Annotated in this window: 47 protein-coding genes (2 of these 47 cut by a window edge); 20 read left to right on the top strand and 27 right to left on the bottom strand. The window is 71.7% G+C overall.

What is annotated here, in order from left to right; translation table 11 throughout:
* Window positions 1-614, top strand: partial view of a 3'(2'),5'-bisphosphate nucleotidase CysQ family protein gene (locus tag ACFHWE_RS01870; protein ID WP_416598778.1) — the 3' portion only. It extends 175 nt beyond the left edge of the window; the window shows 614 of its 789 coding nt (coding positions 176-789); its start codon lies off the left edge, out of view; its stop codon occupies window positions 612-614.
* 25 nt (window positions 615-639) lie between these two features.
* On the opposite strand, the gene ACFHWE_RS01865 is transcribed toward ACFHWE_RS01870, so the two are convergent.
* Window positions 640-1134, bottom strand: coding sequence for a DUF3145 domain-containing protein (locus tag ACFHWE_RS01865; protein ID WP_416598777.1), 495 nt, complete (start codon window positions 1132-1134; stop codon window positions 640-642).
* A gap of 408 nt (window positions 1135-1542) precedes the next feature.
* Here ACFHWE_RS01865 and ACFHWE_RS01860 point away from each other — a divergent pair, with 408 nt between their 5' ends.
* The 3 genes from ACFHWE_RS01860 to ACFHWE_RS01850 all read left to right on the top strand — a co-directional run bounded on the left by ACFHWE_RS01860 (window position 1543) and on the right by ACFHWE_RS01850 (window position 4708).
* Entirely contained in the window at window positions 1543-2010 is a 468-nt protein-coding gene (locus tag ACFHWE_RS01860) for an RNA polymerase sigma factor (protein ID WP_416598911.1), read from the top strand.
* The gene (locus ACFHWE_RS01855) at window positions 2007-2417 is read left to right on the top strand and encodes a hypothetical protein (RefSeq protein ID WP_416598776.1); all 411 of its coding nucleotides are present in this window, start codon (window positions 2007-2009) and stop codon (window positions 2415-2417) included. Before ACFHWE_RS01860 ends, ACFHWE_RS01855 begins: the two co-directional genes overlap by 4 nt.
* Before the next feature lie 227 nt (window positions 2418-2644).
* A complete protein-coding gene (locus ACFHWE_RS01850) occupies window positions 2645-4708 on the top strand; it encodes a CHAT domain-containing protein (RefSeq protein WP_416598775.1) in 2064 nt (687 codons plus the stop codon).
* A gap of 4 nt (window positions 4709-4712) precedes the next feature.
* On the opposite strand, the gene ACFHWE_RS01845 is transcribed toward ACFHWE_RS01850, so the two are convergent.
* The 4 genes from ACFHWE_RS01845 to ACFHWE_RS01830 all read right to left on the bottom strand — a co-directional run bounded on the left by ACFHWE_RS01845 (window position 4713) and on the right by ACFHWE_RS01830 (window position 10031).
* Window positions 4713-5366: an MBL fold metallo-hydrolase gene (locus ACFHWE_RS01845; protein WP_416598774.1), complete on the bottom strand. Its 654-nt coding sequence runs from the start codon at window positions 5364-5366 to the stop codon at window positions 4713-4715.
* A gap of 238 nt (window positions 5367-5604) precedes the next feature.
* Window positions 5605-6426, bottom strand: coding sequence for an enoyl-CoA hydratase-related protein (locus tag ACFHWE_RS01840; protein WP_416598773.1), 822 nt, complete (start codon window positions 6424-6426; stop codon window positions 5605-5607).
* A gap of 216 nt (window positions 6427-6642) precedes the next feature.
* A complete protein-coding gene (locus ACFHWE_RS01835; protein ID WP_416598772.1) occupies window positions 6643-7239 on the bottom strand; it encodes a DUF5998 family protein in 597 nt (198 codons plus the stop codon).
* Window positions 7240-7310: 71 nt separating this feature from the next.
* Window positions 7311-10031 carry a GNAT family N-acetyltransferase gene (locus ACFHWE_RS01830; protein WP_416598771.1) on the bottom strand — a complete coding sequence of 907 codons (2721 nt, stop codon included), beginning with the start codon at window positions 10029-10031 and terminating at the stop codon, window positions 7311-7313.
* 223 nt (window positions 10032-10254) lie between these two features.
* Between ACFHWE_RS01830 and ACFHWE_RS01825 the strand changes: the two genes are divergently transcribed.
* Window positions 10255-11190 carry a carbohydrate kinase family protein gene (locus ACFHWE_RS01825; protein WP_416598770.1) on the top strand — a complete coding sequence of 312 codons (936 nt, stop codon included), beginning with the start codon at window positions 10255-10257 and terminating at the stop codon, window positions 11188-11190.
* A 61-nt stretch (window positions 11191-11251) separates the two neighbouring features.
* Here ACFHWE_RS01825 and ACFHWE_RS01820 read toward each other — a convergent pair whose 3' ends face one another.
* The 3 genes from ACFHWE_RS01820 to ACFHWE_RS01810 all read right to left on the bottom strand — a co-directional run bounded on the left by ACFHWE_RS01820 (window position 11252) and on the right by ACFHWE_RS01810 (window position 14189).
* Entirely contained in the window at window positions 11252-13420 is a 2169-nt protein-coding gene (locus ACFHWE_RS01820; protein ID WP_416598769.1) for a RecQ family ATP-dependent DNA helicase, read from the bottom strand.
* Window positions 13421-13504: 84 nt separating this feature from the next.
* Window positions 13505-13963: a hypothetical protein gene (locus tag ACFHWE_RS01815; RefSeq protein WP_416598768.1), complete on the bottom strand. Its 459-nt coding sequence runs from the start codon at window positions 13961-13963 to the stop codon at window positions 13505-13507.
* A 16-nt stretch (window positions 13964-13979) separates the two neighbouring features.
* A complete protein-coding gene (locus ACFHWE_RS01810; protein ID WP_416598767.1) occupies window positions 13980-14189 on the bottom strand; it encodes a hypothetical protein in 210 nt (69 codons plus the stop codon).
* A gap of 668 nt (window positions 14190-14857) precedes the next feature.
* Here ACFHWE_RS01810 and ACFHWE_RS01805 point away from each other — a divergent pair.
* The 5 genes from ACFHWE_RS01805 to ACFHWE_RS01785 all read left to right on the top strand — a co-directional run bounded on the left by ACFHWE_RS01805 (window position 14858) and on the right by ACFHWE_RS01785 (window position 22949).
* On the top strand, window positions 14858-17695 hold the full coding sequence (locus tag ACFHWE_RS01805; RefSeq protein ID WP_416598766.1) for a glycosyl hydrolase: 2838 nt from the start codon (window positions 14858-14860) through the stop codon (window positions 17693-17695).
* 164 nt (window positions 17696-17859) lie between these two features.
* Window positions 17860-20346 carry a DNA gyrase/topoisomerase IV subunit A gene (locus tag ACFHWE_RS01800; protein ID WP_416598765.1) on the top strand — a complete coding sequence of 829 codons (2487 nt, stop codon included), beginning with the start codon at window positions 17860-17862 and terminating at the stop codon, window positions 20344-20346.
* 37 nt (window positions 20347-20383) lie between these two features.
* Window positions 20384-20959, top strand: coding sequence for a beta-class carbonic anhydrase (locus ACFHWE_RS01795; RefSeq protein ID WP_416598764.1), 576 nt, complete (start codon window positions 20384-20386; stop codon window positions 20957-20959).
* 189 nt (window positions 20960-21148) lie between these two features.
* Entirely contained in the window at window positions 21149-21475 is a 327-nt protein-coding gene (locus ACFHWE_RS01790) for a tetratricopeptide repeat protein (protein WP_416598763.1), read from the top strand.
* Between the two features lie 328 nt (window positions 21476-21803).
* A complete protein-coding gene (locus tag ACFHWE_RS01785; protein ID WP_416598762.1) occupies window positions 21804-22949 on the top strand; it encodes a PLP-dependent cysteine synthase family protein in 1146 nt (381 codons plus the stop codon).
* Between the two features lie 2 nt (window positions 22950-22951).
* Here ACFHWE_RS01785 and ACFHWE_RS01780 read toward each other — a convergent pair whose 3' ends face one another.
* A complete protein-coding gene (locus tag ACFHWE_RS01780; protein WP_416598761.1) occupies window positions 22952-25057 on the bottom strand; it encodes a DNA gyrase/topoisomerase IV subunit B in 2106 nt (701 codons plus the stop codon).
* 439 nt (window positions 25058-25496) lie between these two features.
* On the opposite strand from ACFHWE_RS01780, the gene ACFHWE_RS01775 reads away from it, so the two are divergent.
* Window positions 25497-25721, top strand: coding sequence for a DUF7455 domain-containing protein (locus tag ACFHWE_RS01775; RefSeq protein ID WP_028649793.1), 225 nt, complete (start codon window positions 25497-25499; stop codon window positions 25719-25721).
* A 66-nt stretch (window positions 25722-25787) separates the two neighbouring features.
* Here ACFHWE_RS01775 and ACFHWE_RS01770 read toward each other — a convergent pair whose 3' ends face one another.
* Window positions 25788-26483, bottom strand: a complete 696-nt coding sequence (locus ACFHWE_RS01770; RefSeq protein ID WP_416598760.1) for a GNAT family N-acetyltransferase — start codon at window positions 26481-26483, stop codon at window positions 25788-25790.
* 106 nt (window positions 26484-26589) lie between these two features.
* Here ACFHWE_RS01770 and yaaA point away from each other — a divergent pair, with 106 nt between their 5' ends.
* Window positions 26590-27387, top strand: coding sequence for a peroxide stress protein YaaA (yaaA, locus tag ACFHWE_RS01765; protein ID WP_416598759.1), 798 nt, complete (start codon window positions 26590-26592; stop codon window positions 27385-27387).
* A gap of 223 nt (window positions 27388-27610) precedes the next feature.
* Here yaaA and ACFHWE_RS01760 read toward each other — a convergent pair whose 3' ends face one another.
* Together ACFHWE_RS01760 and ACFHWE_RS01755 are read right to left on the bottom strand one after the other, a co-directional pair.
* Complete coding sequence (locus ACFHWE_RS01760; protein ID WP_416598758.1) at window positions 27611-29287, bottom strand: RNA polymerase sigma factor; 1677 nt, start codon at window positions 29285-29287, stop codon at window positions 27611-27613.
* 236 nt (window positions 29288-29523) lie between these two features.
* Complete coding sequence (locus ACFHWE_RS01755; protein WP_416598757.1) at window positions 29524-31575, bottom strand: SpoIIE family protein phosphatase; 2052 nt, start codon at window positions 31573-31575, stop codon at window positions 29524-29526.
* A 567-nt stretch (window positions 31576-32142) separates the two neighbouring features.
* Between ACFHWE_RS01755 and ACFHWE_RS01750 the strand changes: the two genes are divergently transcribed.
* A complete protein-coding gene (locus ACFHWE_RS01750) occupies window positions 32143-32427 on the top strand; it encodes a hypothetical protein (RefSeq protein ID WP_416598756.1) in 285 nt (94 codons plus the stop codon).
* Window positions 32428-32547: 120 nt separating this feature from the next.
* Complete coding sequence (locus ACFHWE_RS01745) at window positions 32548-34155, top strand: hypothetical protein (RefSeq protein ID WP_416598910.1); 1608 nt, start codon at window positions 32548-32550, stop codon at window positions 34153-34155.
* Window positions 34156-34219: 64 nt separating this feature from the next.
* On the opposite strand, the gene ACFHWE_RS01740 is transcribed toward ACFHWE_RS01745, so the two are convergent.
* From ACFHWE_RS01740 to ACFHWE_RS01725, 4 genes are all read right to left on the bottom strand, one after another.
* On the bottom strand, window positions 34220-35017 hold the full coding sequence (locus ACFHWE_RS01740; RefSeq protein ID WP_416598755.1) for a tyrosine-protein phosphatase: 798 nt from the start codon (window positions 35015-35017) through the stop codon (window positions 34220-34222).
* 56 nt (window positions 35018-35073) lie between these two features.
* Entirely contained in the window at window positions 35074-35799 is a 726-nt protein-coding gene (locus ACFHWE_RS01735) for a nucleotidyltransferase family protein (protein WP_416598754.1), read from the bottom strand.
* Between the two features lie 52 nt (window positions 35800-35851).
* A complete protein-coding gene (locus ACFHWE_RS01730) occupies window positions 35852-38269 on the bottom strand; it encodes an AAA family ATPase (protein WP_416598753.1) in 2418 nt (805 codons plus the stop codon).
* Between the two features lie 170 nt (window positions 38270-38439).
* Entirely contained in the window at window positions 38440-39138 is a 699-nt protein-coding gene (locus ACFHWE_RS01725; protein WP_416598752.1) for a ribonuclease HII, read from the bottom strand.
* A gap of 254 nt (window positions 39139-39392) precedes the next feature.
* On the opposite strand from ACFHWE_RS01725, the gene ACFHWE_RS01720 reads away from it, so the two are divergent.
* Window positions 39393-40049 carry a hypothetical protein gene (locus ACFHWE_RS01720; RefSeq protein ID WP_416598751.1) on the top strand — a complete coding sequence of 219 codons (657 nt, stop codon included), beginning with the start codon at window positions 39393-39395 and terminating at the stop codon, window positions 40047-40049.
* A gap of 63 nt (window positions 40050-40112) precedes the next feature.
* Here ACFHWE_RS01720 and ACFHWE_RS01715 read toward each other — a convergent pair whose 3' ends face one another.
* Window positions 40113-41570 (bottom strand): SPFH domain-containing protein, encoded by a 1458-nt coding sequence (locus ACFHWE_RS01715; RefSeq protein WP_416598750.1) that lies wholly within the window; start codon window positions 41568-41570, stop codon window positions 40113-40115.
* Window positions 41571-43244, bottom strand: a complete 1674-nt coding sequence (locus ACFHWE_RS01710; protein WP_416598749.1) for an SPFH domain-containing protein — start codon at window positions 43242-43244, stop codon at window positions 41571-41573.
* A 283-nt stretch (window positions 43245-43527) separates the two neighbouring features.
* Between ACFHWE_RS01710 and ACFHWE_RS01705 the strand changes: the two genes are divergently transcribed.
* Complete coding sequence (locus ACFHWE_RS01705) at window positions 43528-43833, top strand: hypothetical protein (RefSeq protein ID WP_416598748.1); 306 nt, start codon at window positions 43528-43530, stop codon at window positions 43831-43833.
* A 20-nt stretch (window positions 43834-43853) separates the two neighbouring features.
* On the opposite strand, the gene ACFHWE_RS01700 is transcribed toward ACFHWE_RS01705, so the two are convergent.
* The 5 genes from ACFHWE_RS01700 to nrdR all read right to left on the bottom strand — a co-directional run bounded on the left by ACFHWE_RS01700 (window position 43854) and on the right by nrdR (window position 48815).
* Window positions 43854-44288 carry a CBS domain-containing protein gene (locus ACFHWE_RS01700; protein ID WP_416598747.1) on the bottom strand — a complete coding sequence of 145 codons (435 nt, stop codon included), beginning with the start codon at window positions 44286-44288 and terminating at the stop codon, window positions 43854-43856.
* A 107-nt stretch (window positions 44289-44395) separates the two neighbouring features.
* Window positions 44396-44632, bottom strand: a complete 237-nt coding sequence (locus ACFHWE_RS01695) for a hypothetical protein (protein WP_416598746.1) — start codon at window positions 44630-44632, stop codon at window positions 44396-44398.
* Window positions 44633-44817: 185 nt separating this feature from the next.
* Window positions 44818-45234: a type II toxin-antitoxin system HicB family antitoxin gene (locus tag ACFHWE_RS01690; protein WP_416598745.1), complete on the bottom strand. Its 417-nt coding sequence runs from the start codon at window positions 45232-45234 to the stop codon at window positions 44818-44820.
* Between the two features lie 133 nt (window positions 45235-45367).
* Window positions 45368-48196: a vitamin B12-dependent ribonucleotide reductase gene (locus tag ACFHWE_RS01685; RefSeq protein ID WP_416598744.1), complete on the bottom strand. Its 2829-nt coding sequence runs from the start codon at window positions 48194-48196 to the stop codon at window positions 45368-45370.
* A gap of 142 nt (window positions 48197-48338) precedes the next feature.
* Window positions 48339-48815, bottom strand: a complete 477-nt coding sequence (gene nrdR / locus ACFHWE_RS01680; RefSeq protein WP_416598743.1) for a transcriptional regulator NrdR — start codon at window positions 48813-48815, stop codon at window positions 48339-48341.
* 591 nt (window positions 48816-49406) lie between these two features.
* On the opposite strand from nrdR, the gene lexA reads away from it, so the two are divergent.
* The gene (lexA, locus tag ACFHWE_RS01675; protein WP_416598742.1) at window positions 49407-50120 is read left to right on the top strand and encodes a transcriptional repressor LexA; all 714 of its coding nucleotides are present in this window, start codon (window positions 49407-49409) and stop codon (window positions 50118-50120) included.
* A 108-nt stretch (window positions 50121-50228) separates the two neighbouring features.
* Window positions 50229-51287, top strand: coding sequence for an alpha/beta fold hydrolase (locus ACFHWE_RS01670; RefSeq protein WP_416598741.1), 1059 nt, complete (start codon window positions 50229-50231; stop codon window positions 51285-51287).
* A 121-nt stretch (window positions 51288-51408) separates the two neighbouring features.
* Here ACFHWE_RS01670 and ACFHWE_RS01665 read toward each other — a convergent pair whose 3' ends face one another.
* The 3 genes from ACFHWE_RS01665 to leuS form a co-directional block, all read right to left on the bottom strand.
* On the bottom strand, window positions 51409-52047 hold the full coding sequence (locus ACFHWE_RS01665) for a hypothetical protein (protein WP_416598740.1): 639 nt from the start codon (window positions 52045-52047) through the stop codon (window positions 51409-51411).
* Window positions 52044-52652, bottom strand: a complete 609-nt coding sequence (locus tag ACFHWE_RS01660) for a hypothetical protein (RefSeq protein WP_416598739.1) — start codon at window positions 52650-52652, stop codon at window positions 52044-52046. The genes ACFHWE_RS01665 and ACFHWE_RS01660 overlap by 4 nt, the downstream gene beginning before the upstream one ends.
* A gap of 85 nt (window positions 52653-52737) precedes the next feature.
* Complete coding sequence (gene leuS, locus ACFHWE_RS01655) at window positions 52738-55233, bottom strand: leucine--tRNA ligase (protein WP_416598738.1); 2496 nt, start codon at window positions 55231-55233, stop codon at window positions 52738-52740.
* 316 nt (window positions 55234-55549) lie between these two features.
* Between leuS and ACFHWE_RS01650 the strand changes: the two genes are divergently transcribed.
* Both ACFHWE_RS01650 and ACFHWE_RS01645 read left to right on the top strand, forming a co-directional pair.
* Entirely contained in the window at window positions 55550-57106 is a 1557-nt protein-coding gene (locus ACFHWE_RS01650; protein ID WP_416598737.1) for a long-chain-fatty-acid--CoA ligase, read from the top strand.
* A gap of 160 nt (window positions 57107-57266) precedes the next feature.
* Window positions 57267-57551, top strand: coding sequence for a hypothetical protein (locus ACFHWE_RS01645; protein WP_416598909.1), 285 nt, complete (start codon window positions 57267-57269; stop codon window positions 57549-57551).
* Between the two features lie 42 nt (window positions 57552-57593).
* Here ACFHWE_RS01645 and ACFHWE_RS01640 read toward each other — a convergent pair whose 3' ends face one another.
* Window positions 57594-57671, bottom strand: partial view of a hypothetical protein gene (locus ACFHWE_RS01640; protein ID WP_416598736.1) — the 3' portion only. It continues 408 nt past the right edge of the window; 78 of the gene's 486 nt are visible here — the last part of the coding sequence; its start codon lies beyond the right edge, outside the window; the stop codon is at window positions 57594-57596.

Here is a 57671-nt window from a genome sequence, read left to right as displayed (position 1 = left end):
CGATCGACGCGGCGGTCCCCGTGGTCAGCGAGGAGGACCCGGAGTCGCTGGAGCGGGAGCGGCCCTCACTCTACTGGCTGATCGACCCCATCGACGGGACCGCCAGCTACGCGCACGGCTTCCCGGGCTACGTCACCCAGGCCGCCCTGGTCGCCGACGGCCGGCCGGAGGCGGCGGCGGTCTACGCCCCCGAGACCGACGAGCTGTACACGGCCGTGCGGGGCAAGGGCGCGCTGCGCAACGCACGGCCCCTTCCGGTGTGCGACCCCGCGCCGCCCGGAGCGGGCGTGCTCACCGACAACACCCCCAAACCGCACGGCATCGCCCGCGAGGTCTACGAGCACTTCGGCTACCGGGGCTATCTGGAGAGCGGGAGCATCTCCCTGAAGCTGTGCCGCCTCGCCGAGGGCACGGCCCACCTGTTCGTCAAGGACGTACCCGTGCGCGACTGGGACGTGGCCGCCCCGGCACTGCTCCTGGAGGAGGTGGGGGGCCTGCTCACCCGCCTGGACGGCACCGGCTTCCCCTACCGGGGAGGCTACGAGCACACCGGGCTGATCGGTGCGGCCGACCCGGCCACCGGCCGGGCCGTCGCCGCCTGGCTCTTCGGGTAGAGCCCGTTTCTGCCGAGGGCGGCGGTCAGCCCGCGGCGTGCAGCCAGCGGACGGGGGCGCCGTCGCCCGCGTACCGGAACGGCTCCAGTTCCTCGTCCCAGGAGCGGCCGGTGAGGAGTTCGATCTCCGAGGCCAGGTCCCTACCGCCGGCGGCCGCGCGCGCCACGGCGGCGCGCAGGCGCCCCTCGGGGACGAGTACCTCACCCGCGGCGCTGGTGATGGCGGTGAAGATGCCCAGGGACGGGGTGTAGCTGTAGCGCGCCCCGTCGCATCCAGGTGAGGCCTCCTCGGTCACCTCGAAGCGCAGGCGCTGCCACGAGTTCAGCGCCGAGGCCATCTCCCCGGCGGTACCCGGCCTGCCCTGCCAGTTCAGCTCGGCACGGTGGTGGCCGGGGGCCGCCGGCTGGGCGACCCAGTCGAGTTTCACGGGTACTCCAACGACACCCGCGACCGCCCACTCGACATGCGGGCACAGCGCCGCGGGCGCTGAGTGGACGTACAAGACGCCACGAGCGGACACCGAACCTCCTGATACGAACGAGTGCGCTTCCCCGACGCTCTCGTACCACGAGAAGGTTGCAGACCCGCCTGGATACCTTCGGCCATTGTGCCCTAAAGGCACTCCGGTGACCACTGGTAACGCCGCTTTGTGCGGTGTTTCCGCCACATTCGAGACGTCCAGCGACTAGCGTGGCCCCGGAACGGACAGGGAGTCCGATCATAGTGGGGGCCCGCGGTGCCAGACCAGTCATACGAGGAAGCGAACAGCCCTTCTCCCTCACGGAGAACCGTACTTTCCCGCGTTCCCCAAGGTGGGACCGGCTCCCGGTTTCCGGTTCCGACAGGGCCGCCGACGCCTCCCGCCGAGCTCTCCGACAGCGACCTCGTCCACGGTGCGCGCCGCGGCGACCCCAGCGCCTGGGAGGGCATCGTCGACCGCCACCTGCCCATGGTGAACGCGATCGCCCGTTCCCACCGCCTGTCGGCCGCCGACCGCGAGGACGCCGTCCAGACGGTCTGGCTCACCCTCAACCAGCAGCTTCCCCGGCTGCGCTCACCCGAGAGCCTGCGCTCCTGGCTCCGCCGCGTCACCAACGACGTGTGCGGCCGACAGCGCAGGCAGGCGGCCCGCCACAGCCCCGTCGACCCCCACTCGCTCTCCCTCGCGGGCCCCGACCACCTCCCCGACCCCGAGACCCACGTCCTGGACCGGGAGGAGCGCGAGGAACTGCACCGGGCGGTCGGGCGCCTGACCGACCCGCGCGACCGGAGCGCCGCCCTGGACTATCTCGGCCTCTCCCGCCGCGGCCGCGGCGGCCCGACCGCGGCCACGGCCGCCAACCAGAGGCGCCGTATGATCCGCCGACTCCGCCGCATCCTTGAGGAGGGCCCGTGACCGGACGCGACGACGGGGCGACGGCCGGGCGCGCCGCCGCGCTGGCCGCCTTCGACCGCCGTGACGACACAGCCGACCTGGCCGTGCTGACCGCCGAGACCGCACCCGCGGCGGAACCCTCGCGCGACTCCGGCGACGGACACCGCACGACCCTGCGGTTCGGCCACGACGGGCTGTCCCTGGATCTGCGGGTCCGCGCGCGAGGACCGCACCGCTCCCTCTCCGGGCTGGTCGGCGGAGACTTCACACACGCCGATCTGGAGGTACGCCGGCCCGGTTCCGTGGCGCGTGTGCGGGTGGGGACCGACGGCACCTTCTCCGTGGAGGGCCTGGAGCGCGGTCCACTCAGCATCGCGGTGCACCGGACGGGCCGCCGCCCCGTGGTGACGGGGTGGTTCACGGTGTGACGCGGCACCGACCGCAGGGGCCTTCCCAACGGTCACAGAACGGGTCGGCCCCAACCCCGGGTTCGGTCGGCACGGGAACCCGCCACCGGACACCCTTCTTCGCCCGCTTTCGTCCGCCTTTCTCCCCCGACTGTGTGAGCGGACCGGAGCCGAGTACTGCCGTGGGCGCGCCCGCGCTGTTATCACTGGTCTGGCGAAGCCGAGCCCCCGACGAGAGGCGGCCGTAGGTGTCCTCCCAGTCGCGCAGCGCCCCCTTGCGGACCGGCCCCGTGCACAGCGCGGCCACACGGTCCGGCCACCGGATGCTGTCACAGGTCAGACAGGGCGTCCTCCTGGCACGCGCCGGACGGTTCGAGACCACCGCCGACCTGCTCGACGACATCCGCCACCGGATGCGCGGCCACCCCGTGGCCGAGGCGGCCCCGGTCCTGCCCGGGGTCCTGGCCAACCTCGGGCTGGCGCAGACGATGTGCGGCCGCTTCCCCCAGGCCGAGGACCACCTGGCCCGGGCCCACGCCCTCACCCGTGAGCGCGGACTACGCATGCTGGGCCTGGTCACCCGGCAGAACCGCGGCTGCCTCGCCCTGTACCGGGGCGAGGCGCCCACCGCGATCGACACCTTCCTCGGGCTCCTGCCCCATCTGCCGGCCGAGCGCCGGGAGGCCCTGCACGTGGACCTGGCCGAGGCGCTCCTGGCGGAGGGGCTCGTGGAGGAGGCCGCGACGGCCCTCGACGACGGCCCGCGCACGGAACCGGGCTCGGCCACGGCGGGCGCCCTCCTGGTGGAGGCCAAACTGCGCCTGCTGGAGGGGGACCGCGCACGTGCGGCCGAACTGACCCGCCAGGTCCGGGCCGTGTTCGGCCCCGGCTCGCTGTGGTACCGGCTGGCGGCCAGGCTCGAACACCTCGCCCTGCGCCCGGCCCGGCACCGGGCCCCGGCCGCCCGGGCCCGGGACCGCCTCGCGCTGCGTCTCCCGCTCGCCGCCCCCGCACCCGAGGCGCCCACCCCCGCCCACCGCGCCCTGGACGCCCTGGAGTGCGGTGCGCGCAGGGCCCCGGGCCCCTGGCTGGGCGGGGCCGCCCGCGATCCCCATGTGGTCCGTGCCGGCCTGAAGGGCTCCCTGGCCTCGGGGCGCCCCCGTGACGCACTGGAATGGGCGGAACTGACCCGCACCTGGGCGCGGGGACACCTGCCCGGACCGCACGAACCCGCCACTCCGTCGCTCTCCGCTCTGGCGGGCGACTACCGCGCCGCGCTGGCCGGGGGCCGGGGCCCGCACAGCGCATCCCGTGCCCTGGCCTGGGAGGCGGCCCGGTGGCGCGCCTGGCACGCGGCGGGGAGGCGCCCGGACCCGGTGCCGCGGAGCCGGATCTGCGACAGGCTCCTGGACCGCTTGGGGCCGGATCGGGGGTTCGTGCACTTCACCGCCGCCGACGGCACCGCCGTGGCACTGGTCGCGGCCGGAGGCCGGGTCCACTCCCGCCCCCTGGGGCCGCTCACCGGTGCCGTCCGGGCGGTCGCCCGGCTGGTCCACGCCCTCACCGGGGACCGCGCACGGTCCCCGCGGGTCCGCGCGGCGGCGGCCGAGGCCGCCCGGATCCTGCTAGGCCCCGTCCTGCCGCTGGTGGGCGACCGGCCGCTCGCGGTGGCCGCGGAGCCGTGTTTCGGTGATCCCCCGTGGGGGATGCTGCCCGCCCTGTGCGGGCGGCCCGTCAACCTCGTGCCCACGGCGCGCTCCTGGGTGGAGCACGCCGACGCCCCTGGCACGCCCGTCGGCCGGACGCTGCTGGTGGCCGCCCCGGAACCGGAGGGGGCCCGACGCGAGGTCGCCGCGCTCGCGCGCCTGTACCCCGGCGCGCGGGTGCTCAGCGGCGGGCAGGCGCGATGGGGCCGCGTGCTGGAGGAGGCCGCCGAGGCCGACTCGGTACACCTGGCCGGGCACGGCCAGGTACCGCGCCGTACCCCGATGCTCGCCTCGGTCGCTCTGGACGGAGGGCCGCTGCTCGCCCGCGACTTGGCCGGGCTCGCCCGGGCTCCGTCACTGGTGACGCTCTCCGCGTGCTGGACGGGGCGGGGGTTCACCGCCGTGACCGGGGCTCCGTCGGGCTTCGTGGGCGCACTGCACGCCCGGGGTGTGCGCACGGTGGTCGCCAGCCCCGTCCCGGTGGGGGACACCGCGGTCGAGGCGGCCATGGTCCGGTTCCACCGCGCGCTCGTTGGCGGGGTCCCGGTGGCCGAGGCGGTGGCTCTCCACCTCGGCCCGGTCGGCTTCTGCTGTTTCGGCGCCTGAGCGGCTACCAGCCGCGCTCGCGCCACTCCGGCAGGCTCGGGCGCTCCGCGCCCAGCGTGGTGTCGGCGCCGTGGCCGGGGTAGATCCAGGTGTCATCGCCCAGTTCGCCGAACACGCGCTCGGACACGTCGGTGAACAGGGAGCGGAAGTCCTCGTCGGACAGGGTGCGGCCGACCCCGCCCGGGAAGAGGCTGTCCCCGGTGAACAGGTGGGTATGGCCGTCGGGGTCGTCGTAGCGCAGCGCGATGGATCCGGGGGTGTGGCCGCGCAGGTGGATCACGGTCAGGAGGCTCTCCCCCACGGGGATGCGCCCGCCGTGCTCGACGGGCTCGTCCACGGAGACGGGGAGTTCGTCTCCGTCGGCGGGGTGGGCGACCGTGCGCGCCCCGGTCTGGCCAACGACCTCGGCCAGGGCCTGCCAGTGGTCCCGGTGGCGGTGGGTGGTGACCACGCGGGCCAGCCCGCGCTCACCGATGAGTTCGAGGATGCGGTCGGGCTCGGCGGCCGCGTCGATCAGCACGCCCTCCCCCGTGGCCCGGCAACGCAGCAGGTAGGCGTTGTTGTCCATGGGGCCCACGGCCAGTTTGGCGATCGTCAGATGCGGCAGTTGGCGCAGGTCGGCGGGGCCACCGACCCTGGTATCTCCGGAGTAGCTCACCCCCCCATTGTGGCGTGTCGCCGAAAGGTGCGCGAACACACGCCGAGCACCGGAGAAAGGGAGAGGGGAAGAATCAAAGGAGAGGCTGCGGCCGGAGGCCGTCCCTTGAGGGCGGTGGCGGGAGACGGGCAGGGAGGCTGCGGCCGGAGGCCGTCCCTTGAGGGCGGTGCATCCGACATCGGGTGGTGTGATGTTCCCGGGGGGACGTCTCCCGGGAACGACGGACCGTCGCCCGCGGTCAGGGCACCCAGCGGGGCTGGCGCTTGTCGAAGAAGGCGGCACGGCCCTCCTCCGCGTCCGCACTGGCGAAGAACTCCGCCGACAGCTCCCCCATCCGGCCGAGCGCCTCCGACCGTTGTTCGGGCCCGGCGATCGCACCGGCCCCCAGCTCCCCCAGGAGTTCCTTGGTCCGCGACAGCGCGCGCGGGGCCGCCCCCCGCAGCCCTTCGAGGACCGCGTCCAGCGCGTGCACCATCTCCCGGTCCGGGACGGCCTGCGTGATCAGCCCGGACTTGGCGGCGGCGGTGGCGTCGAACAGTTCTCCGGTGAGGAAGTAGCGGCTGAGCTGGCGCGAGTGCATCCTCGCGGCCACGGGAACGGAGATGATCGCGGGGACCAGGCCCAGGCGCACCTCGGTGAAGGCGAACGTGGCGCTCTTGGGCGCCAGGGCGATGTCGGCGGCGGCCACCAGGCCGATCCCGCCGGCGCGGGCGGCCCCGTTGAGGGCGGCCACGACGGGCTTGGGGGCGCCCATGATCTGCTCGAAGAGCTCGGGCATCCCCGGAGCCGGTACCACCGGTTCCCCCCGCAGCGCCGCCCCCGCCTCCTTCAGGTCCGCGCCGGCGCAGAAGACCGACCCGGTTCCGGTGAGGACGACACCGCGGACACTGTCGTCGGCCATGGCCTGGGCCAGCGCCTCGGACAACTGCGAGCGCAGCCGCGCCGACAGGGCGTTGCGGTTGCCGGGGGAGTCGAGGGTGACCGTGGCTATGCCGCGGTCGACGGCCAGACGTACCAGGGGCGTGTCGACCGTGGGGACCGGCGACGTGTGCTGCGTCATCGCAGTGAGGCCTTTCTCCGTGTGAACGCGCGCGTCCCGGGGGACGGCGGGCACGCGCCCGGTCGGCGGCGGGCACGTCTTCACGTGTAGCGGTGGTGGATCCGGTTCAACTTTAGAGGGCCGGATTGTTAAGACACCACACTTGTTCACACTGCGTTCGTTAAGTCCCTGTCACGTCCGTGTTTCGTCGAACTCACCGGCGCCGACGCCCCCGCGTCAGTACCGTGCGGTGACCGCCGACAGAGCGTCGGCGAAGTGCATCATCGCCGCCACCGCGTCGGTGCCGTCGGCCGCCTCGCTCACCCGAAGCGTCAGGGGTTCGGCGGTGATCGCGCCGGTGTACCCGTGATCGAGTTCGCAGGTCTCGTCGGCGCACGACGCTGGCTCCAGGTCCACGTGCGCCACAGCGCCCCAGTTCGCGGACAGGTTCACGCTCAGCACCAGTTCGCTGGGCAGGCCGCCCGGCGTGTACTGGGCCGGGTTGGGGACCACACGGGTGAGGGCGACCGACTGGACGTTGTCGATCTGGATGCTGTCGGTCGTGGTCGAGGCGTGTGAGACACCGCCCGGCTCGGTGGGCGGGTGCTCGTCGGTGTGGCAGACCACGAGCCGGGTCTCGGTCAGCAGCATCACGGTGATGTGCCGACGCATCTCCATTGCCGGGTCGAAGGTCGCCTCGTGGTGCACGATGAACGCCTTGACGCCCTCGCTCCCCAGGGTCGTGGCTACGGCGTCGATCACCAGCGCGGGGTAGTACCCGCTGCGCTCGATCTCCAGCCGCCAGTCCGTGGACACGGCACGTGATTTCCTCATGCCCCTATCCTGCCCTCTCAAGGCGACACTTCGCGACCGGAAGGGCCGCGGCCGCCCGCCGCCGCCCCCGGTCAGTAGGTCACCCCGCGCAGCCGCCGCGGACCGGAGTCCGGCCGCACGTCGGGCGCCTCGCGCAGCCACATGCGCGCTCCCAGGACGTGCGCGCCGGTGGCGTTGACCAGCACGGGGTCCAAGTCGACGTAGCCGATCTCGGGGAAGGCCTCCGCCAGGCGGGAGACTCGGATGAGCAGCTCCTCCAGGGCCTCCACGTTGGGCTGTTCGGCGAGCGAGGTCGCCCCCGCGGGCAGCCCGAACAGCAGGGGTGCCGCACGGACCGCGTGGATGAGGTCGGCGGCGTCCATGTCGGTGAGCGGCGCCAGGCGGAAGGAGCGGTCGTCGAGCAGTTCGGCGGTCACGTCCGCCAGGCCGAAGGAGACCACCGATCCGAAGGACTTGTTGTCGCCCGCGCGGACCACCGTCGGCACGCCGGGGGCCGCCATCCGCTGCACGACCAGCCCGGCCTCGCCGCCGAAGCGGTCGCTGAGGGACAGGTAGGCGCTGCGGACGTCCTCCGGGGTGCGCAGGTCGGCGCGGACGAAGGTGCCCCCGGCACGGACCCGCAGGTCGGGGGCGTCGGCCTTGACCACCACGGGGTAGCCGAGCTCCCCGGCGGCCCGGACGGCCCCCTCGGCGGAGGTGACGGCGATGTCGGGGTAGGCGTCGATGCCGTAGCAGGCCAGCAGCTCGCGGGCGTCCTCCCCGGAGACCGCCGTCTCCTCGTCGTAGCGCCGTTCCCCGCCGAACCAGGCGACCTCGCGCGCGGTGGTCTCCGACTGCCGCAGGATCCGCGTGACGACGGCCCGCGCCCGGGCTCCGTCGATGTCGGGCAGCTCGGGGTGCCGCCCGGGCTTGCGGTCGCGCCAGATCGCGTACCGGGTGGCGTGGGCGAGAGCGCGCACCGCGTCCTCGGGTGCCGGGTAGGAGGGGACCGACCCGCGCAGGGTCTCCCCCCGCTCCCCGACCACGCGCAGCTCCTCGGGGATCCCCTGGCGCGCCAGATAGGTGGTGACGACCGGTTTGTCCGATCCCAGGGAGCGGGCGCGCAGCACGCGGGCGACGTCGTCGCCGATGGGCTGGAGGGCGGGCACGAACACGACCACGACCGAGTGCACGTCGTCGTCGGCCAGGGCAGCCGCGAGCGCGGCGTCGAAGTCGTCGGCGGTGGCCTCGGGCCCCAGGTTGACCGGATCGTGCGGCTTGAGCCCCTGGCGGATCGCGGCGTCCTTGACCAGCAGCTCCAGGGAGTCGGAGTTGCCGATGATCCCGATCCGCGGCCCCTCGGGCAGGGGCTGGTAGGCGAACACCTGGGCGGCGTCGAACATCTGCGTGATGTCGTCGACCCGCACCACGCCCGCCTGCTGGAAGAGCGAGGTGACCGCGTAGTCGGGCAGCGAGAGCCCGCCCGCGGCGTGCCCGGTGGGGGTGGCCTGCGCCGACCCTCCGCTGCGCACCGCCACCACCGGCTTCTGCTTGGCGAGGCGGCGGGCGAGCCGGGTGAACTTGCGGGGGTTGCCCAGGGACTCCAGGTACTGGAGGACCACCTCGGTGGCGGGATCCTCCTGCCAGTACTGCATCAGGTCGTTGCCGGACACGTCGGCGCGGTTGCCCGCGGAGACGAACGTGGTCAGACCCATCCCTCGCTCGTCGACGCGCTGGAGGATGGCACGGCCGAGGGCGCCCGACTGGGAGAAGAACCCGATGGGGCCGCGCGAGGGCATCTCCGGGGACAGGGTGGCGTTGAGGGAGACGTCCGGGTCGCTGTTGGCGATCCCCAGGCAGTTGGGGCCGACCACGCGCATGCCCGCCGCGCGCGCGGTGCGCACCAGTTCGTCCTGGCGGGCGCGGCCCTCGGGCCCCACCTCGCCGAACCCTGAGCTGACCACGATGAGGCCGTGCACGCCCTTGTCCGCGCACTGTTCGACGACCTCGGAGACCGCCTCGGCCCGCACCGCGACCACGGCGAGGTCGACCTGGTCGGGGATGTCGAGCACGGAGGGGTAGGCGCGCACGCCCACGACCGCCTTGGCCTCGGGGTGGACCGGGTAGACCGGCCCCTGGAACTCGCCGCCGAGCAGGTTGCGCAGCGCCGTCTGGCCGATGGTGTGCGCGGTGCGGCTGGCGCCGATCACCGCCACGGAGGAGGGGAAGAGCAGGCGGGCGATCGAGCGCGACTCGGCGCGCTGCTCCCGGGCGCGCATGACCTCCTTGACGTCATCCGTGGGCTGGAGGTCGAGGGTGAGCCGGATGACGCCCTCGTCGAAGGTCTGCTGGGCGGTGTACCCGGCCTCTCGGAAGACGTTGATCATCCTGCGGTTCTCCGGCAGGACGTCGGCGATGAACCGGCGCACGCCGCGTTCACGCGCGGCGGCGCCGATGTGCTCCAGCAGGACCGAGGCGAGCCCGCGGCCCTGCTGGGCGTCCTCGACGACGAAGGCGACCTCGGCCTCGTCGGGGGCGAGCTTGTCGTAGCGCACCACGGCGACGAGGACTCCGGAGATCGTGGCCACCAAGGCCACACGGTCCTCGTAGTCGACGGTGGTGAAGCGCTCGACGTCGCGGTCGGACAGCCGCGGGTAGGGCGCGAAGAAGCGGTAGTAGATCGTCTCCGGAGAGAGCCGCGAGTGGAAGTCCCTCAGGAGGTCGGCGTCGGCGGCGGTGATGGGACGCAGGTGAGCGGTGCCTCCGTCGGTCAGGACGACGTCGGCTTCCCAGTGGTTCGGGTAGGACTGCACGCCCACGAGCCTAGACGACGATCGGCCGCCGCCAAGGGAGATCGGGGACCGCGCACCGCCGTTCCGCCGCGCCGCCCGGCGGATCGGCCGCGGCCCCGGCCCGGTCTTTCCGGAGCGTGGCCGCGCTGCTGTCACTTCGTTACACGCCGCTGATAGTTAACCTGTTACCGTCGTGCGGGCACGGATACTCATAACTCGGTGGTGGCTGGCGAAAATGACACGAGTGGTCGTAATCGGTGATCTCATGACCGATGCCGTCGCGCAGGCGTTCCACCCGCTGGCCCGCGGCAGTGACACCCCCGCGTCCGTGACCATGTACGGCGGCGGGTCGGGGGCCAACATCGCCTCGTGGCTGGCCGTGAGCGGCGTGGAGACCACGTTCGTGGGTCGCCGCGGCTCCGACATCACCGGCCGTACCCGCGAGATGGAGCTCATGGGCTACGGGCTGGACTCGCGCATGGTCATGGACCCCGAGCGGGCGACCGGCACGTGCGTGGTCATGATCACCCACAAGGGCGACCGGACGATGCTGAGCGACCCGGGCGCCAACGCCCGGCTCCAGCCGGAGGACCTGCCCCGCGACGTGTTCGGCCCCGACGCGCACCTGCACGTCTCGGGCTACACCCTGATCAACCCCGACTCCCGGCGGGCCGCGCGCGTGGCACTGCGCATGGCGCGCGAGAGCGGTATGTCCATCTCGGTGGACGCGGGCTCGCAGGCGCCCCTGAAGCGCGCGGGCGCGGACAAGTTCCTGGAGTGGACCCAGGGGGTGCGACTGCTGTTCGCCAACCTGGGGCAGGCCACGGTCCTGTCGGGGACGGAGGACCCGGAGGCGGCCGCCAAGATCCTCACGGCGCGCTACCCCAACGTGGTGCTCAAGCTCGGTGCCGACGGCGGCCTGTGGGCGTCCAAGACGCGCGAGGGCGCCATCTGGGCCCCCGCCGAGGACATCGAGCCCAGGCCGGGGTCCGTGGGCGCGGGCGACGCCTTCGTGGCCGGGTTCCTGCCCGAGTGGCTGGCCGGCCGCCACCCCAAGGAGGCGCTGGGGCGGGGGCACCACCTCGCGGCGCGCGCCCTGCACCAACCGGGCGCCCGGCCCGATCTGGGCGAGGACCAGCCGGTGCGCCGCGGCGCGCCCCGGGGCCAGCGCATCAGGTAGCCGCCGCTTCCACGGCCTACCGGCCCGCCGCGCGGGGCCGGTAGGCGGCAACTGTTCCGTCTCAGCCACCGGTCGTGGCCAGCGTGAGCGGGAGTACCTCCGGGGCCCCCGCGCGCCGCAGCAGCGCGGCGCCCACCGCCAGGCTCCACCCGGTGTCGGTGTGGTCGTCGACCAGCAGCACCGGCCCGGGCGTACGATCCATCAGCGCGCCGAGCCGCTCGCCGACCGCCTCCCCCAGGACCAGTTCCGCGTACACCTGGTGCAGGCGCAGGGCGCTGTTGTGCCGCCGCGGCCCCGGACCGGCCTCGCTGCGGTAGCCCAGTGTCCCGAGGGGGGCGAGCCGCCCCAGGTCGGCCAGCCGCGCCGCCAGGTCGGTGATCATCGCCGGGCGGGTGAGCGAGGGCATGGCCACCACCCCGACCGGTCGGCGCTCCCAGCCCCAGGCGGCCAGCACCCGGACGATCCCCTGGAGCACGCGGTCGCCGACCGGCGCGTCGGGGGCGTCGGCGGCCAGGATCCGCCGCAGTTCGCCTCCCCAGCCGACGTCGGTGAGGCGGCCGAGCGCCCGGCCCTCCCCGGCACGCAGGTCGTCCTTGATCCGCCCCGACAGGGGGACGCCCAGGGTGTCCATACCGGTGGGCCACTGCCGCCGGGGGGCCACGGGAACACCGGGCCGGTCCAGGTGGCCCGCGGCCGCCTCCCGCTGAGCGGGGTCGACGGAGGCGGGCCAGTACTCGCCGGTGCACACGTCGCAGCGCCCGCACGGCGCGGCCGCGTCGTCGTCGAGCTGGCGCCGAAGGAACTCCATGCGGCAGGTGCCGAGGGCCTGGTAGTCGAGCATGGCGCGCTGCTCGCGGGCGCGCGCCGCGGCGACGGCCTCGTAGCGGTGCGCGTCGTACTCCCAGGGGGTGCCGGTGGCCGTCCACCCGCCGCGCACCCGTCGGACCGCCCCGTCCACGTCCAGGACCTTGAGCATCTGTTCCAGGCGGGTACGGCGCAGGTCCACACGCGTCTCCAGACGGGCGACGGACACCGGGCCGTCCGCCTCCTCCAGGGCCGCGAGGGTGGCGCGCACGGTCTCCTCCGGCGGGAAGGACAGCCCCGCGAAGTACTCCCAGATCCGCTGGTCCTCCCGGCCGGGCATCAGGACCGCCTCGGCGCGCTCCACCCCCCGTCCGGCTCGGCCGACCTGCTGGTAGTAGGAGATCGGGGACTGCGGCGCGCCCAGGTGGACGACAAACCCCAGGTCGGGCTTGTCGAAGCCCATCCCCAGCGCGCTGGTGGCCACCAGCGCCTTGACCCGGTCGGCGAGCAGGTCGTCCTCGGCCTCCCGGCGTTCGTCAGGGTCGGTCTGGCCGGTGTAGGCGCGCACGTCGAGTCCGCGTTCGGACAGGAAGCGGGCGGTCTCCTGGGCGGCGCTCACGGTGAGCGTGTACACGATGCCCGAACCGGGGATGCGGGGCAGGTGCTCGGCCAGCCAGCTCAGCCGCGAGGCGGCGTCGGGCAGGTCCACGACGGCCAGGCGCAGGCTCTCGCGCTCCAGCGGTCCGCGCAGGACGAGCGTCTCCTGCCGGTCCTCCCCCGACCGCAACTGCTCGGCGACGTCGTGGGTGACGCGGGCGTTGGCGGTGGCGGTGGTGGCCAGTACCGGGACGCCGTCGGGCAGCTCGTGCAGCAGTGAGCGGATGCGGCGGTAGTCCGGCCGGAAGTCGTGCCCCCAGTCCGAGACGCAGTGCGCCTCGTCCACGACCACCAGCCCGGCACCCGCGGCGAGCGAGGGCAGGACGCGGTCGCGAAACTCGGGGTTGTTGAGCCGCTCGGGGCTGACCAGCAGGACGTCCACCTCTCCGGCGGCCACGTCGGCGTAGGTGGACTCCCACGCCGTGGTGTTGGAGCTGTTGATGGTGCGCGCGCGGATACCGGCGCGTTCGGCCGCGGCGATCTGGTTGCGCATGAGGGCCAGCAGGGGGGAGACGATGACGGTGGGGCCGGCCCCCTGGGCGCGGCGCAGCGCGGTGGCCACGAAGTAGACCGCCGACTTGCCCCAGCCGGTGCGCTGGACCACGAGCGCGCGGCGGTGCTCGGCGACCAGGGCGTGGATGGCCTTCCACTGGTCCTCGCGCAGCCGGGCCGTGTCCCCGGCCAGGGCGCGCAGGTGCCGTTCGGCGGCCTCGCGCAGGGCGTCGGTGGCGTGGGTGTCCTGGGTGAGGGCGGGTTCAGCGGCGGTCATGGAACCTTGGTACCAGAGCGGACCGCCCTTCGGACGGTCGTCCACAGGCCCGGTCCGGGCCTGTGGACGGAGACCGTCTCCGCCTCACCTCCGGTGGTTCTCGATCCACCGCTCCACCTGCTCGACCGTGACGTCGGGGTCGGCGACCAGGGCCGCCAGTTCGTCGTCCTCGGTGTTGCGCGTGGAGATCACCGGGCACCGGCGGCAGCCCTCGGCACCCGTCTGTGCCCACCAGGTGCACCTGCCGCGCAGGTGGCAGCGCGGCACCCGCTCCTGTTCCGGGTTCCCCGGTACGGCGCTGATCCGTTCGACCAGCGTGCAGTCGTTGCCCCGGCGGTGCTTGCACTCGCTGACGCAGTGCGAGGCGAACCGCATGACGCGCCCCGGTTCGACGCCCTCGGGAACACGGTCGAGGACGGCGGAGGCCGGGACGGGGTCGGCGAGGTAGACGAGCCTGCCGTTCTCACCCGAGCGCACCCCGAGGACGACCGCCTCGGGGGCTCCGGCGTCACCGCTGGGGCACCAGGTCTGTTCCTTGTCCATCGGGGGCACCACCGGATCAGACGGCGGCCGGCGCCATGCCGACGACGACCGGCGCGGCCAGGTGCTGGACGTCCTGTTCCTGTGCGACGGCCTCCTGGATGCTCTCCAGGAGCTCGTCCTCCGAGCTGATGCGCTCGGCGGCGGCCGCGGGGGAACCGGCGAGGGCGGCCGTGAGGAGGGCGGCGGCCCCGACGGCCCCCAGTGCGTTGCGCGAGGAACTGGCCATGACGACTCCTTCGATTCTCGGGTGGAGCAATTTCCTGATGGATATTACAGAGAACAGAGAAGGATTCACATGGGTGTATTACAAAATTCCGGAAACAGCCGGAGCCGCTTCCGGATAAAACTTCCGTGCAACCGCCGGTCGTACTGCCTCCGGCAGGAATTCCACCCCGGCCGCCCGGAGGCGAACCGTGGTCGACCCGCGCCTGAAGCCGGAGCACGCACGCGGACCGGACACGGAACCCCTGGAAAAGCGGGGATCCGAAGACATGGACGGGCACCCCCGAACCGCCCCCGCACCCCACCAGGGGAAAGAGAAGAACTTCCAACGCACCGATGAAGTTACAAGCCTTTTCGGAGACATGAACAAGAGGTTGCACCGAGTCCACAACGGGAAGGTCGGACGAATATTCCCGCCCCGGAACCTGCACGCCTCCGCCCCATCGGTTTCGGGTGGATCGGCCGCGGGACCCCAGGTCTCCGCATCGGAGCCATCCGGATGCCGGACCCCACTGAACCCGGGGTCACCTTCGGTAACGAAGAGGAAACTTTTCGCTTCGCCCTCATTGTGTGCATCCGCTCACCCACGGACACTCAACGCGGATCCCAGCAATGGGAGCGCTCCCGGACCCCGGATCCCCTCGCCGCGCGACAGAAAAGGTGCACCACCGCATGGACCACCCGAGATCGCTGTCCCCCGCCCCCCGAGGCCGTCTCCCCCGAAGGGTCCGTACAGCCCTCACCGCCCTCGCGGCCCTGGTGGTCGGCGGAGCCACCGCCCTCACCGCCGTACTGCCGACCGCCGCGCCCGCCTCGGCCGCCTCCCTCGTCCCCGTGGGCTCCGGCAGCTACGACGACGCACTACCCGCCGGGGCCGCAGGCCCCTCCGACCTCAACGGCGCCCCGGTCGGCCCCAAGGTCACCGAGGACTTCACCGGCCCGGCCCCCACCAACGAGTGGTGGTCCTCGCTGATCTTCCAGCGCTACCCGGACAACCCGTACGGCGAGAACCTGTACGCCCACCCCGCCACCTACAAGCCCCACGCGGGCGGCCTGGAGATGGGCCATCCGCGCACCCCTGCCCTGGTCGGCGGCGGGCTCAAGTACGAGTACCCGCACACCGCGGACCTGACTCTGGGCGCCGTGGGCCTGAACGCCCCCGCGACCCGGGTCGCCGACAGCGGCGACTGGACCGTGACCGCCCGCTGGGAGGGCGGACCCACCCTGGACGTCACCATCGGCCAGGGGCTGCCCTTCGCGCACGCCCGCACCGACGGCGGCGACGCCCGGGTCGCCTTCACGTCCTCCCCCGACATCTGGCACGAGGACGGTTCCACCGTCGGTGCCACCGTGGGCGGCAACCACTACGCGCTCTTCTCCCCCGTCGGAGCACCGTGGTCGCGCTCGGGGAACGCCTTCACCGCGCCCACGGGCGGCGGCGGGCACTACTCGGTGGCGCTGCTGCCCTCCCCCGACGCGCTGGCGGACTTCGCCCCCTACGCCCGCTCCGCCGTCACCGGATCGGTCGTCGAGTACGACTACGACCCGGGCTCTGCCACCCTGACCAGCACCTACCGTGTCCTGACCGAGCCGGTCGGCGGCGCCGCCTCCGAGGGCACCGTTCTGGCGATGTACCCGCACCACTGGGACCACAGCGACGACGAGGTCCCCGGCCTCTCCTACCCCTCCCCCCGCGGGGAGATGCGGGTCGCCCTGGGCACCTCCTTCACCACCGAACTCACCACCCAGGGCATCATGCCGAGCCTGCCCACCGCGGACTCCGCCGACCACGACCGGCTGCGGGCGCTGCTGGACGAGGTCCTGACCGAGGAGCAGCACTTCCCCTCCCCCGGTGACACCTACTGGGACGGCAAGGCCATGGGCCGCCTGGCCCAACTGGTGCCCATCGCCGACTCCATCGGCCACACCGGTGCCCGCGACGAACTGCTCGCCCTGCTCAAGGGCCGGGTCGAGGACTGGCTGACGGCCGGAGGCGGCCGGGGACTGCACTACGAGTCCCGCTGGGGCACCCTGCTCGGCTACCCCGACAGCTTCGGCGCCACCACCGAACTCAACGACCACGACTTCCACTACGGCTACCTGGTGTCGGCCGCGGCCACCATCGCCCGCTACGACCGGGCCTGGGCGGACGAGGACGCCTGGGGCGGCATGGTGCGCATGGTCATCGACGACGTGGCCGCCACCGAGGAGGGCATGTTCCCGCGGCTGCGGTCCTTCTCCCCCTACGCAGGGCACGGCTGGGCCTCCGGCCACTCCGGGTTCGCCGCGGGCAACAACCAGGAGTCCTCCTCCGAGGGCATGCACTTCGCCTCCTCCACCGCCCTGTTCGGCGCGCTGACCGGTGACGAGGAACTCCGCGACCTGGGCGTCTTCCTGCACACCACCCAGGCCTCCACCGTCACCCGCTACTGGCAGGACCACGGCGGTCAGACCTTCCCCGACGGCTTCGAGCACGACGTGGCGGGCATGGTCTGGGGCGACGGCGCCGACTACCGCATCTGGTGGGACGGAGGCGACGAGGAGCACTACGGCATCAACTACCTGCCCATCACCGCCGGTTCCCTGTACCTCGGCTACGACCCCGAGCACGCCGGGGCGATGTACGAGTCCCTGGTGGCGCGCACGGGTGGTGCACCGCAGATCTGGCGCGACATCCACTGGGCGCACCGGGCCCTGTCCGACGGCGACGCCGCCCTGGACATGTTCGAGGCGCAGTGGCGGACCTACACGCCGGAGGCGGGGGAGTCCAAGGCACACCTCTACCAGTGGGTGTCCACCCTGGCCGAGGTCGGCACCGTGGACACGTCGGTCACCGCCGACACCGCCCACTACGCGGTGTTCTCCGACGAGGGCACGCTCGCCTACACCGCATTCAACCCGGGCACCTCCCCCATCACCGTCACCTTCTCCGACGGCACCGAACTGGGAGTGGCCCCGGGCTCGCTGGCCTCCACCTTCGGCGAGGGCGGCGGAGGCGACCCCGGGAACGGCGGCGGGGAGGAACTGGCCGACGGCCTGCTCCACCCGGTGGCCGACGGCCTGGCCACGGAGCCGGTCGCCGCCGAGGGAACCGTCACCGTCCCCGACGCGGGCGGCGCCAACCGCGACGGCGCCCCGCCCGCCGACGCGGTCGTGCTCGAACTGGAGGGCGCGAGCGGCGCCTTCACCGGAGGGGACACCGCCTTCACCCTGCCGGTGGACTCCGGAGGATCGGTCGCCAACGCCGTCCAGGTGCGCGTCGAGTACGACTTCGACGGCGACGGCACCGACGACCGGGTCGAGACCTACCACTACTTCGCCACCAACGACCTCCCCGGCTGGGAGGCCTACACCCAGGGCTCCGGCCCGTCCTCGGCCACCGGCCCCTTCGCCGACCTCGACGGGGGGACGGTGCGCCTGCGGATCTGGAGCGCCCTGGGGTCAGCAGACTCACGGGTGCGGACCGGAGGCGGTGAGGGGGCGACCCTGACCGTCCCCTTCGCCCCCTGAGCCGGAGCCCGGCCACGGCCCCGTTCCGGCGCACCCGCCGGGGCGGGGCCCGGTCCGGCCACTGCGCTCCGAAAGCGGGCGAAGCCCCCAGTCGCACGGTTCACATGCCGCCGACCACGGGTCCGTGTACATTTCAGTCCCCACTACAGGACAGAATGACGAGCATGGCCCGTACTACTTCCCGTCCCCCCGAGGATCTCGCCGAGAAGATCATCGACATCGACGTCTCCGAGGAGATGCGCGGCAGCTTCCTGGAGTACGCGTACTCGGTCATCTACCAGCGTGCGCTGCCCGATGCCCGAGACGGCATGAAACCGGTGCAGCGGCGCATCCTCTACCAGATGAACGAGATGGGGCTGCGCCCCGACCGCGGCCACGTCAAGTGCGCCCGCGTCGTGGGCGAGGTGATGGGCCGCCTGCACCCCCACGGCGACAGCGCCATCTACGACGCCCTCGTCCGCCTCAGCCAGTCCTTCGCCATGCGCGTGCCGCTGGTCGACGGCCACGGCAACTTCGGCTCGCTCGGCGGCGACGACGCCCCCGCGGCGATGCGCTACACCGAGGCGCGCCTGGAGCCGAGCGCCGAACTGCTGGTCTCCTCCATCGACGAGGACGTCGTCGACTTCAAGCCCAACTACGACGGCCAGGAGACCGAACCGGAGGTCCTGCCCGCGGCCTTCCCCAACCTCCTGGTCAACGGCACGTCCGGCATCGCCGTCGGCATGGCCACCAACATGGCGCCCCACAACCTGGGCGAGGTCGTGACCGCCGCGCGCCACCTGATCGCACACCCCGACGCCTCCCTGGACGAGCTCATGGAGTTCGTGCCCGGTCCCGACCTGCCCACCGGCGGTACGATCGTGGGCCTGGACGGCGTCCGGGACGCCTACAGGAAGGGCCGCGGCACGTTCAAGACCCGGGCGACCGTCGCCATCGAGAAGGTGTCGGCGCGCCGCACCGGCCTGGTCGTCACCGAACTGCCCTACAGTGTGGGCCCGGAGAAGGTCATCGGCCGCATCAAGGAGCTGGTGCAGTCCAAGAAGCTCCAGGGCATCTCCGACCTCAAGGACCTCACCGACCGCAACCAGGGCCTGCGCCTGGTCATCGAGCTCAAGAACGGGTTCAACCCCGAGGCAGTCCTGGAGGAGCTCTACCGGCTCACGCCGATGGAGGAGACCTTCGGGATCAACAACGTCGCCCTCGTCGACGGCCAGCCCCAGACCCTCGGCCTGCGTGAGCTCCTCCAGGTCTACGTCGACCACCGCCTCGAAGTGGTGCGGCGCCGCAGCGAGTTCCGCCGCCGCAAGCGCCAGGAGCGGCTGCACCTGGTCGACGGCCTGGTCGTGGCCCTGCTGGACATCGACCGCGTCATCGCGCTGATCCGGGAGGCCGACGACACCGCGGCCGCCCGGGAGGCCCTCATGGGCGCCTACGAGCTGTCCGAGGTCCAAGCCCGCTACATCCTGGACACCCCGCTGCGCCGCCTCACCCGCTTCGACCGTCTGGAGCTGGAGGCCGAGCGCGACAAGCTCAACAAGGAAATCGCCGCCCTCACCGCGGTCCTGGAGTCCGACAAGAAGCTGCGCCGCCTGGTCTCCAAGGAGCTCGCCGACGTCTCCAAGAAGTTCGCCACCCCGCGCCGCACCAGGCTGCGGGAGAGCGACGGCGCCGCCCGCGGCGCGGTGATCCCCCTGGAGATGGCCGACCAGCCCTGCCACGTCCTGCTCGACACCGAGGGCGCGATCGGCCGCAGCAAGGGCGCCACCGTGCCCGCGATGTACGAGGGCCTGCGCACCAAGCACGACTCGATCGCCGTCTCCGTACCCACCACCTCGCGCTCGGACGTGGGCCTGGTCACCGACCTGGGCCGGATGATCCGCCTGCCGGTCGTGGAACTGCCGGAGCTGCCCGACGAGGACACCGGGAGACCGCCGCTGGCGGACGGGATGGACGTGACCGAGTTCGTCGAACTCGACGAGGGGGAGCGGGTCGTCTCGGTGGTCTCGATGGACGCCTCCGGCCCCGGCTTCGCGGTCGGCACCAGCGGGGGCGTGGTCAAACGGGTCTCGCCCGACTACCCGCCCAACAAGGACGACTTCGAGGTCATCACGCTCAAGGACGGCGACCGCGTGGTCGGCGCCACCCAGTTGTCCACCGGTGAGGAGGACCTGGCCTTCATCACCACCGAGGCCCAACTCCTGCGCCTGTCCGCCTCAGCCGTGCGCCCGCAGGGCCGGACCGCCGGCGGGGTCGCGGGCATCCGCCTGTCGGAGCAGGCCCGGGTACTGTGGTTCGGCTCCGTCCCCTCCCCCGAGGACTCGGTGGTGGTCACCGTGTCGGGCTCCACGGGCGCCCTGGAGGGCACCCAGGCCGGATCGGCCAAGGTCACCCCGTTCGAGTCCTACCCGGCCAAGGGCCGGGCGACCGGCGGCGTGCGCTGCCACCGCTACCTCAAGGGCGAGGACACCCTGCTGTTCGGCTGGATCGGCCGGGCCCCGGCGCGCGCCTCCCGTGAGGACGGGAAACCGGTGCGGCTGCCCGACGCCAACGAGCGCCGCGACGGGTCCGGCGAGGCCCTGCCGCGCGCCATCACCACGGTGGGCAGCGGGCGGACGGACTCGGGGATCACCGCCCCCCGGCAGAGCGATTGAGCATGTCGCAACACGCCGTGCACACGGTTCTGGTTCCATGTGCACGGCCCCGCGACCGTCGAACAAGGAGAGAAACGTGAGCCAGACCCCAAAGCCCGGTGCGACCGATACCGCGGCCGCCTTCGAGGACGTGTTCACCGCCAACGGCGCCTACGTGTCCGAGTTCGCGCTCCAGGGCCTCAAGCCCGCCGCAGCGCGGGGTCTGGCCCTGGTGACCTGTATGGACTCCAGGATCGAGCCTCTGGACACGCTCGGTCTGAAGCCCGGCGACGCCAAGATCCTGCGCAACGCGGGGGCCCGCGTCACCGACGACACCCTGCGCACCCTCGTCCTGGCGGTGTACCTGCTGGAGGTGGACCGGGTCCTGGTCATGCCGCACACCAAGTGCAAGATGGCGTCCGTGGAGAGCGACGACGCGGTCCACGACCTCATCCTGGAGGAGCACGGGGTCGACACCCGCAGCCTGGAGTTCCACACCGACAACGACCAGCTCGGAGCCCTCGGGCACGACCTGGAGCGGATCCGCCACCACCCGCTGCTGCCCAAGGGTCTGCCCGTGGCCGGTGCGATCTACGACGTGGACACAGGCAGGGTCACCCCCACCGACCTCTGAGCGCCGTGTGCCCGCGGGCGCGTGTGCCCGCTGCCCTCTCCGGGGATCCCTTCCCTAGGGGACGGGAACGGTAGGACGTTCCCCTGGTCCGTTCCGGACCGCTCCCGTCCCCTCGTGTGCCGTCTGGGAATGCGGTCGCTCCCGTGACCGTTGTGACCCCAACGCGGCACAGCCGTCGAGAGGAGCACTGTGGAAGAGAACACCTACGACACCTTCAACCGGGCTCGCATGTTCATGGAACTGGGCGACCCGATCTACGCCGCCCGCACCCTCGAACCGGCCGTCGAGGCGGAACCGGAGAGCCGCTCCCTCCTGGAACTGCTGGGCCGTGCCTACTTCCACTCCGCGCAGCTCAACAAGGCCGAACAGACCTTCCGCCGGATCATCGAACTCGACCCCGTCGACAACTGGGCCCACATCGCCCTCGCCCGCACCCTCGAACGCCAGAGCCGGAGCGAGGAGGCGGCCATCTACCGGCGCATGCACGCCGCGATGTCCGGCGGGTCCCTGGACTGACTGTGCTTATGGCTCCTCGCAGGCTCGAAGCGTGCTCGCGGCGTGGAGAACCGGCCTCTTCGTGTTTATGGTCCCTCGCAGGCTCGGGACGTGCTCGCGGCGTGGAGAACCGGCCTCTTCGTCGTCGCTACCGCCCCTGCTCGTACCTCGCAGCGGCGGAGACTCCTCCCGCAGAGACCGGTACGCCGCTCGCGCTACTCCCGCTGGTGGTCTGTCGGCCAGAGGGGTGGGGTGGGTCCCGCCCGCCACCACACGGGGCGGACGCCTGCGGCACGGTCCTTCCCGGGGCGCTCGGGCGTCCTCGGTCCGTAGGGCTACGCTGCTGGGCATGACACGTCCCTCAGATCCCGACGGCCCCGGACCCGCCGACGGCACGGCGTGGGTGGAGCGCTCCGGTCCCTCCGCCCGCTCCTGGGCCGACGAGGCGGTGCGCCAGGTCGTCGCGGACGCCAACCGCTCGGCCGACACCCACCTGCACGTGTTCCCCCTGCCGCCCGAGTGGGGGATCGACCTGTACCTGAAGGACGAGTCGGTCCACCCCACCGGCAGCCTCAAGCACCGGCTGGCGCGCTCGCTGTTCCTCTACGGCCTGGCCAACGGCTGGATCACCGAGGGCACCACGATCATCGAGGCCAGTTCCGGATCCACCGCCGTGTCCGAGGCCTACTTCGCCCGGCTGCTCGGCCTGGACTTCGTCACCGTCGTGCCGCGCAGCACGAGCCCGGAGAAGATCGCGCTGATCGAGCGGTACGGCGGCCGGTGCCACTTCGTCGACGCCCCGCCCGACATGTACACCGAGGCCGAGCGGCTCGCCTGTGAGACGGGCGGCCACTACATGGACCAGTTCACCTACGCCGAGCGGGCCACCGACTGGCGGGGCAACAACAACATCGCCGAGTCGGTCTTCGAGCAGCTCACCCTGGAGCGCTACCCCTGCCCCGAGTGGATCGTTGTGGGCGCGGGGACCGGGGGCACGTCCGCCACCATCGGCCGCTACCTGCGCTACCGCCGCCTGCACACCCGCCTGGCCGTGGTGGACCCGGAGCGCTCGGCGTTCTTCCCCGGCTGGGTGACCGGGGCCCCCGACTACTCCACGGGCATGCCGTCCAGGATCGAGGGCATCGGCCGTCCCCGCGTGGAGCCGAGCTTCGTGCCCTCGGTGATCGACCTGATGGTGCCGGTTCCCGACGCCGCGAGCATCGCCGCGATGCGCCACCTGCACGACGTGACCGGCCTCAGCGCCGGCGGCTCCACGGGGACCAATCTGTGGGGCGTGTGGCACCTGGTCGCCAGGATGCTCCGTGAGGGGCGCCGGGGCAGCGTGGTCACGCTGATCTGCGACGGCGGCGAACGCTACCAGCACAGCTACTACGACGACGCGTGGGTGGCGGGCCAGGGGCTGGACCCCGTCCCCTACCGCGCGGCCGTGGAGCGGCTGCTCTCCGACGGGGTCTGGGCCCCGCCCGGCCCCTAGCGTCAGGTGTCGATGCGGGCGGCGTCCAACTCCTGGGCGCCCGCCTGGATGAACTTGCGCCGGGGCGCCACCTCGTTGCCCATCAGCAGGTTGAACACGGCCGAGGCCTCCTCGGCCTGCTCCACCCGGATCCGCCGGAGGGTGCGGCGGCGCGGGTCCATGGTGGTCTCCGCGAGCTGGTCGGCGTCCATCTCACCCAGGCCCTTGTACCGCTGGACCGGCTCCTTCCAGGTGATCTTGCGCTTCTCCAGGTCCAGCAGGGTGCGCGTCAGCTCGGCGTCGGAGTAGGTGTAGACGTAGCGGTCCTCGGGCCTGGCCCCGCGCTTGCGGCGGACGTTGGTGAGCTCGATGCGGTGCAGCGGCGGCACCGCGGCGAACACCCGGCCCGCCTCCAGCATGGGCCGCATGTACCGGTAGATGAGCGTGAGCAGTAGGCAGCGGATGTGCGCGCCGTCGACGTCGGCGTCGGCCATGAGGATGATCCGGCCGTAGCGGGCGGCCTCGATGTCGAACGTGCGGCCCGACCCGGCTCCGACCACCTGGAGGATCGCGGCGCACTCGGTGTTCTTGAGCATGTCGGCCACCGACGACTTCTGCACGTTGAGGATCTTGCCCCGGATCGGCAGGAGCGCCTGGAACTCCGAGTCGCGGGCGAGCTTGGCGGTGCCCAGCGCCGAGTCCCCCTCGACGATGAACAGTTCACTGTGCTCCAGGCCCTCGCTGCGGCAGTCCACGAGCTTGGCGGGCAGCGCCGAGTTCTCCAGGGCGTTCTTGCGCCGCTGGGTCTCGCGCTGCTGGCGGGCGGCCAGGCGGGCCTTGGCCGCGCCCACGACCTTCTCCAGGACGGTGCGCGCCTTGGCCTTCTCGGCCTTCCTCGTGGAGGTGAGGAACTCCTTCAGCTCCCGGCCCACCACCTGGGAGACGATCCGTGAGGCGGCGGAGGTGCCCAGGATCTCCTTGGTCTGCCCCTCGAACTGGGGCTCGGGGAGACGGACGGTGACGACCGCGGTGAGCCCCTCCTGGGTATCGTCCTTGGTGACGGGGTCGTCGCTGTTCTTGAGCAGCTTGGTGGCGCGCAACTGCTCGTTGATCACCCGCACCAGGGAGCGCTCGAAGCCGTTGATGTGCGTGCCGCCCTTGGGGGTGGCGATGACGTTGACGAAGGAGCGGACCGTGCTGTCGTAGCCGGTGCCCCAGCGCAGGGCCACGTCCACGTCCAGGCGGCGCTCGACGTCGGAGGGGACCATGTGGCCGGCCTCGTCCAGGACCGGGACGGTCTCGGTGAAGGTTCCGCTGCCCTGGATGCGCAGGACGTCGCTGACCGGTTCGTCGGGGGACAGGAAGGTGCAGAACTCGCTGATGCCACCGTCGAAGCGGAACTCCTCGGTGTGGGCCGGCTCACCCTCCACGCGCTCGTCGCGCACGGCGATGGTCAGCCCTGGCACGAGGAACGCGGTCTGGCGGGCCCGGTCCAGCAGGGACTGGCGGGCGATCTCGGCGTCCTTGAGGAAGATCTGCATGTCCGGCCAGAACCGGATGCGGGTCCCGGTGATCGTGGTGGCGACCTTGCGGACCTGCTCAAGCCCGGAGACGGGCGTGAACTCGGCGTCGGGTCCGGCCCCGGCGAAGCGCCCCGGGATGCCGCGGCGGAAGCTGATCGCGTGGGTGCGGCCCTGGCGGTCGACCTCGACGTCCAACCGGGCGGACAGGGCGTTGACGACGGAGGCGCCGACGCCGTGCAGGCCGCCGGAGGCGGTGTAGGAGCCCGAGCCGAACTTGCCGCCGGCATGGAGCTTGGTCATGACCAGTTCGACGCCGGACAGGCCGGACTTGGGCTCGATGTCCACGGGGATGCCGCGGCCGTCGTCGCTGACGGAGACGGAGCCGTCGGTGTGCAGGGTGACGTCGATGCGCTCGCAGAAACCGCCCAGGGCCTCGTCGACGGAGTTGTCGATGACCTCCCACATGCAGTGGGTGAGGCCGCGGCTGTCGGTCGACCCGATGTACATGCCCGGCCGTTTGCGGACGGCCTCGAGGCCCTCCAGGACCGACAGGTGCCGAGCGGAGTAATCCTCGGGGTCGTGGACGGCGGCGGTCAAGGCGGTCACTCGGACATCTCCTGCGTCTTGAAGGGCCAGAGGGGCGGTGATGCGGTGCGTGCCCTTTGTACCGCGCCGCACCGACGAAAGGGGGCAGGCCACGGCGCGCTCGGCCGCTTCCTCCGCCCCGGGGCGTGGGCCGGACGGGGGCCGTGGGCCGCGGGTGGCGCCCGGGCCGGTGAGGCGGTTCGGATGGACCCCGCCCCGCGCGAGACTACCACCTCCTGTCGATGCGACCTGGACACTCCCGTTTTCTTCCGCCACAGACTCCACAGGAGGGACCTGGGAGGTATAAAGTGCATCAAAAGTGACTTACGACCCATTCGGCGCACCCACGGAATCCTTCGGACCGATTCCGCTGTCGGCGTACACCAGGCCTGGTTGGGAACGTCCCAGTCCGGTTAGGTGTTCTGAGAGGTGACTAACGCCGAGTATTGAGGATGGCGAAGTGACTGGAACCCTTGCCCCCACCCAGCCGCTGACGGCTGCTGACCGTTGCGACCGCTGTGGTGCACAGGCCTACGTCCGAGTGCTCCTGAACTCCGGCGGCGAGCTTCTGTTCTGCGCGCACCACATGCGCAAGCACGACGAGTCCCTGCGCAAGATCGCCACGGACATCCAGGACGAGACGGACAAGCTCCACGAGAGCAAGAACACCGCCGACGAGCGTTAGCCACCAGGCAGCGATGAACGAGGGGCGGCGGCCCGGCCGGGCCGCCGCCCCTCGCCTGTCCGGACCTCAGCGAGCGAGGACCCGGTAGTGGTACCGGTCCACCACCGCGAACCCTGCCCTTTCGTAGACCCGGCGCGCCGCGGCGTTGCCCTCCTCCACCAGCAGGTACGCGCGCTCGGCACCCTCGCCCCGCCCCCAGGCCAGCAGCGCGCCGACGATACCGCCGGCCAGGCCGCGCCCCCGCTCCCGCGGATCGGTGAACATGGCGTAGATCCCCACCGTCGCACCGGAGAGCGCCGCACACCCCCGCGCGGCCCCGGAAGACTCGACTGCGTAGCCCATCACGGGGACGCGGTCCATGATCCGGTGCTGTCCCCGGGCGACCCGCCGCGAGGCGCCCTCGGCCGACCACAGCGCACGCCAGCGCCCGTCCGGACGCGACAGGACCTCGAAGCGCTCTCCAGGACCAGCCGTGTCGGTCAGGTGCCGCTCCATGACCAGGCTCGGCCCGCACCGCTCATAACCGCGTTCCGCCAGCTCGCGGTCCAGGCCCTCCATCCCCGGCCAGACCTGGACCACGGCGGGCAGGCCCCGGTCGCGGTAGAAGCACTCGACGGTCTCCGGACTCGCGCCCGGCTCCAGGCGCACCGCCGAGTTGGCGCGCTTGGTCACACCTCCCGCGTACCCCAGGTGCCACCCCTCGGTGACCTCCGTCTCCTCCGGGGGCCAGTCCTCGGCGACCCTGCGTGCCCACGCGTGCATCCTCTGCCCCTCCACACGTCCGACGACCCGGTGCCACCACCGGTGGAGCCCTACTATGGCAGGGGCCACTCCGGCCCCTCCCCCGCTGTACCAGGAAAGTTCCGCGATGCTCATCTTGCTGCCGCCCTCCGAGGGCAAGGCCGCCTCCGGCGACGGTCCGGGACTGGACCTGTCCGCGCTGACCCTCCCCGAGCTGGCCCCCGCCCGAGAGGAGGTCATGGCCGCCCTGGCCGACCTGTGTTCGGGGCCGGAGGAGGAGGCCCTGAGGGTGCTGGGCCTGTCGGCCTCCCAGTCCGAGGCCCTCAAGCGGGACCTGGACGCGGCCACCGCACCGACCCTGCGCGCCGCCGACCTGTACACCGGGGTGCTCTACGACCGCCTCGGGCTCCCCGGACTGCTCGACTCCCCCGCCGCCGCCCGCGTGCGCGAGCGCGTCCTGGTCTTCTCCGGGCTGTGGGGCGTGGTGGGGCCCGAGGACCGGCTGCCCCCGTACCGCCTGTCCATGGGGGTCAGGCTGCCGCCGCTCGGCGGCCTGGGGCCCTACTGGCGGCGCGCGCTGAAGGGGCCGCTGGAGGCGCTGTCGGAGGGGCGGCTGCTGGTGGACTGCCGCTCGTCGGCCTACGCCGCGGCGTTCAGGCCCTCGGGCTCCGCCGCCGGGCGGACCGTGGCGGTGCGGGTTCTGCGCGAACGCGTGGTCGGGGGCCGGGTACGCCGCTCCGTGGTCAGCCACATGGCCAAGGCCACACGCGGCGACATCGCCCGCGCCCTGCTGGCCGAGGGCGTGGCGGCGGCCACGCCCGAGGAGTTGGCGGCGGCCCTGGCCGACCTCGGGTACACGGTGGAGCTCCAGCCCGGCCCCCGGCCCGGGGCCGCACGCACCCTGGACGTCCTCAGCGCCGACTGAAGACCCGGCCACGACGGGTTCGGGAACTTTATGCCGCACCTACACGGCGTGCGCCACGATGGGTCCCGTCGGACGGACATCGGCGTGCAGCGGGGGCTGCGCCCGGCTCGCAGGCGGGGCGCACCGAGGTGACGTCACAGCAGCACGAACCGGTGCGGCCTCCCGAAGGGTCGGGCTGCCGCACCGGTGCAGGGCCTCTCAGGTCGTCTCCGCCTGGACCGGCCTAGTCCAGGTAGTCGCGGAGCACCTGCGAGCGCGACGGGTGACGGAGCTTCGACATCGTCTTGCTCTCGATCTGCCGGATGCGCTCACGGGTGACCCCGTAGACCTTGCCGATCTCGTCTAAAGTCTTGGGCTGTCCGTCGGTGAGACCGAAGCGCATGGAGACCACGCCGGCCTCGCGTTCGGAGAGGGTGTCGAGCACCGAGTGCAACTGCTCCTGGAGCAGCGTGAAGCTGACCGCCTCGCCGGGCTGGATCGCCTCGGAGTCCTCGATGAGGTCGCCGAACTCGCTGTCGCCGTCCTCGCCCAGCGGGGTGTGCAGGGAGATCGGCTCGCGGCCGTACTTCTGCACCTCGACGACCTTCTCCGGGGTCATGTCGAGTTCCTTGGCCAGCTCCTCCGGGGTGGGCTCGCGGCCCAGGTCCTGGAGCATCTGGCGCTGGACGCGGGCCAGCTTGTTGATGACCTCGACCATGTGCACCGGGATACGGATGGTGCGGGCCTGGTCGGCCATGGCGCGGGTGATCGCCTGACGGATCCACCAGGTGGCGTAGGTGGAGAACTTGAAGCCCTTGGTGTAATCGAACTTCTCCACAGCGCGGATCAGACCGAGGTTGCCCTCCTGGATCAGGTCCAGGAACAGCATCCCGCGGCCGGTGTAGCGCTTGGCCAGCGAGACCACCAGACGGAGGTTGGCCTCCAGCAGGTGCTTCTTGGCCCGGCCGCCGTCCTCGGCGATCCACTCCAGCTCGTCGCGCAGCTCGAAGGTGAGGACCTCGCCCTCCTCGGAGAGCTTCTCCTCGGCGAACAGGCCGGCCTCGATCCGCTTGGCGAGCTCGACCTCCTGCTCGGCGTTGAGCAGCGGCACCTTGCCGATCTGCTTCAGGTAGTCCTTGACGGGGTCGGCGGTGGCGCCGGCCGCGACCACCTGGGCGGCGGGGGCGTCGTCGTCATCGTCGTAGAGGACGAAGGACTCGTCCTCGGACTTGGGCGCGACCGGTGAGCCCACGGCCTCGGGCTTGGCCGGCTTGGCGGGCTCCGCGGTGTCCTCGACCAGCTCCAGCTCGGCGCCGGTGTGTTCGAGGTCGTCGTCGATGCCGCCGTCCGCGAGGCCCCCGGGCGCGGGAGCGAGTTCGAGGTCCTTCTTGGCGGTGGTCTTCTTCGCCGTCGCGGCGGCGCCCTTCTTCGGAGCCGCCTTCCTGGCGGTGGTCTTCTTGGCCGCCGCGGGCTTCTTCGCCGTCGCGGCGGCGCCCTTCTTCGGAGCCGCCTTCCTGGCGGTGGTTTTCTTGGCCGCCGCGGGCTTCTTCGCCGTGCCGCCGGCGGACTCGGCGGAGTCGACCACGGCGGTGACCCGCTCCGGCTGCTCCTGGGCCGCCGCGGCGCGGGCCGGCTTGGCCGCGGCCTTGGCCGGGGTGGACCGGGTGGCCGCCGTCTTGCGCTTGGGAGCCTTGCGCCGGGAGGAGGCCGACTCGGGAACGAGCACGGTCACGTCCTCCTTTGCGAGGGTACGAAGCACGGACTGCGCCTGCGACATCGGGATCTCGGCCTCTTCGAAGGCACGGCGCACGTCCTCGGGCTCAAGGAAGCCCTGGGACCGCCCACGCTCGATCAGCTGCTGAATGACGGGCTCTTGCAGTGACTCGGACTGCTTCGAGCGAGTCGAACTGGCAGATGACACAAACACCTCTCGAACGGACGTGTGGTGAGACTGTCGGACCCATTGGCCCGCCTGTCCGGGACCGGGCACAGGCCCCCTCCCACCTGCGGCCTGGGATCGTCCCCACCAGGGCGGGGAAGCCGTTTGTTATCAAGCGTATGCGCTCCCGGAGGTCACCCCCCTGGAGGATCACCCCCGCGTCGCGAGGCGGAACGGCTTCTTCACTGTAGGCAAGGCAATGGACTTGTTCGTACGGTTTACCGCTCCGGCCCGGAGTCGATCACCGGAAGCTGAACGGCGAGCAGAGTGACGTCATCGTCCTGCTCGTACCCTTCGAGCATGCTCTCAACAAGGTACTCCAGCATTTGCTGTGGATCGCCCACCGCCTCCGCCGGAGCCGACGCGGCCACGGTGACCAGCTCGTCGAGCCCGCGTGCGACGGACCGTCTGCGGTTCTCAACCAGTCCATCGGAGTAGAGGGCGATGGTGTTACCGGGTTGGACGAAGAATTTGTGGTGGCCCCGCGGAGCGCTGACGCCGAGCGGGGTGTCGGGCTCGCTCTCCAGCAGGGAGGGGCCGGCGTTGCCCGCCACCACCAGCGGAGGCAGGTGGCCCGCGTTGCTGAGGTCGAGCTGTCCGGTGGCCGGGTCCAGGACGAAGTAGACCAGGGTGGTCACCTGGTCCATGCCCTCGGTGGCGGAGAACATGCGGTCGAGTCCGGTGAGGACGTCGGCGGGTTCGGGCATGGAGAAGGCCAGGGCGCGCAGTGCGCTGCGGATGCGGCTCATCCCCGAGGCGGCGGGGATGCCCTTGCCCATGACGTCTCCGAGCACCCCGGCGACCCTGCCGTCGGGCAGCGGGAAGGCGTCGTACCAGTCGCCGCCCACCTGCACGTGCCGGGAGCCGGAGCGGTAGTAGGCCGCCAGGCGTACCCCCCGGACCACGGGAAGCTCCTCCGGCAGGAGGCTGTGCTGGAGCGCCTGCGCGGTGTCGTGCTCGCGCTCGTAGAGCTGGGCGCGGCCGATGGCGAGGGCGCACTGCCCGGCGAGCGCCTCCAGGAACACCCGTTCCTCGTCGGTGACTTCGCGGGGCTGGTGGAACGCCAGTCGCAGGGCTCCGATGGCACGGCCCGCGACCATCATCGGCAGTGCGGCCCAGGCGCGCTCCGGAGTGGTCTCCAGCAGTTCGCCGACCTCGGGCGCGTCCTCGAACAGGGCGCGCAGCTCGTCGGGGTCGGCGGCCAGGCAGGGCGCCTGGTCCGCGACGGCCCGGGCCGCCGTGTCGGGGTGGTCGAGGGAGAAGGAGGCCCCGGGGGACCGGTGGTCCGCCGCCATGGGGTGCAGCCGCAGCCCGTCGCGGTCGAAGAGCACCAGGGAGGTGTGCCCGGCCCCGACGTCGGTGCGGCCGATGGCGGACATCGCCTCGACGACGTCGTCGACGGTGAGCACCTCGGCGAGGTCGGAGGTGGCCTTCTGGAGACGGACCGTGCGCATGGCAGCCTCGGTGAGCTGCTGGTTGAACCGCTGGCGGAGTTCGTCGGCCTCGCGCTCGGTGGTGACGTCGACGAACGTGCCGATCCACTCGACGGTCTCGGCCCCGTCCACGATCGGGTGGGCGCGTGCCCGGTAGTGGTCGTAGCCGCCCGACCTGGTGCGCACGCGGAACATGGCGTCGAAGGGGGTCACGTCGATGACGGCGTCGTCCCAGGCGCGTTCGACGCGGGGGCGGTCGTCGGGGTGGATCGCCTCCAGCCACCCCCGGCCGAGGTAGGACTCGCGCTCCTGGCCGGTGACGGCGCGCCACTGGGGGCAGTCCTCGTGCATGCCGCCGTCGGGTCCGGCCGCCCAGAGGATCTGGTGGCCCACCTGGAGCAGGGCGCGCAGGCGCTGCTCCTCGAGCCGGGAGGCGCCGGTCTCGTGCTCGCGCAGGGCGATGACCGCCACTTGCCCCTCGCTGGTTCCGGGGTCGGCGACGGGGAACCATGTGAGGTCCCACGCCTGTCCCCGGGCGGGGCGAAAGCGGCTGCGGACGGCCTGGCCCCCGGCTCGCACGGCCTCCAGGGAGGCCCGCTGGTCGGCTGCCCCGGCCGGATCGCCGGCCTCGTCGAGCAGTTCGGCCGGGCCGCGTCCCAGGCACCGGGCCGGTGTCGCGCCGAACAGCGCGGCGAGCCGTTGGTTGACGGCGGCCAGGCGGTCGTCGGAACCGATCAGGCCGAACCCTATGGGCGCGTCGGCGAGAAGGGATTTCACCGCGACCGGCAGTTCCGCTCCGTCAGCCCTGGGGGGCGGAATGGACGTCTCGGCGCTCAACTGCTCGACACCTCCGAAAACCCTCGGGTTCCCCACCCGTGTCCCGCTGGGGATGCTGCCTGGCCCGCATGTCCCCCGAGGGTCGGAACGGGCCGGCGGCGAGCGCCGGAAGGGTTCGTCGCCGAAGCGCGTCGGGGGCTCCGCGGCCCTCGGGAGTCACACTCCAGGACTCCTCTCGGCCGCTGTCACCGCTCAAGCATAAGACACAGCGCCCCGGGCGCAACGGCCGCTGTGGACCGCGCCCCGGGGAACCGGAGGTCAAGCGTCGTCCATATCCCGGTCGCGGAATGGTCGCCCGAGGGCATTCGGCCCGTGTACTACTTGAGCCACCCGCGATGTATGTGTTCGACTGTTCTGTACGCGGGTTCTCACAGCGGAGCCCCTTCCATGACTGAGAAGTCCACTTTCTCCACGTCGGTGCGGCCCAACGGTCGGACCTGGGGCAACGCTGCTCTCCGAGTTTTCATCCCCGGCGCTCCGGGACGGGGGTTGACAGTGCGTCCAAAACAAGTGGAATGGGTGGAGGTCACCGTCCAGGCCATCGTCACCAAAGGGGTGTGAGCGAGAATGCTCCAGACCTTCCCGGTCCAGGATCTCCGGCGGATCTCGGCGCGGCTCCACAACGAGTTCAGCGCCCTGCCCCACCGCTGTGTCGAGCGCTGCGTGAGCGACACCTGGAACTGTGTGGAGCATCTGGGCATCACGGTCACCCCCCACCTGGTCGAGCGGGTCGCGCGGGAGCACCTGGAGGCGATGGTCAACTCCGTACCGCCCTCCCAACCCGAAACCGTGATGTCTCGTTTGTCAGGAAAATCCCTTACCGGGTATGGGGCGGTCCCCAAACCGCGATGACCTCTCCGAACCCGTGCGGAGCGGAATCCGCCACCGCTGGCATACCCTCGGATGGTGCCCTCCCCGACACCTCCCACACCCACAGGCCCCGAACCCGTACCCGGCGCCGTCTTCGAACAGATGCTGCGCGCGGCCAGGGAACTGCTGGCCATGCGCCACCCGCTCGACGCGGAACTGGCCTTCAGCGAGATGCTCGGCTCCTGGTGGGGACAGCGCATCCCAGGGGTGGACGTCGAGCGCCTGCTCGGTGAGGGCCTGGTCGCGCACGCCACGGCCTCCGGGAACCCGGCGGGCCTGGGCGTCCTGGCGGCCGTCGGGGCCCTGGGCACGTCCGCCCCGCAGCGGCACCTGGCGCAGCAGGGGATGATCGCGCTCCAGGAACGCGGCCTGCAGACGCCCGAGTGGGCCTCCCAGCTCGGCGCGGTCACCCCCCTGTCCGCCCACGTCCACGGGGACCGGTTCGGCGATACCGACGACGTGGTGTGCGTCTTCGGGCGGGGGTCGGCCGACGGATCCGACCCGCCCGCTCCCGAGCACGCGATGGTCCTGGTCGTGGACCACAACGGCGGCGGCCTGCTGCGCGACGCCTGGGTCACGTCCCAGGTCGGTGAACTCCTCGACCAGTGCGAGCGCAGGGCCGCGCGGGACACCTTCCTCCGCTTCTCCGAGGTGGGCCTCCCCGAGGCGCGGGCGGTTCTGGAACGGGCCCTCGAACGCACCGGCCAGGTAGTGGACGAACCCGGCTCCGGCCACGGCGCGGGTCCTGCGGTGCACCCCGTGGGCCTGACCGCGGCCGACCTGGCCGGCGGCTCCCTCGCCGCCCACTTCGCCCTCGCCCGCTCACGTATCGAGGCCCTTCCCAAGGAGAGGGGCCGGCCCGCCGCCCCGGTGTGGCGGCGCGACCAGCGCGCCGTCCTGGCCGCGCGCTTCCTCGCCTCGGACGAGGCGACAGAACTATCCGACTCCTACGCCGCGAGCCGCTGCGCGGACCACATCATCACCCACGGGTGCGACGTGGACGCGGGCCGCCCGCTGCGCGTCAGCCCGCGCAAGGCGGAGTCGTTCCTGCTGCACTGGCTGCCCGGACGCGTCGTCCTGCTCCCCGAGGAGCAGGAGGCCATGCCGCACGTCCTAGCCGCGTGGGTGCGGTGGGCGGCGGCCGAGAGCGGAGAGCTTCCGGAGGTCGCCGTGGGGGCGACCCTCGACGCCGTGTGGGAGTCCACCGCCGCCTTCGCCCGCACCTACCGCGACCCCGCCAGACCGCTGGGACTGAACGAGAGGGCGGTGCGCCGCCTGCTCCCCGACGGGGACTTCTCCTCGCTCGCCCGGCGGATCTTCGCCTTCCCCCTGCTGGCCAGCGACCTCGTCTCGTGGGACGCGGAGGAGTTCGACCCCGCCACCTCGCACGGGCGCCGGGCCCTGCTCAGGCTGGACCACTACGGCGAGTACGAGGCCTCGACCCCGCACAACGGCCGCCACTCCAGCGGCCAGGACCACTGGTACCGCCCGGTCACCGGCACCGGTCCCGAACGCGCTCGGGACCTGGACCGCCACGAGCGGCTGGCCGAGCGGCTCTGGAACGGACACCCCGCCGAACTGTGGAGCGCCGCCCAGCGCATGCTCGACCAGGGGACGGACCGGGCCGCCGTGCTCACCGCGCTGAGCGCCGAACTGGAGGCCGCCTCCGACGAGGCCGACCTGCGCCGACGGCTGCGGTCCCTCCCCTAGCGCCCAGCAAGCAAGGACCGCGCCGCAGGCGACCTTTGAGGGCGGTGGCGGGCGACGGGCAGGGTCAGTTCAGCAACCGCTCGCGGAGCCGTTCCACGGTCCGGCCGGAGACCCCGAGCCCCTCCGCCACGTAGCCGTCGAAGGACCCGTACACCTCGTCGACGCGGGCCAGCGCGGTGTCGAGGTACTCGGCCCGGACCCGTGTCATGGGCACCAGGTCCGCCCAGTCCAGGCCGCTGCCCACTGCGAGCCGCCGCATCCACATCTCGGTGGCCGCCTGGCGCTCGTTGCTGACCAGGTAGTCGGCAACGACGTGTTCGTGCTCCACCCCGAGCAGCCTCAGGATCAGGGCGGCGCCCCACCCGGTGCGGTCCTTGCCCGCGCTGCAGTGGAAGACCAGGGCCGTGGGCCCCTCGGCGGCGCGTTCGATCAGTTCGCGGTAGCCCCTCAGGGCGACGGCGTCGGTGACGAGTTCCTCGTAGACGGCGAACATGAACCTCTCGGCCCCGCCGCCGCCGAACACGGCCCTGGCCTGCTCGGGGTCGGCGAGCAGGTCGGCGAAGTTGGCCCCGGCCGCCTTCGACCCCTGGACGGCGACGGCGGCGTACTCGGCGCCCTCAGGGGTGACGTCGGGGAGGCGTCCCCGCTCGTGAGGCGTGCGGAAGTCGACGATCTGGCGGATGCCCAGGCCGTTGTAGGCGACCAGTTCCTCGTCGGCGACGGAGTGCAGGGCGTCGGAGCGGAAGATGAGGCCGCTTCGGACGGTCCGCCCGGAGGCGGTGCGGTGTCCACCGATGTCACGGAAGTTGGGGGCGCTGGAGAAGATGAATCCGTCACTTGTCACGAAAGTGACAATACCCACGCGGCCGAGCGCCCCTACCGCCCATATCCCACATCCGGGCGAAGACGTCCTGAACGTCAGTTCCTCAGCGCGGTGATCTCCGCGCCGGCCTCCTTCACGTCCTTCACCGTGTCCACCCCGCGCCAGAACCCGTCGATGCGGTAGGCCGTCAGGCGGCCCTCCCCGGCCAACTCGGGGAAGGTGGAGGACTCGTGGTCGCCCTTGAGGGGCAGTAGCGGGGTGATCCCGGGCTCGAACAGGTAGACGCCCGCGTTGATCCACACGGGCAGCAGCGGGCTCTGGGTGAATCCCTCGATCCGGTCCTGGTCGTCGACGTCCACGATGCCCCACGTCGTGCGGAAGCGCGCCAGGGCCAGCGTGGCCAGCCCCCCGCGCTCGCGGTGGTGGGCGGCCATCTCGTCCAGGGGGAACCAGGTGAGCACGTCGCCGTTGAGCGCGAAGTAGGGGGCGCCCTGGTCGCGCAGACCGGTGGAGGCGTACCGCAGCGCACCGCCGCGGCCGAGCGGCTCGTCCTCCACCAGGAGGGTGGTCTCGGGCCCCTCATCGCGGTCCGCCAAGTGCTCCTGCAGGACCTCGGCCTTGTAGCCGCAGGAGACGACGGCCTGCTCGACCCCGTGGGAGGCCAGCCAGTCCAACTGGTAGTCGATGATGGGCCGGCCCGCCACCTCCACCATCGCCTTGGGTCGGGTGTCGGTGTAGGGCCGCAGACGGGTGGCCTGGCCCCCGGCAAGGATGAGCGCCTGGGTGACGGGGGCCGCGGTGGGAGAGGGCGAAGCGGTCATGGCCCGGACACTAGCACCCGGCCGCGCGCCCCGGGCGGCCGGTGAGCGCCGCTCACGCCCCCTGGGTGACGTCGGTGTAGGCCTGCCGCACATCGGCGCTGGTGACGACGGTGAGCTGGGCTGCGGTGGCCTCCTCACCCAACTCCTGGGACACCCTCAGGTCGCGGCGGGAGCACGCCTTCTCGAACAGGGAACGGGCGAATCGGCCGTTGCCGAGCTCGTCGATCCACCCGCTCGCGCACACGTGGGCGAAGATGCTCCGCAGGTCCTCCAGAGCAGTGTCGTCGAAGGTGTCGCCGGTACGGGCGGCCACCGCCCGGGCGATCCGGGTGAGCTCGTCCGCCGAGTAGGAGGGGAACCGGACGCGCACGTGGAACCGGGAGGCCAGACCGGAGTTCGAGGCCAGGAAGCGCTCCATCTCGGCCGGGTACCCGGCCAGGACCACCACGAGCCGGTCCCGGTCGTCCTCGGCCCGCTTGAGCAGCGTCTGCACCGCCTCGGAGCCGAAGGCGTCGCCGCCGCTGTAGCCGGGGTTGACCAGCGAGTAGGCCTCGTCGACGAACAGCACCCCGCCCAGGGCGCGGTCCACGAGGCGGTTGGTCTTAAGGGCCGTGGCCCCCAGGTGCTCACCGACCAGGTCCGCCCGCTGCGCCTCGACCACCTCGGCGCGGCCCAGGAGCCCCAGCGCCGAGAAGACCCGGCCGAGGACCCGCGCGACCGTCGTCTTGCCGGTGCCAGGGGGGCCGGAGAAGACGAAGTGGCGCATGGGCGCCTGGTTGGGCAACCCCTGCTCCTCGCGAAGCCGGGCCACCCGCAACTGGGCGACGATCGAGCGGACCTGCTCCTTGACCGGCTCCAGACCGATCATGGCGTCGAGTTCGGCCAGTGCCTCGTCGATACCGGGCACCTCGCCGAACCCGGGCAGGTGGGCGGTGAGCTCGCCGTAGGCCGCCTCCACGTCGGCTGCGCGGACGGTGATGAGGTCCTCCGCGCCCGGCTTCTGCGCGGGCGCGCCGGCCCGGACCCCCGAGGTGACCACCCGCACGTCCCTGGCCTGGGCCGCCTTCTCCACGACCGAGCGGGCGAACCGGCCGTTGCCGAGCGCGTCGACCGCCTCGATCCGCACGGCCTGGTCGAACCCACGCCGCAGTGCCCGCCTGGCGTCGGCGTCGAGGCCGTCCCCGCGTCGGCGCACGAGGGACTCGGCGATACGGAGCAGCTCGTCCGCGGAGTAGCTGGGAAAGCTGATACGGGTGGCGAACCGGGAGGCCAGACCGGGGTTGGAGGCCAGGAAGGCGTCCATCTCCTGCTCGTAGCCGGCCAGGACCACCACGAGACGGTCCCGGTCGTCCTCGGCCCGCTTGAGCAGCGTCTGCACCGCCTCGTTGCCGAACCGGTCCGGCTGCCCGTCGCCCTCGTTGACCAGGGAGTAGGCCTCGTCGATGAACAGCACCCCGCCCAAGGCGCGGTCCACGAGCTCGTTGGTCCTGATCGCGGTGGCCCCCAGGTACTCGCCGACCAGGTCGGCGCGCTGCGCCTCGACCACACGGGAGGTGGGCAGCAGTCCGAAGGAGTGGAAGATCGTGGCCAGGGTCCGGGCGACGCTGGTCTTGCCCGTGCCGGGCGGGCCCGAGAAGACCAGGTGGCGCAGCGGACGCTCCACGGGGAACCCGGCGTCGGCGCGCAGCCGGGCGGCCTCGATGGAGGCGGCCAGCCCCCGGACCTGTTGTTTGACGGGGTCGAGCCCGATCATGGCCTCCAGTTCGGCCAGCGCCTGGTCGACCGGTACCGGCGCGTCGTCCTCACCGGAACCGCGACCGCCCACCGAGCGGGAGACCTCGCCCGTCCTGGCGCGCGCCCGAGGCGGGTTCCCCGTGCCCCCGCCCTCGCCGGTCCGGCCGCCGGAGGCGGTGTCCTTGACGATCCGGCGGGCGACGGCCAGCCGCCAGACGAGGCAGGCACCGGCCGCGGCGTAGAGCACACCGACCCCCCAGGAGGGTGCGAGCACCGGAAGGGCCATCCCGGCCAGGGCGACGGTGAACCCGGCGGCGAGCCCGGCGGTGAGGGCGAGCACCGACGTGTGCCAGACGGGGAACTCGCGCACACGCCCGGCGACGAGAACGGCCAGCGCGGGCGCGGGCAGCAGCAGGAGGGTGACGGGCTCCCCGGTGAGCGGGATCTGGAACAGGGGGAAGGCCACCGCCAGCCACAGCACGCACACCATCACGGTGGCGAAGGCGTCGAGGGAGCGCATGAGGGAGGCCAGCAGCACCAGCAGGACGAGGACGGCGCTCGCCGCGGTGAGCACGGAAAGGCCCGCCACCAGCGCGCCCACGGAGACCACCGTGACCAGGACCAGCCCGGCGGCCAGTCGGCGGCCCAAGGGGATGCGGTGGTAGCGGGCTCGCAGGCGGTCGAGCCCGGACACACCGTCGGGAGCCGCGGCGGTGGATCGCGTCTGGCGCGTCATCCGTACCCTTCCTGCCGGGGGCGGGTGGACGGTCGGCTCTCCGGTCCGCCGAGCGGATCCGGGAGGGGGTCGGGGGACCGGCGTTCACGCCTCAGCCTTGCCCGAACCGGTGTCGGATGTCCAGTGCGGGGCGGCGTGTCGCGCCCGGCGGGCGTATTCCCGTGACCGGCTCACAGCAGGGGGAGCTGCTCTCCGCCGGGGGCGTCGCGGCGCACGCGCAGATGGCGCCAGCGCGGGAGGGCGTCCAGGTAGGACCAGCTCATCCGGTGCTGGGGGGTGGGTCCGGACTCGGCGAGCGCGGCCCGGTGCACGGGCGAGGGGTACCCGGCCGCCCGGTCGAAGCCGTAGCCGGGGTGGTCGGCGGCCAGTTCGGCCATGAGGGCGTCGCGGCGCACCTTGGCCAGGACGGCGGCGGCGGCCACACTCACACAGGTGAGGTCGCCCTTGACCTGGGTCCGGACCCGCCAGGGGGGTCCGATGAAGTCGTGGCGGCCGTCGAGGACCACGGCGTCGGGGCGCACCGACAGGCCCTCCAGGGCGCGCAGTGCGGCACGGTGCAGCGCCTCCGTCATGCCCACCTCGTCGATCTCGGCCGGCTCGGACCATCCGAAGGCGTGGTCGGCCACCCACGGCTCCAGACGCGCGGCGAGGTCGCGGCGGCGCCGGGGGGTGAGGCGTTTGGAGTCGGTCAGGCCCTCGGGAGGGGCACCGGTGCCCGGCACCGCCGCGCAGACCAGCAGCGGACCGGCCCAGGCGCCGCGGCCGACCTCGTCCATTCCGGCGACGGTGCGGGCCCCTCGGGCGCGGAGCCGGTCCTCCACCTCGAACGTGGGGCCGGTGGGAGCGGCGCATTGGGATGATGTGGTCACGCCACCACCTTAGAAGAGTTTCCCCAAGCCCTCGCGGACACGGCGAAGGACGCCTCCCCCGGCCGGGGCCCTCCTTCGGCGCGGGGCTCGGGTGCCCGCCGCTCCGGCGCCCGGAACGGCCCGGGCACGCTCTGCGGCTGCTCTATCCTTTGGGTGAAGGCCGTGCTCACGCGGCCGTCGCGACTGCGGCGCGGCCGTGTGCGGCCCCCGGCCCGGCCGCGTCCCGATCGCGCGGATTCGACGAAGGGGAGCGTATGCCCGCCGCAGGTTCCGACCCGTCCGACGGATCGGTCGCCAAACTGATCGAGCTGGCCGGGAAGCCGACGCTCGGTGAGCGCCTGACGGAGTGGGGGTCCCGGCCGCCCGGCCGCCTCTACATCCCCGCCTGCGGTGTCCTCGGGCTCGTTCTCCTCTTCGAGGACAGCGTCCCCGGCGGCCATCTGGCGGCTTTCTCCTTCGGGTTGGCCGGTGGGCTGTTCCTGGCCGCGATGGGCGCCCTGCGGTTCGGGATCGCCCTGTCCGTGGCCCGTCCGGTGATCCGCCCCCACTGGCTGCGCTGGATCTGCCCTCCGCTGATCGCGGCGACGGCCCTGGGCCTGGCCGTCACCGGAGTTCCGTTGCAGGCACGGGTGCTCTCCGCCGCCGACGAACTCCTGTCCCTGCGCGAGGGCCTCACCGAAGGGGAACGTGTGGGCCTGGAGGGCGCCACCACCGGTTCGTACGCCCTGCGCGAGGTCTCGGTCTCCGGCGGTATCGCACACTACGCGGTGGAGGGCGCGGGACTGTTCACCCCGGCGGGCCTGGCGCACAGCCCGGAGGAGGACCTGCCCGAAGGGGTGTTCGTGCCCGGCCAGGGCTCCAGGATCTACGAACACGTGGACGGAGACTGGTACGTGTGGGTGGACCACTGAACGGGGCCGCGTGAGAGCACGGGCCCTGGCCGGTACCGGCCAGGGCCCGTTGCCCGGCGGGTGTCAGCGGCGCCCCTGGGAGCGGCCGTAGCCCTCGCCGCGCTCGAACTGCTGCCGCATCTGCTCGCTCTGCTGGCGCTGGTACTCGTCGGCCATGCGCTGCTGGCGCTCGGCCGCCGCGGCGATCGCGCCCTGCGCCGAGTCCAGCGCCTCCCGGGCCGTGTCGCCGCCGCCGGACCGAGACCCCGCCCCGTCGAGCATCTGCGGCAGGAGTTGCGCGGTGAGCAGGGTGGACAGCGCGGAGGAGTCACCCGCCCCCGGCTCGGTCTGCACCACCACCGGGCGCGGCGCCCGCTCGGCCAACACTGCGCCCACGTCCAGGCGGCGACGGGCCAGCTCGTACTCCAGCACGGCCCGGTTGTCCCGGTAGGCCGTGGCCAGGCGCCGCTGCGCCTTGGCCTCGTTCTCCGCCGCGACCAGGTCGGCGCGGCCGTGCGTCTCGATCTCGTAGCGGACCCGCTGTGCCTCGGTCTCCTGCTCCTCCAGCATCTGCGCGACGTCCTTGCGCGCCTTGTTGAGGGAGGCGTTGACCTCGACGATCTTGGCGTCGCGGGTCTTCTTGGAGCGCTCGATGTCCATGAGCAGGGTGTCGATGCGGCGCTTGCGCGTCAGCTCCCACTCCTGCTCGTAGGCGACGAGCTCCTTGGCGACCCGCTCCCGGGTGGCCAGGTGCTGCTGGTACTGGTTGGGCAACTGCACGTCGGGGATGTTGCAGCCGGTGATCCGCACCCCGTACTTCTCCAGGTTGGTGTTGAGCAGGCGGCGCATGTCCTCGACGTTGGATCCGCGCAGGTCGTAGGCGGACTCGGTGTTGACCATGCGGCTGCGCTGGCGGATGGCGTCCTGGACCGCGCTGGAGAGCACGAGGTCGAAGTTGCTGGCGCCGATGATGGCCACGAACCGGATCGGGTCGATGATCTGGAACTTGAGGAAGAACTCGATCGACTTCAGCGGCACGTTCTCGCGGGTGGGGCAGGCCACCACCGGAGCGGTGTAGGGGATCTCCGTGCGGGTGTCCACCACGAAGTCCACCCGCGACCACGGGTGCCACAGGTAGTGGCGGCCGGGGCCGATCGCCCGCACGATCGCTCCGTACTTGGTGAGCACGCCGTGGGTGCCCTCCTCGATCTCCACGATCGATCCCCGCCACCACCACAGCACGGCGGCGGCGAGGCTGAACAGCCCGACGAGCATCGTGGGGAGCGCGAGCAGGCTGTAGCCGAACTCGCCGACCACGGTGGAGCTGGTGATGGCGTTGACCGCCATCACCAGGGCCGAAGCGAGCGCGAACAGGCCGAACCAGACCAGCACCATCCAGCGCAGGCCGCGGTTGTCGCGCGGGATGACGACGGGGACGATCGAGCCCTGGTCGCCGCCGCGCAGCAGGCCGGCCAGGTCGCCCCAGGAGGCGAGGGACTCCTTGATGCTGGAGCCGCCTCCGGCGTTCACGGACTGGTTCATCTAGAAGCCTCCCTGGTCCGGGGCGTCGGTCGCGGGCCCCTGCGGGTTCTCGGTGAGGCGCTCGTCGATGGCCTCCTCCGAGACGGACTGGCGGATCTCCTCCACCAGGTCCTCCCCGGGGTCCTCCCCGTTCGGCTGTCGGCCGCGCTCGGTGCCGGGGTCCTCGACGAGCGCGGTGATCTCCTGCTCGCGTTCGGCGATCCGGCCGGTGATCTCGCCCAGGCGGTCGCGGATGGCCGCCATGTCCTCCTCGGAGAACAGGGCCGCTTCGCTCTGGCCGATGATCTGCTGGGCGATGCGCAGGTAGTCGACGCTGGCGGTGTCGCCCGAGCCGATCCTCAGGACCTGTGGGAGGCTGTCGGCGACCGCCTCCAGCTTGTCCAGGAGGTTCTCCCGGAAGCGGTAGTTGAGGATCTCGGGGGCCTCGGCGGCGCTGACGGCCCGGATGTCGAGCGCCTGCGCCTGGAGGAGCGCCGCGTTGGCGTTGGCCTCGGACTCGGCCTCGACGAAGCGCTGGCGGGCCAGGGCGCGCGCCCGGTTGGTCTCCCGCTCCAGAGCGGTGTCCATCTGTGCCTGGTACTGGGCGATGTCGGCCTGGATGGCGGAGAGGGTCTCGTTGAGGGTCGCCAGTTCCTTGTTGAGGTCGCCCTCGTTCTGCTCCTTGCGCAACTGGAGCTCGTACTCGAAGGTGTAGGCGTCCTTGGCGACGCGGACCATCTCCGGCGCCGCCAGGTCCATCCGGTACTCCTGGCTGGAGGGCTCGGCGTGGGTGATGTTGGCGCTGGTCAGGACCACGATCCCGCTGAACTGGCGGTTGAGCTGTTCCAGCAGGGTGTGGGTGCTCTCCCCGACCATGTCGTAGATGGCCGAGGCCTCCTGCTCGTAGATGAGGCTGCGGGTGGTCTCGCTGATGGCGTTGTTGAGCTTCTCCTGGAAGCCGTGCACGCCGCCCAGCGTGTACACGAAGCTGGTCGCGTCCGCGATGCGGAACTGGACGAACAGGTCGACCGAGGCCTGTACGCCGCTCTTGGTGGGGGCCGAGCGGATGGGGGCGTTGAAGGGGTACTCGCGCGTGGTGTTGACGATGTAGGACACGCGCTTCCACGGGTTGAACAGGGTGACCCGGCCGGGCCGGTAGTTGTCCTCCCGCTTGCCGAACCGCGTGACGATGGCCTCGCACCCCTCGGGCACCATCACCATGCCCTGTCGCCACCACATGAAGGCGGTGATCGCCAGGGTGATGATCCAGTAGTGGATGCCGAAGAGCGGATTGAGGAGGGGGTTGGCGCCGGTGAGGGAGGACTGGGCGGAGACGACGAGGGTGCCGACGAGCCCCAGGGCCAGCAGCGCGATCGCGGGGAGCATCGTGAGGAGCGTGCGGCCGCGCGGGATCACCATGGGACAGATGACGTGGACCGGCCCGCTCTGCCCCCGCTCGTAGTGGCTGCGGTTGATCGCCTCGCCGGCGTTGTCGAGCGAGGTGGTCTTCTGCTCGATCCGGGTACCGACGGAGGCGCCCTGCTCCCGGGCGGCGATGAAGTCCCTGGGGTCCAGACCACCCCCTCCCTCGGTCCGGCCTGCGGCCTGCTGCACGGCGTCGGTGATCGCCTCGCGGGGGTCGGCCCCTTGAACGATGGCTCCTGCGGCGCCGCTCACGGTCTGCGCGAACGACATAGACGTGGGCTCCTTGCTGGAGAAGTTGGGAAACTGTCGGCTTCGACGTCGCGCACACCTCTACGGTTCCGGTCTGACGCCGGTGGCGGTGTGGCGGTGGCCGTAACGGACGGGACCAACTCTGGCACGAACCTCGTCCGAAACCCAGGGGTCGTGCCCCGGGCGTGACGTGGGAACGGGTGCCGGACGGGGCGTGCCCACTGGCGGCGCCGACGGGTTCCGGTCTACCGTCGTGCGTGGGGCGGCGGCCGACCGGCTACCGCCGGAGAGCGGGGAGGTCCGTGTGACCGCAGTATCCAGCGCCGTGCTGACCACGGCCGGGCTCGTCGGCGGCTACACCGCGGCGCGGGCCACCGGAAACCGGCCCCTGGGCGGAGTCGTCCTGGCGGGTTTCGGCGCGGCGGCGTTCGAGACCTGGCGGCGGCGCTCGGGGGCGGGCACCGCGCTCGCGCTGACCGGGGTGTACGTGGGCGCCTTCGGTCTGGCGCACCCGCTGGCGAAACGGATCGGGTCCTGGCCCGCCGTACTGGGGGTGGCCGCCGCCACCGCGGCCCTGGCGGTCGCCGCCGGGGACGGCCGCGCGGAATAGGGCTCAGGCCGTGGGAACGGTCAGGTCCGCTCGCCCTGGATGTAGGCCTCCAGTGCCGCCCGGTCGTTCTCCAGCGCCGTCATGCGGCTCTTGACCACGTCGCCGATGCTGACGATACCGACGAGGCGCCCGCCGGCGAGCACCGGCACGTGGCGGAACCTGCGCAGGGTCATCACCTCGCCGACGTCCTCGACGGTGTCCTCGGTAGTGCAGGTGAAGACCTCGCCGGTCATGATGGCGGCGACGGGTTCGGTGAGGAGTCCGGGCCCGCGTCTGCGCAGGCCGCGGACGACGTCGCGCTCGGAGACGATGCCGACGACGGCACCGCCCTCGGTGACCACGGCTGCGCCGATGTCGTGGATGGCGAGTTCGGTGAGCAGTGACGCGACGGTCGTTTCGGGGGCGACACCGACCACCTCCGCGCCCTTGGCCCGGAGGATCGCTGCGATGAGCATGGGGACCACCTTCCGCGGGTGGGGCGATCTCGACGACGCTGTGCTACCCGCTCCTGCTCCAGAGCAACCACAGGTCTGGACCACTCCCGCCCCGCCAACAAGAACGGTCAGTCCCCTTCCGTCCAGTATCGCTGGAGTCGACCGATCGCCTCCTCCTTGGTCATCGCCGCGACCTCGGACTCGTCAAGGCCGATCCTGGAGATGAGCAAGTGGACGAGGTCGGCGGGCAGTGCGCCCGAAGGCGACCGGGGCACTCCCCGGTCCGGGATGGCGCTGTCCCTCACACACGACCAGAACACAGCATCGTCGACCTCGAGCTGGTCACGGAGGATGTGCGCCCACATGCGCCGACCGTAGTCAGCCCGGTCCACGGGCCTGGACACACGGGTCCTCAGCGTCCGACCATCCGGCAGATCCAGTTCATAGGTGGCGTGATGGGTACTGGAACGTCCTCGGGCGCTCCGCACCAACCGCCACCCCTCCACCTTGCAGAAACGGTCATGGTCTTCTCGGGTGGGCTGTGGCCAGGTCACCGCTCCCTCCCCGCCAACCAGTCGCACAACTGACCGTCATCGCTGAGGGCGATCAACTGGACCATCCCCCAGTTCTCCTGGTGGTTGGGGGCGTTGAGCAGGTGATCCTGCCAGTCCTCCGCGTACTCACGCAGGGCGTCGACCATCTCGGCGAGGGCTTCATCGAAGGAGGCACCATCGGCAGCGACCGGCAGCCCTGGGATGAAGACGGACCACCCCCCGGCCTCGGGTACGACCTGTGCACGCGATGGGGTGACCGTTGCGAGATAGCGGCGCAGTCTCTCCCCGTCCACGACCGCGGTTCTGGACGAGTCACGGCGCACCGTGGCGACCCGGCCTTGTTCTGCCGCGTCCAGAAGCGCTTTGAGGTGCGCGCGGGCCTCGGTGTAGCTGTCGTAATGCACGGCTGCCATGGCGGTACCTCCATCGGATCGTGACTCCAGCCTGACACGCTAAAATAAGTACGTCAAGTACTCTACGTACTTATCGAGTTCGCCACTGTTTGCCGGAAGCCGATCCGTACCACTCCCGCCCCCCTCCAAGCGGCTAACTGCACCCGCTGGTGGCGCCGCAGCCCTCGCACACGTAGCAACTGCCCGACGGGAGCATCTTCGTCCCGCAGGTCAGGCACAGCGGCGCGTCCGCGGTGAACCCCTGGGTGCGCTCGGCCAGCTCCGCGGTGGAGTGCGCCGTGCCCGCATCGCCGTCGCGCTGCGGCTCCCGCTCGGACGCCGCCGCGTCCTGGGTGGCGGCAGACTGCGCGTAGGACTCCACCTGGGCGGCGACCTGCGCGGAGTCCTCCCCGGAGACCTGCGCCGCGCGCTCGGAGGCCGACAGCACGCCCAGCGCGGCGCGTTCCTCGTAGGGCAGGTGGTCCAGGGCCAGGCGGCGGAAGATGTAGTCCACCACCGACTGCGCCATGCGCACGTCGGGGTCGTCGGTCATACCCGCCGGGTCGAAGCGCATGTTGGTGAACTTCTCCACGTAGGTCTCCAGCGGCACCCCGTACTGGAGGGCGACGGAGACCGCGATGGAGAAGGCGTCCATCACCCCGGCCAGGGTGGAGCCCTGCTTGCCGAGCTTCATGAACACCTCGCCCAGACCGTCGTCGGGGTAGGAGCCCGCGGTGATGTACCCCTCGGCCCCGCCCACGGAGAACGAGGTGGTCTCGCTGCGGCGCTTCTTGGGCAGGCGGCGGCGGACCGGGCGGACCACCGTGTCGTCCCTGCCCGCCTGGTCCTTCCCGTCACCGGAGCCGGTGGACAAAGGCTGGCCGACCTTGCAGTTGTCGCGGTAGACGGCCAGGGCCTTGAGCCCCCGCTTCCAGCCCTCGAAGTAGAGGTGCTCGAAGTCGGCGACAGTGGCCTCCTCCGGGACGTTCACGGTCTTGGAGATCGCGCCGGACAGGAACGGCTGGACCGCGGCCATCATGCGCACGTGCCCCATCGGTTCGATGTAGCGGCGGCCCGTGGCGCAGTCGAACACCGGGTAGTGCTCCGGGTCCAGTCCGGGCGCGTCCACCACGTGGCCGTGCTCGGACACGTACTCGACGATCGCCTCGACCCGCTCGCCCCGGTAGCCGAGGTGGCGCAGGGCGCGCGGCACCGCGCGGTTGACGATTCGCATCGACCCGCCGCCGACCAGCTTCTTGAACTTGACCAGCGAGAAGTCCGGCTCGATCCCGGTGGTGTCGCAATCGAGCATGAAGCTGATGGTCCCCGTGGGTGCCAGCAGGCTCACCTGGGCGTTGCGCCAGCCGTGGCGCTCGCCCTTCTTGAGGCACTCGGCCCACTCGCGCGTGGCCGCCTCGTGGACGGGCCCCTCCAGCGAGGTGACCGTGCGCAGGTCGCCGTTGGCCGCGGCGTGCTTGCGCACGACCCGCTTGTGCGCCGACCTGTCGCGCTCGTAGCCCTCGTAGGGTCCGACGGCGGCCGCGAGTTCGGCGCTGCGCCGGTAGGCGGCGGCCGTCATCAGCGAGGTGACCGCGGCGGCGACGGCCCGGCCGCCCTCGGAGTCGTAGGCGTGGCCGGTGCTCATCAGCAGGGCGCCCAGGTTGGCGTAGCCGATGCCGAGCTGGCGGTGGGCGCGGGTGGTCTTGGCGATCCTCTCGGTGGGGAAGTCGGCGAAGGTGATGGAGACGTCCATCGCCGTGATAACCAGCTCGGTGAGGGCCGTGAACGCCTCGGTGTCGAAGGTGCCGTCCTCGCGCAGGAACTTGAGCAGGTTGATCGAGGCAAGGTTGCAGGACGAATCGTCCAAATGAACATATTCCGAGCACGGGTTGCTTGCGCTGATACGTCCGGCTTCGGGGTTGGTGTGCCACTCCTGGATGGCGCCGTCGTACTGGATGCCCGGGTCGGCGCACTCCCACGCGGCCCTGGCCATGCGGTGCAGGAGCCCCCTGGCGTCGACCGTGGCGATGACCTCACCGGTGGTACGGGAGGTCAGTCCGAAGTCGGACCCCGTCTCCACGGCACGCATGAAGGCGTCGGAGACCCGGACCGAGTTGTTGGCGTTCTGGTACTGGACGCTGAACATGTCGTCGCCGCCCAGGTCGACGTCGAAGCCCGCGTCGCGCAGCGCGCGGATCTTGTGCTCCTCTCTCGACTTGGTCTCGACGAACTCCTCGATGTCGGGGTGGTCCACGTCCAGGACGACCATCTTGGCGGCCCGGCGCGTGGCGCCGCCGGACTTGATGGTCCCGGCCGAGGCGTCGGCTCCGCGCATGAAGGAGACGGGTCCGGAGGCGGCTCCGCCGGAGGAGAGCAGTTCCCTGCTGGAGCGGATCCGCGACAGGTTCACCCCCGCCCCGGAGCCGCCCTTGAAGATGAGCCCCTCCTCCTTGTACCAGTCCAGGATCGACTCCATCGTGTCGTCGACGGAGAGGATGAAGCACGCCGACACCTGGTTCCTGGAGGCGGTCCCGACGTTGAACCAGACGGGTGAGTTGAAACTGAAGAGCTGGTGGACGAGGGCGTGCTTGAGCTCGTGGTCGAAGACCTCGGCGTCCTCGTCCCCGGCGAAGTAGCCGTGCTTGCGGCCCGTCTCGGTGTAGACGCCGACGACGCGGTCGACGAGCTGTTTGAGGCTCCACTCGCGCTCGGGGGTGCCGACGGCCCCGCGGAAGTACTTGCCGGCCACGATCTGGGTGGCGTTCATCGACCAGGAGGCGGGGAACTCCACGCCGCGCTGCTCGAAGTTGACCGTGCCGTCGCGCCAGTTGGTCATGACGACGTCGCGCCGCTCCCACTCGACGGAGTCGTAGGGATGGACCCCTGGGGTGGTGAGGACGCGCCGCATCCTCAACCCCTTGGTCCTGCCGTCGGCCTTGGTCCTGCCCTTGCGGGCGGTCGTGCTGCTGGTGGTCTCCGTCATGGCACGTGTCCCCCCATGCCGCGCGGCCGCGGCTCCACGGCCGCGCGGCGCCTCTGGTTCGGCGGGCCCGCGACGTGCGGCGGGCCTCTTCACTCCGGTGCCCCATGTTCCCCGACCAGCCCAGTCGGCGGCCGGACCCGCGTCAGGCCGTGGCGGTCGTGTCGGTGTCGGCCTCGCGCTCCCTGCGCAGGGTGGCGATCTCGGCCTCGAAGTCAGCGAGGCTCTCGAAACCTCGGTAGACACTGGCGAAGTGCAGGTAGGCCACCTCGTCCAGCTCGCGCATCGGGCCGAGGATAGCCAGGCCGATCTCGTGGGCGGGGACCTCGGCCAGGCCGCGGCTGCGGATCTCCTCCTCCACACGCTGCCCGAGCTGGGCCAGCGCGTCCTCGGAGACGGGACGCCCCTGGCAGGCCCTGCGCACCCCGGCGATGACCTTGGTGCGGCTGAAGGGCTCGGTGACGCCGGAACGCTTGGCGACCATCAGGAGCACGGTCTCCTGTGTGGTGAACCGGCGCTCACACTCGGGGCACGACCTGCGGCGCCGGATGGCCGCGCCGTCGTCGGTGGACCTGCTGTCGATCACCCGCGTGTCCGGATGGCGGCAGAACGGACAATGCACCCCTGATCACCTGATCCCCTCGCCATGCGTACACCTCATGAGACCACTAAACCACAACTTCTGGGACAATGCCTCGATCGCCACACCCAGATGTAGTGGTCGAACACCAGTGCCCCCGATTCACGCCCCGCACCGCACCCGTGGGAGCGAAGCGGAAGGGGGCAGCCCCTCGGAAGCGGAGTGGAACGTCCGAAACCGCCGTTCAGGATACCGTCGACGCCCATGCCACGAGATCCACCCCAAGGCCCCGCAGAACGCCGGGAAGCGCCGCACCACAAGGGTTTCCGGGCTCCGTCGCAGGCCCTCGCCGACGCCCCGCCCACACGGCCCCACCACGAGTTCCCGCGTTCCCAGGACAGCGGTACGGGTACACGTGTACACGTGTAAGCGAGAGGAACGGGACAGGTCAGTTCAGGCCATTCCCTGACCTCGAACGCTTGTTTGATATCACCGTCTGCAACGACTAACGTTGATGTTGATTTCACTCCGGTTTCACCCCGCCCCGGCACCACATCCGGCGCGATCACGAACCGGTGGCGGCACTCACGCAAGCAGGCCCACGACCCAACCGAACACCGAGGAGGCCCGGCCGTGCCGGAGGAGAATCCCGGAACCACCACCGTCCTCTCACCCACGGGAGAGGACAGCGAGACGACGCCCGCAGCCCCCAAACTCACCGCGCGTCAGCAGAGCGTGCTGAACTGCATCCAGCGCTATGTCCGTGAACGCGGATTCCCTCCGTCGATAAGGGAGATCGGCGACGCGGTCGGCCTGTCCAGCCCGTCCAGTGTGGCGCACCAACTCAAGGTGCTCCAGCGCAAGGGGTACCTGCACCGCGACCAGAACCGCCCCCGCGCCGTCGAACTGCGCACCCCGGGCCGCTCCGGAGCGACGCACTTCGACCCCGAGGCTCTGGGGGCGGACCCGCGCGCCGCCTCAGTACCGCTGGTGGGCCGGATCGCGGCCGGCGGCCCGATCCTGGCCGACGAGTCGGTGGAGGAGGTGCTCTCCCTGCCCCGCCAACTGGTCGGCGAGGGGAAGCTGTTCATGCTCACCGTCGTCGGCGACTCGATGGTGGACGCCGCCATCACCGAGGGCGACATGGTGGTGGTCCGCCAGCAGCCGCAGGCCGACAACGGTGACATCGTCGCCGCGCTGCTGGATGAGGAGGCGACCGTGAAGGTCCTGCGCCGCGAGGACGACGGACACGTGTGGCTCATGCCCCGCAACAGCGCCTACCAGCCCATCAACGGTGATCGCGCCACCATCCTCGGCAAGGTCGTCGCGGTCATGCGCCGCGTGTGAGCATCGGTCTCGGCGTCCCCGCCCCCTGGGGGCGCCCCAGGACCGTCCGAGGGCACAGCGCCCGCCCTGGGGCGCATCCCCTGGCGGACACGCCCTAAGGTGAGGGCTGTGTCCACACCAGCACCCGCCTCCGCCCGGCTGCGCGTCCTGACCGCGGCCGCCGCCGTCCTGCTGTTCACCTCGGCCTGCACCGCGGAGGAACGGTCGGCACCGTCCCCGGGGGTCGACGGCCGAACGCGAGACCTGTCCTTCTCCGTGGACGGCGGCGCCGTGTTCGCCACCTTCACCGCCCCCGACAGCACGGTGGGTACGGTGCCCGGCGCCCTCATCATCTCCGGCAGCGGCGGAACGGACCGTGACGGCAACGCCGAGGTCCGCCCCGACGCGGACACCAACCTCAACTTCTCCCGGGTCCTGGCCGAGGCCGGTGTGGCCTCGCTGCGCTACGACAAGCTGGGCAGCGGAGAGACCGGGTTGGGCGGCCTGGACCCGGACGCCGAGGTGGACCCGGAGGTCTTCGACCGGCAGATGACCGCCGCCTACGAGGAACTCCTCGCCCAGCCGGAGGTGGACCCCGAGCGCACGGTGATCGTCGGGCACAGCGAGGGCTCCCTGTACGCCCTGCGCGCACACGAACTCCTGGAGGGGTCCCCCGCGCTGGTTCTGGCCGCCCCGCCGGGCACCCGCATGCTGGACGTCATCGACCGCCAGCTCACCGAGCAGGTCCGCCGGGCCGAGGCCTCCGGGCGGCTCGGCGGGTCCGAGGCCGTCGACACGCTCTCCTACGCGCGCGCGGCGCGGGCCGCCCTGCGCGGCGGCCGGGATCTGCCCGAGGACGCCGGCGGGCTCACGGGGATCTTCTCCGAGAACAACGTCGGCTTCCTGCGCTGGATCGACGCCTTCGACCCGGTGGATCTGGCCCGGGACCTGCCTGCGGACACCCCGGTCCTGGTGCTGTGGGGCGAGGAGGACGCCCAGATCAGTCGGGATGAGGTCGACCGCCTCATGACAGGACTCAGCGACGCCGAGCGCGTCGATGTTCCGGGCGCCGACCACATCTTCCGGGAGTTCGAGGACGGGCCCGGGGCGACCGTCCTGGACGCCGACCGGCCCTTCGCCCCCGAGGTGGCGCCCGCTCTGGAAGGGTTCCTCGACGACGCGTGGTGATACCGCACCGGGCTCCCGAACTCCAGACGTCCGGCTTCAGTCCACGGCCGGTAGCAGCGCGAGGGCGCCCACGAGGTTCTGGAGGTGCCGGAGGCAGGGTCGCGAGGACGCATGAACACTGTCAGCCGGGCAGGGCGGCCACCGCGGCGCGGGCGAGCTCCTCGGCGCCCTCCATCGCCCGTTCCTCGTCCACGGAGTTCCTGACGGCGTAGTCGGCGGCGGCCCCGTAACAGGTCTCCAGGTACAGGTTGGACTCCCGGACACCGACGCACCCGGCGGGGAAGCCCCCGGTCCGGTACCAGGCGGCCGCCTCGTCTCCGAGGTCCGCCACCGGCGCGGCCTGGGGGTTCGAGGTCGTGTGCGCGAAGTTGTCCTCGGCAGTGAGCACACCGCCCGGCCCCGGCGAAGCGACCACCACCAGGGTGGCGAAGGCCGGTACGGTCTCCCCCTGGCCCTCGGGGGTGGCCCAGCGGCACTGCCACCCCTCACCGAAGGCGTTCTGCCCGTTGCCGACCGGTTCCTCCAACGCCAGCTCGTAGCCGGGAACGAGGCCCGCGAGCGCCTCGGTCTCCCCCTCGGCGCACACCGGCGCGGCTTCGAAGTGGCCGGTCTCCAAACGCTCCCGGGACAGCAGGAACCAGACCCCGCCGACCACGCACAGGACCGCCAGCAGGGTCAGGACCACCACGACCGCGGCGGCGCAGCCCCGGCTCCGGGGCTGGACCGACGGCACGACCGGACGCTGGTACGGGTGGTTCACAGGGCCTCCGCGAGTCGTTCGGCGAAGGCCACCACGGCTTCGCGGGCCTGTTCGGCCTGGTCGGGTCCGCTTCCGGCGGTGTCGGCGTAGGACAGGCGTACCAGGAGGTTGTCACTGCGGAAGGCCAGGTCGGCCGTTCCGGAGACGCGTTCCAGCCATACGTGGGCCTCGGGCCCCGAGGACAGTTCCACGGTGTGTCCGTGTTCGGGGGCCAGCGCGGCGAGGAGGCGTCCGGCGTGCTCGGTTCCGGAGAGGGGGGTGTCCTGCTCCGTGTCGGTGAGCAGCACGGAGAACTCGACCCGGAGCGTGCCGGGGGTCTCGGACCGGCCGAGCGAGGTCCAGGCGCACACGGTGTTCTCGCCGTCCGGCAGCGGGCCGGAGGCCACGGTCTCGGGCAGTGCGCCGGGCAGTGCCTCCTCGACAGCGGCCGCGGGGACCGCGGAACACGAGGGCGCGGACGTGTGGACGTCACCCGCGGGGACCTCGGTCTCGTCCGCGGCGAGCACCAGGCCGCCGGTGATCGCCGCGACGGACAGGACCGCGGCTCCGCCCACGACGAGGATGCCGCGGAGCAGCGCACCGCGCACATCGCCGGACGGGGGCATATCCGGTCACCGCCTCCCTGATCGGTCGTCACGCCGTCCCTGGCACGCGGCGGTGGCCGTGCCCGGACACCGCCGCGCCGACGGGTCAGCCGACGACGATGTTCACCAGCTTCGGTGCGCGCACGATCACCTTGCGGATCTGCTTGTCACCGATGAACCCCTGGGCCTTCTCCGAGGCCAGGGCCAGCTTCTCCAGCTCCGCCGGATCGATGTCGGGGGCCACGGTGAGCTTGTCGCGGACCTTGCTCTGCACCTGCACGACACAGGTGACCGACTCCTGGACCAGCAGCTCGGGGTCGGCCTCGGGCCAGTTGCCGACGGCCACCGAGCCGGTGCGGCCCAGCTTCTCCCAGCCCTCCTCGGCGACGTAGGGCGCGAACAGGGACAGGGCCACGGCCGTGAACTCGGCGGCCTCGCGCACGGCCGGGTCGGCGGCGCCGGGGCCGGAGTCGATCGCCCGGCGCGTGGCGGAGACCAGTTCCATGATGCGGGCGATGGCCACGTTGAACCGGCGGGCCTCGACCAGGGAGGTGATCTGGTCGATGGCGCGGTGGGCGGCGCGGCGCAGTTCGGTGCTGCCCGAGGCGGGGTCGGTGCCGGGCTCACCGGCCGCGCCCGCCTCGCACATCACCCGGTAGGCGCGGTTGAGGAACTTCTGCGCGGCGGTCACGGACACGTCCGCCCAGTCGACGTCCTCCTCGGGCGGGCTGGCGAAGAGCATGGTCAGGCGGACCGCGTCCACGCCGTAGGTGTCGATCTCCTGCCCCAGGTCCACGCCGTTGCCCAGGGACTTGGACATGGCCTTGCCCTCGTTGATGACCTGGCCCTGGTTGGTCAGGCGCCGGAAGGGTTCGTCGAAGGCGACCATGCCCAGGTCGTGGAGGACCTTGGTGAAGAAGCGCGCGTACAGCAGGTGCAGTGTGGCGTGCTCCTTGCCGCCGATGTAGTGGTCGACGGGGCCCCACTTGTTGACGGCGTCGGTGTCGAAGGGCGCTGTGTCCAGCCGCGGCGAGCAGTAGCGCAGGAAGTACCAGGACGAGTCGACGAACGTATCCATGGTGTCGGTGTCGCGCTGGGCGGGCCCGCCGCAGGAGGGGCAGGCGGTCTCGACCCAGTCGGTGGCGGCGGCCAGCGGGGAGACGCCCCGGGGGGCCAGTTCGGCGCCCTTGAGTTCGGGCAGGGTGACCGGAAGCTGGTCGTCGGGGACGGGGACCTCGCGGCAGGAGGGGCAGTGGACGATCGGGATCGGCGTGCCCCAGTAGCGCTGGCGGGACAGCAGCCAGTCGCGCAGGCGGTAGTTGACGGTGCCGGCTCCGGTGCCGCGCTCGGCCAGCACCTCGACGATGCGGTCGATGGCCTCGGCCTTGCTCATGCCGTCGAGCGGGCCGGAGTCGCGCAGGGTGCCCTCGCCCGCGGTGGCCGTCCCGGTCTCGGCCGGGTCGGGCTCACCCGTTTCCACCACGACCCGCACGGGCAGGTCGAAGGCCAGCGCGAAGTCGAGGTCGCGCTGGTCGTGCGCGGGCACGGCCATGATCGCGCCGTGGCCGTAGTCGGCCAGGACGTAGTCGGCGGCCCAGACGGGCATGCGCTCGCCGTTGACCGGGTTGATCGCGTGGCGGCCCAGGAATACGCCGGTCTTGGGGCGCTCGGTGGCCTGGCGCTCGATGTCGGAGAGCTTGGCGACCTCGGCTCGGTAGGCGTCGAAGGCCTCGCGCTGCTCGGGCGCGCACAGTTCGTCGGCCAGGTCGGCATCGGCCGCCACGACGAAGAAGGTGGCCCCGTAGAGGGTGTCGGGGCGGGTGGTGAAGACGGTGACCGGCTCGTCGCGGCCCTCGATCCGGAAGTGGACGTCGGCGCCGGTGGATCGGCCGATCCAGTTGCGCTGCATGGCCAGGATCTCGTCCGGCCAGCGGCCGCCGTCGAGCTGGTCCATGTCGTCCAGCAGGCGCTGGGCGTAGTCGGTGATCTTGAAGTACCACTGGTTCAGGCTGCGGCGCACGACGTCGGAGCCGCACCGCTCGCACCGGCCCTGGACGACCTGTTCGTTGGCGAGCACGGTCTGGTCCTTGGGGCACCAGTTGACCCGGCCGTCCTTGCGGTAGGCCAGTCCGCGCTCGAAGAAGCGCAGGAACAGCCACTGGTTCCACTTGTAGTACTCGGGGTCGCTGGTGTGCAGGCGGCGCGACCAGTCGACGCCGATGCCGTAGCGGCGGAACGAGGACGCCTGGGTCTCGATGTTGGCGTAGGTCCACTCGGCGGGGTGGGAGTCGTTCTTGATGGCCGCGTTCTCTGCGGGCAGGCCGAAGGAGTCCCATCCGATGGGGTGGAGGACGTTGTCGCCGCGCTGGAACCGGTAGCGGGCGATGACGTCGCCGATGGCGTAGGCCTCCGCGTGGCCCATGTGCAGGTCGCCGGAGGGGTAGGCGAACATGTCGACCACGTAGCTGCGGGGGCGTTCGTCCCCCGCCTCCTCGTCGGCCTGGAACGGGAGCTCGGCGGCCCAGCGCGCCTGCCACTTGTCCTGGAGGGCGCGGGCGTCGTAGGTGTCGCCCGTCCTGTGGTCGCCGTCTACCGCTGTCATCGGTGAATGTTCCCTAACCGGTCTCTCGGGTGGATTGCACGGAGTGAGGGCCCGTGGCGACGGTGCCGCGGGTCACTCGCGTTCGCCCCCAGGTTAGCGCCACGCGGCGGACGGCGACGAACGGATACCACGTGCCTGTGGACGGCGGGGATCCGGGCTGCCCTGGCGCCCCCTTCCGAACACTGTTAGGTTTCAACTGCGTAGCGGGCAGCCAAACCGACCAACCGGTTTGTTACCCTTCCGTACCAGTGACGCGGAACACGAGATTCGGAACACATCCGAATCTTTCCTCACCATGTAGCGGGAGGCCCCCTCAATGCTCAACCTGTCCGTGATCCTGGAGGACGGAGCCCGCGCGGTTCCGGAGAAGGACTGTCTGATCTCCGGCGACGTTCGCCTCAACTACGCGACCGTCAACATGATCGCCAACCAGGTCGCCAACCTCTTGGCCTCCCGGGGCGTCCAGCCCGGCGACCGCATCGCGCTCGCCAGCCCCAACACCCCCTACTTCCCCTTCGTGTACTTCGGCGCCCTCAAGGTCGGCGCGGTCGTGGTCCCCCTCAACGTGCTGCTGACCGCTCCGGAGATCCAGTACCACCTGGAGGACTCCGGGGCCAAGGCGATCTTCGCCTTCGCCGGCAGCCCCGAGCTCCCCCTGGGCGAACGCGCCTTCGAGGCCTTCGGCAACGTGGACTCCTGCGAGTTCTACGTCGACCTGCCCGCCACGGCCGGCGCGACCGAGTCCAGCATCGAGGGCGCCGAGACCCTGTGGGCGGCCCTGGCCGGACAGCCCGGCACGTTCGAGTCGGTGCAGTCCGACTCCGAGGACACCGCCGTCATCATCTACACCAGCGGTACGACCGGCCGGCCCAAGGGCGCCGAGCTGAGCCACAACAACCTGCTGCTGAACGCGGTCGTCGCCGACCGCAACGCCGACAAGTCCCCCGACGGGCGCGACGTCGCCCTCACCGTGCTGCCGCTGTTCCACATCTTCGGACAGACCGTCATGCTCAACTCGGTGCTGTACCGGCACGGGACGATGGTCCTCATGCCGCGCTTCGACGGCGCCGAGGCGCTCAGGCTCATGGAGAAGGAGGGCGTGACCGCGTTCGCCGGCGTCCCCACCATGTACTGGGGCCTGCTGACCGCCGTGCAGTCCGCCGAGCCGGGCACCTACGACGTGGAGAAGATCACGAGCACCGTCGTCGACGCGGTCTCCGGCGGCTCCTCCCTGCCCCAGCAGCTCTCCGACGACTTCACCAAGACCTTCGGCATCGGGATCAAGGAGGGCTACGGCCTGTCCGAGACCTCGCCGATCGTCTCCTTCAACAACCCCAACATCAAGGCCAAGACGGGCTCCATCGGCCTGCCGGTGTGGGGTGTGGAGATGAAGCTCATCGACTCCGAGTGGAACGACGCCGAGACCGAGGGCGAGATCGCCGTCCGCGGCCACTGCGTGATGAAGGGGTACTACAACCGCCCCGAGGTCAACGCCGAGGTCCTCAACAACGGCTGGTTCCGCACCGGTGACATCGCCCGCCGGGACGAGGAGGGCTTCTACTTCATCATCGACCGCTCCAAGGACATGATCATCCGCGGCGGCTACAACGTCTACCCGCGCGAGGTCGAAGAGGTCCTGATGACCCACCCGGAGATCAGCCTGGCCGCCGTGGTGGGCGTCGAGCACGACACCCACGGCGAGGAGGTCAAGGCGTTCATCATCCGCGAGCCGGACGCCGACCTCGACGAGCAGGCGCTCATCGACTGGTCCAAGGAGCGCCTGGCCGGGTACAAGTACCCCCGTGTCGTGGAGTTCCGCACCGAGCTGCCCATGACCGCCACCGGGAAGATCCTCAAGCGCGAACTGCGCTAGGAGGCTCCCCCTCCGCCCGCGTCCCAGGGGTCGCGGTGTGCGGGCGGGCCCGCTCCAGGCCCGCCCGCACACCTGCCCCGGCGCACCGGGCGGCGAGATCTCTGACGAACGGAGTGTGGACCGTGCCGGGGTACGGTTCGGTGAGCGGGGGCGGTGCGCGATGAGCGAGGCCGGGCCCTCCCCCACCGAGGTCGTCATCAGTTGGCTCCCCCACGACGCGCGCTTCCGCGAGCGGGCGGTGCGGCACGCGCTGGCCGACCCCACCGGGCGGAGCCTGTCCGCCTACGTCCACGCGCTGGTCGACCGCAGCAGCGACGACGGGCGGCCGCTGAGCGAGTACGACCTGCGCACCATGGCCGCCGTGCGCCAGGACCTGGACCACCGCCCCCTCGCCGCCGTGGACTGGCGCCGGGTCCGGGAGAAACTGGTCGGGGGCGGGTTGTGAGCGGCCGGTACGCGCCGCGCGGCGCGCTCGGAGGCGGGTTCCCTAATCGGAGAGGCCGGTCACCTGGCGCAGGGTGGCCACGAGTTCGGCGCGTTTGTACACGGCTAGGCCGATGGCGGC

This window comes from Nocardiopsis sp. LOL_012 (assembly GCF_048060475.1).
In the GTDB taxonomy this organism is placed as follows: domain Bacteria; phylum Actinomycetota; class Actinomycetes; order Streptosporangiales; family Streptosporangiaceae; genus Nocardiopsis.
This window is presented reverse-complemented; position numbering and strand designations above follow the sequence as displayed.

Excerpts from the sequence above, each read along its gene's own strand:
- ACFHWE_RS01840 (WP_416598773.1), bottom strand. The coding sequence starts at position 6,426 with ATGACGCAGCACACGTCGCCGGTCCCCACGGTCGACACGCCCCTGGTA.
- ACFHWE_RS01835 (WP_416598772.1), bottom strand. The coding sequence starts at position 7,239 with ATGAGGAAATCACGTGCCGTGTCCACGGACTGGCGGCTGGAGATCGAG.
- ACFHWE_RS01820 (WP_416598769.1), bottom strand. The coding sequence starts at position 13,420 with ATGACCGCCGCTGAACCCGCCCTCACCCAGGACACCCACGCCACCGAC.
- ACFHWE_RS01815 (WP_416598768.1), bottom strand. The coding sequence starts at position 13,963 with ATGGACAAGGAACAGACCTGGTGCCCCAGCGGTGACGCCGGAGCCCCC.
- ACFHWE_RS01810 (WP_416598767.1), bottom strand. The coding sequence starts at position 14,189 with ATGGCCAGTTCCTCGCGCAACGCACTGGGGGCCGTCGGGGCCGCCGCC.
- ACFHWE_RS01805 (WP_416598766.1), top strand. The coding sequence starts at position 14,858 with ATGGACCACCCGAGATCGCTGTCCCCCGCCCCCCGAGGCCGTCTCCCC.
- ACFHWE_RS01800 (WP_416598765.1), top strand. The coding sequence starts at position 17,860 with ATGGCCCGTACTACTTCCCGTCCCCCCGAGGATCTCGCCGAGAAGATC.
- ACFHWE_RS01795 (WP_416598764.1), top strand. The coding sequence starts at position 20,384 with ATGTGCACGGCCCCGCGACCGTCGAACAAGGAGAGAAACGTGAGCCAG.
- ACFHWE_RS01785 (WP_416598762.1), top strand. The coding sequence starts at position 21,804 with ATGACACGTCCCTCAGATCCCGACGGCCCCGGACCCGCCGACGGCACG.
- ACFHWE_RS01770 (WP_416598760.1), bottom strand. The coding sequence starts at position 26,483 with ATGCACGCGTGGGCACGCAGGGTCGCCGAGGACTGGCCCCCGGAGGAG.
- yaaA (WP_416598759.1), top strand. The coding sequence starts at position 26,590 with ATGCTCATCTTGCTGCCGCCCTCCGAGGGCAAGGCCGCCTCCGGCGAC.
- ACFHWE_RS01750 (WP_416598756.1), top strand. The coding sequence starts at position 32,143 with ATGCTCCAGACCTTCCCGGTCCAGGATCTCCGGCGGATCTCGGCGCGG.
- ACFHWE_RS01745 (WP_416598910.1), top strand. The coding sequence starts at position 32,548 with ATGCTGCGCGCGGCCAGGGAACTGCTGGCCATGCGCCACCCGCTCGAC.
- ACFHWE_RS01735 (WP_416598754.1), bottom strand. The coding sequence starts at position 35,799 with ATGACCGCTTCGCCCTCTCCCACCGCGGCCCCCGTCACCCAGGCGCTC.
- ACFHWE_RS01730 (WP_416598753.1), bottom strand. The coding sequence starts at position 38,269 with ATGACGCGCCAGACGCGATCCACCGCCGCGGCTCCCGACGGTGTGTCC.
- ACFHWE_RS01720 (WP_416598751.1), top strand. The coding sequence starts at position 39,393 with ATGCCCGCCGCAGGTTCCGACCCGTCCGACGGATCGGTCGCCAAACTG.
- ACFHWE_RS01715 (WP_416598750.1), bottom strand. The coding sequence starts at position 41,570 with ATGAACCAGTCCGTGAACGCCGGAGGCGGCTCCAGCATCAAGGAGTCC.
- ACFHWE_RS01710 (WP_416598749.1), bottom strand. The coding sequence starts at position 43,244 with ATGTCGTTCGCGCAGACCGTGAGCGGCGCCGCAGGAGCCATCGTTCAA.
- ACFHWE_RS01700 (WP_416598747.1), bottom strand. The coding sequence starts at position 44,288 with ATGCTCATCGCAGCGATCCTCCGGGCCAAGGGCGCGGAGGTGGTCGGT.
- ACFHWE_RS01695 (WP_416598746.1), bottom strand. The coding sequence starts at position 44,632 with ATGTGGGCGCACATCCTCCGTGACCAGCTCGAGGTCGACGATGCTGTG.
- ACFHWE_RS01690 (WP_416598745.1), bottom strand. The coding sequence starts at position 45,234 with ATGGCAGCCGTGCATTACGACAGCTACACCGAGGCCCGCGCGCACCTC.
- ACFHWE_RS01685 (WP_416598744.1), bottom strand. The coding sequence starts at position 48,196 with ATGACGGAGACCACCAGCAGCACGACCGCCCGCAAGGGCAGGACCAAG.
- ACFHWE_RS01660 (WP_416598739.1), bottom strand. The coding sequence starts at position 52,652 with ATGCCCCCGTCCGGCGATGTGCGCGGTGCGCTGCTCCGCGGCATCCTC.
- leuS (WP_416598738.1), bottom strand. The coding sequence starts at position 55,233 with ATGACAGCGGTAGACGGCGACCACAGGACGGGCGACACCTACGACGCC.
- ACFHWE_RS01650 (WP_416598737.1), top strand. The coding sequence starts at position 55,550 with ATGCTCAACCTGTCCGTGATCCTGGAGGACGGAGCCCGCGCGGTTCCG.
- ACFHWE_RS01645 (WP_416598909.1), top strand. The coding sequence starts at position 57,267 with ATGAGCGAGGCCGGGCCCTCCCCCACCGAGGTCGTCATCAGTTGGCTC.